Annotated in this window: 40 protein-coding genes, 3 tRNA genes and 2 pseudogenes (1 of these 45 running past the window's edge); 21 read left to right on the forward strand and 24 right to left on the reverse strand. The window is 36.8% G+C overall.

Annotation, left to right across the window (positions count from 1 at the left end; translation table 11 throughout):
• Window positions 1–2,219, reverse strand: a pseudogene (locus ACFIO5_RS00005) (hypothetical protein); the annotation flags it as partial.
• A gap of 980 nt (window positions 2,220–3,199) precedes the next feature.
• Window positions 3,200–3,706 carry a helix-turn-helix domain-containing protein gene (locus ACFIO5_RS00010; RefSeq protein WP_375705036.1) on the reverse strand — a complete coding sequence of 169 codons (507 nt, stop codon included), beginning with the start codon at window positions 3,704–3,706 and terminating at the stop codon, window positions 3,200–3,202.
• Between the two features lie 494 nt (window positions 3,707–4,200).
• On the opposite strand from ACFIO5_RS00010, the gene ACFIO5_RS00015 reads away from it, so the two are divergent.
• Window positions 4,201–4,647, forward strand: coding sequence for a hypothetical protein (locus ACFIO5_RS00015; protein ID WP_375611456.1), 447 nt, complete (start codon window positions 4,201–4,203; stop codon window positions 4,645–4,647).
• A 2-nt stretch (window positions 4,648–4,649) separates the two neighbouring features.
• The gene (locus tag ACFIO5_RS00020) at window positions 4,650–4,919 is read left to right on the forward strand and encodes a hypothetical protein (protein WP_012754562.1); all 270 of its coding nucleotides are present in this window, start codon (window positions 4,650–4,652) and stop codon (window positions 4,917–4,919) included.
• Window positions 4,920–5,237: 318 nt separating this feature from the next.
• On the opposite strand, the gene ACFIO5_RS00025 is transcribed toward ACFIO5_RS00020, so the two are convergent.
• Window positions 5,238–6,449 carry an MFS transporter gene (locus ACFIO5_RS00025; RefSeq protein ID WP_375632716.1) on the reverse strand — a complete coding sequence of 404 codons (1,212 nt, stop codon included), beginning with the start codon at window positions 6,447–6,449 and terminating at the stop codon, window positions 5,238–5,240.
• A 589-nt stretch (window positions 6,450–7,038) separates the two neighbouring features.
• On the reverse strand, window positions 7,039–7,275 hold the full coding sequence (locus ACFIO5_RS00030; protein WP_375632718.1) for a nucleoside/nucleotide kinase family protein: 237 nt from the start codon (window positions 7,273–7,275) through the stop codon (window positions 7,039–7,041).
• Between the two features lie 663 nt (window positions 7,276–7,938).
• Between ACFIO5_RS00030 and ACFIO5_RS00035 the strand changes: the two genes are divergently transcribed.
• From ACFIO5_RS00035 to ACFIO5_RS00060, 6 genes are all read left to right on the forward strand, one after another.
• The gene (locus tag ACFIO5_RS00035; protein ID WP_375705037.1) at window positions 7,939–9,159 is read left to right on the forward strand and encodes an MFS transporter; all 1,221 of its coding nucleotides are present in this window, start codon (window positions 7,939–7,941) and stop codon (window positions 9,157–9,159) included.
• The gene (locus ACFIO5_RS00040) at window positions 9,156–10,361 is read left to right on the forward strand and encodes an ATP-grasp domain-containing protein (protein ID WP_375632720.1); all 1,206 of its coding nucleotides are present in this window, start codon (window positions 9,156–9,158) and stop codon (window positions 10,359–10,361) included. Before ACFIO5_RS00035 ends, ACFIO5_RS00040 begins: the two co-directional genes overlap by 4 nt.
• Before the next feature lie 23 nt (window positions 10,362–10,384).
• Window positions 10,385–11,101: a YqcI/YcgG family protein gene (locus ACFIO5_RS00045; protein ID WP_375632722.1), complete on the forward strand. Its 717-nt coding sequence runs from the start codon at window positions 10,385–10,387 to the stop codon at window positions 11,099–11,101.
• Between the two features lie 146 nt (window positions 11,102–11,247).
• Window positions 11,248–11,418: a cupin domain-containing protein gene (locus ACFIO5_RS00050; RefSeq protein WP_375632734.1), complete on the forward strand. Its 171-nt coding sequence runs from the start codon at window positions 11,248–11,250 to the stop codon at window positions 11,416–11,418.
• Window positions 11,419–12,924: 1,506 nt separating this feature from the next.
• Window positions 12,925–13,095 (forward strand): hypothetical protein, encoded by a 171-nt coding sequence (locus ACFIO5_RS00055; protein WP_375611449.1) that lies wholly within the window; start codon window positions 12,925–12,927, stop codon window positions 13,093–13,095.
• Window positions 13,096–13,460: 365 nt separating this feature from the next.
• Window positions 13,461–14,681, forward strand: a complete 1,221-nt coding sequence (locus ACFIO5_RS00060) for an MFS transporter (RefSeq protein WP_375705038.1) — start codon at window positions 13,461–13,463, stop codon at window positions 14,679–14,681.
• A 469-nt stretch (window positions 14,682–15,150) separates the two neighbouring features.
• Here the strand turns inward: ACFIO5_RS00060 and ACFIO5_RS00065 are convergent.
• From ACFIO5_RS00065 to rplU, 4 genes are all read right to left on the reverse strand, one after another.
• Window positions 15,151–15,240 (reverse strand) — tRNA-Ser (locus tag ACFIO5_RS00065).
• 1,257 nt (window positions 15,241–16,497) lie between these two features.
• The gene (gene ptsP, locus ACFIO5_RS00070; RefSeq protein WP_375701151.1) at window positions 16,498–19,029 is read right to left on the reverse strand and encodes a phosphoenolpyruvate--protein phosphotransferase; all 2,532 of its coding nucleotides are present in this window, start codon (window positions 19,027–19,029) and stop codon (window positions 16,498–16,500) included.
• A 1,401-nt stretch (window positions 19,030–20,430) separates the two neighbouring features.
• The gene (gene rpmA, locus ACFIO5_RS00075) at window positions 20,431–20,700 is read right to left on the reverse strand and encodes a 50S ribosomal protein L27 (RefSeq protein ID WP_100130483.1); all 270 of its coding nucleotides are present in this window, start codon (window positions 20,698–20,700) and stop codon (window positions 20,431–20,433) included.
• Window positions 20,701–20,712: 12 nt separating this feature from the next.
• On the reverse strand, window positions 20,713–21,192 hold the full coding sequence (gene rplU, locus ACFIO5_RS00080; RefSeq protein ID WP_375629522.1) for a 50S ribosomal protein L21: 480 nt from the start codon (window positions 21,190–21,192) through the stop codon (window positions 20,713–20,715).
• Window positions 21,193–21,477: 285 nt separating this feature from the next.
• On the opposite strand from rplU, the gene ACFIO5_RS00085 reads away from it, so the two are divergent.
• Window positions 21,478–21,567, forward strand: a tRNA-Ser gene (locus tag ACFIO5_RS00085).
• A gap of 343 nt (window positions 21,568–21,910) precedes the next feature.
• Here ACFIO5_RS00085 and pgi read toward each other — a convergent pair.
• From pgi to ACFIO5_RS00100, 3 genes are all read right to left on the reverse strand, one after another.
• Complete coding sequence (gene pgi / locus ACFIO5_RS00090; protein WP_375633709.1) at window positions 21,911–23,575, reverse strand: glucose-6-phosphate isomerase; 1,665 nt, start codon at window positions 23,573–23,575, stop codon at window positions 21,911–21,913.
• Window positions 23,576–23,765: 190 nt separating this feature from the next.
• Window positions 23,766–26,903, reverse strand: coding sequence for an efflux RND transporter permease subunit (locus ACFIO5_RS00095; protein WP_375633708.1), 3,138 nt, complete (start codon window positions 26,901–26,903; stop codon window positions 23,766–23,768).
• Entirely contained in the window at window positions 26,900–28,039 is a 1,140-nt protein-coding gene (locus ACFIO5_RS00100) for an efflux RND transporter periplasmic adaptor subunit (protein WP_375633707.1), read from the reverse strand. The genes ACFIO5_RS00095 and ACFIO5_RS00100 overlap by 4 nt, the downstream gene beginning before the upstream one ends.
• Before the next feature lie 367 nt (window positions 28,040–28,406).
• Here ACFIO5_RS00100 and ACFIO5_RS00105 point away from each other — a divergent pair.
• From ACFIO5_RS00105 to ACFIO5_RS00120, 4 genes are all read left to right on the forward strand, one after another.
• Window positions 28,407–28,483, forward strand: a tRNA-Arg gene (locus ACFIO5_RS00105).
• A gap of 689 nt (window positions 28,484–29,172) precedes the next feature.
• Window positions 29,173–30,846, forward strand: a complete 1,674-nt coding sequence (locus ACFIO5_RS00110) for a formate--tetrahydrofolate ligase (RefSeq protein WP_375705039.1) — start codon at window positions 29,173–29,175, stop codon at window positions 30,844–30,846.
• 187 nt (window positions 30,847–31,033) lie between these two features.
• Window positions 31,034–31,267, forward strand: coding sequence for a 30S ribosomal protein S21 (rpsU, locus tag ACFIO5_RS00115; protein WP_375617550.1), 234 nt, complete (start codon window positions 31,034–31,036; stop codon window positions 31,265–31,267).
• 1,541 nt (window positions 31,268–32,808) lie between these two features.
• Window positions 32,809–33,369: an SH3 domain-containing protein gene (locus ACFIO5_RS00120; RefSeq protein ID WP_375697327.1), complete on the forward strand. Its 561-nt coding sequence runs from the start codon at window positions 32,809–32,811 to the stop codon at window positions 33,367–33,369.
• 46 nt (window positions 33,370–33,415) lie between these two features.
• Here ACFIO5_RS00120 and irrA read toward each other — a convergent pair whose 3' ends face one another.
• Window positions 33,416–33,928: an iron response transcriptional regulator IrrA gene (irrA, locus tag ACFIO5_RS00125; protein WP_375612837.1), complete on the reverse strand. Its 513-nt coding sequence runs from the start codon at window positions 33,926–33,928 to the stop codon at window positions 33,416–33,418.
• Window positions 33,929–34,165: 237 nt separating this feature from the next.
• Here irrA and fabA point away from each other — a divergent pair, with 237 nt between their 5' ends.
• Genes fabA through fabI form a run of 3 tightly spaced genes read left to right on the forward strand, consistent with a single transcriptional unit; the run spans window position 34,166 to window position 36,820 of the window.
• On the forward strand, window positions 34,166–34,675 hold the full coding sequence (fabA, locus tag ACFIO5_RS00130; protein WP_273722474.1) for a 3-hydroxyacyl-[acyl-carrier-protein] dehydratase FabA: 510 nt from the start codon (window positions 34,166–34,168) through the stop codon (window positions 34,673–34,675).
• A gap of 57 nt (window positions 34,676–34,732) precedes the next feature.
• A complete protein-coding gene (fabB, locus tag ACFIO5_RS00135) occupies window positions 34,733–35,953 on the forward strand; it encodes a beta-ketoacyl-ACP synthase I (protein WP_375633704.1) in 1,221 nt (406 codons plus the stop codon).
• 48 nt (window positions 35,954–36,001) lie between these two features.
• Window positions 36,002–36,820: an enoyl-ACP reductase FabI gene (gene fabI, locus ACFIO5_RS00140; protein ID WP_375634021.1), complete on the forward strand. Its 819-nt coding sequence runs from the start codon at window positions 36,002–36,004 to the stop codon at window positions 36,818–36,820.
• 1,835 nt (window positions 36,821–38,655) lie between these two features.
• Here fabI and gpsA read toward each other — a convergent pair.
• From gpsA to acnA, 11 genes are all read right to left on the reverse strand, one after another.
• On the reverse strand, window positions 38,656–39,663 hold the full coding sequence (gene gpsA / locus ACFIO5_RS00145; protein ID WP_375634019.1) for an NAD(P)H-dependent glycerol-3-phosphate dehydrogenase: 1,008 nt from the start codon (window positions 39,661–39,663) through the stop codon (window positions 38,656–38,658).
• A gap of 401 nt (window positions 39,664–40,064) precedes the next feature.
• Complete coding sequence (gene cyoD / locus ACFIO5_RS00150; RefSeq protein ID WP_375705040.1) at window positions 40,065–40,973, reverse strand: cytochrome o ubiquinol oxidase subunit IV; 909 nt, start codon at window positions 40,971–40,973, stop codon at window positions 40,065–40,067.
• Complete coding sequence (locus ACFIO5_RS00155) at window positions 40,973–41,641, reverse strand: cytochrome (ubi)quinol oxidase subunit III (RefSeq protein WP_375617543.1); 669 nt, start codon at window positions 41,639–41,641, stop codon at window positions 40,973–40,975. The genes cyoD and ACFIO5_RS00155 overlap by 1 nt, the downstream gene beginning before the upstream one ends.
• Window positions 41,638–43,656 carry a cytochrome o ubiquinol oxidase subunit I gene (cyoB, locus tag ACFIO5_RS00160; RefSeq protein WP_375617542.1) on the reverse strand — a complete coding sequence of 673 codons (2,019 nt, stop codon included), beginning with the start codon at window positions 43,654–43,656 and terminating at the stop codon, window positions 41,638–41,640. Before cyoB ends, ACFIO5_RS00155 begins: the two co-directional genes overlap by 4 nt.
• 76 nt (window positions 43,657–43,732) lie before the next feature.
• A complete protein-coding gene (cyoA, locus tag ACFIO5_RS00165) occupies window positions 43,733–44,704 on the reverse strand; it encodes a ubiquinol oxidase subunit II (protein WP_375634015.1) in 972 nt (323 codons plus the stop codon).
• Between the two features lie 130 nt (window positions 44,705–44,834).
• Window positions 44,835–45,287, reverse strand: coding sequence for a type II 3-dehydroquinate dehydratase (gene aroQ / locus ACFIO5_RS00170; RefSeq protein WP_375632160.1), 453 nt, complete (start codon window positions 45,285–45,287; stop codon window positions 44,835–44,837).
• A 54-nt stretch (window positions 45,288–45,341) separates the two neighbouring features.
• Window positions 45,342–46,475, reverse strand: a complete 1,134-nt coding sequence (recF, locus tag ACFIO5_RS00175) for a DNA replication/repair protein RecF (RefSeq protein WP_375611469.1) — start codon at window positions 46,473–46,475, stop codon at window positions 45,342–45,344.
• Window positions 46,476–46,495: 20 nt separating this feature from the next.
• Window positions 46,496–47,617 (reverse strand): DNA polymerase III subunit beta, encoded by a 1,122-nt coding sequence (gene dnaN, locus ACFIO5_RS00180; RefSeq protein ID WP_375633700.1) that lies wholly within the window; start codon window positions 47,615–47,617, stop codon window positions 46,496–46,498.
• 186 nt (window positions 47,618–47,803) lie between these two features.
• Entirely contained in the window at window positions 47,804–49,375 is a 1,572-nt protein-coding gene (gene dnaA, locus ACFIO5_RS00185; protein WP_375611430.1) for a chromosomal replication initiator protein DnaA, read from the reverse strand.
• Window positions 49,376–50,076: 701 nt separating this feature from the next.
• On the reverse strand, window positions 50,077–50,343 hold the full coding sequence (rpsT, locus tag ACFIO5_RS00190) for a 30S ribosomal protein S20 (RefSeq protein WP_273790272.1): 267 nt from the start codon (window positions 50,341–50,343) through the stop codon (window positions 50,077–50,079).
• 237 nt (window positions 50,344–50,580) lie between these two features.
• Window positions 50,581–53,268: an aconitate hydratase AcnA gene (acnA, locus tag ACFIO5_RS00195; RefSeq protein ID WP_375636339.1), complete on the reverse strand. Its 2,688-nt coding sequence runs from the start codon at window positions 53,266–53,268 to the stop codon at window positions 50,581–50,583.
• 294 nt (window positions 53,269–53,562) lie between these two features.
• Between acnA and ccmA the strand changes: the two genes are divergently transcribed.
• From ccmA to ACFIO5_RS00220, 5 genes and pseudogenes are all read left to right on the forward strand, one after another.
• Entirely contained in the window at window positions 53,563–54,174 is a 612-nt protein-coding gene (gene ccmA / locus ACFIO5_RS00200) for a heme ABC exporter ATP-binding protein CcmA (protein WP_375617535.1), read from the forward strand.
• 11 nt (window positions 54,175–54,185) lie between these two features.
• Window positions 54,186–54,851 carry a heme exporter protein CcmB gene (gene ccmB / locus ACFIO5_RS00205; RefSeq protein WP_375705041.1) on the forward strand — a complete coding sequence of 222 codons (666 nt, stop codon included), beginning with the start codon at window positions 54,186–54,188 and terminating at the stop codon, window positions 54,849–54,851.
• 46 nt (window positions 54,852–54,897) lie between these two features.
• Window positions 54,898–55,677 (forward strand): heme ABC transporter permease, encoded by a 780-nt coding sequence (locus tag ACFIO5_RS00210; protein WP_375633698.1) that lies wholly within the window; start codon window positions 54,898–54,900, stop codon window positions 55,675–55,677.
• Window positions 55,665–55,917 (forward strand): annotated as a pseudogene (locus tag ACFIO5_RS00215) (hypothetical protein). The gene ACFIO5_RS00210 and the pseudogene ACFIO5_RS00215 overlap by 13 nt, the downstream one beginning before the upstream one ends.
• A complete protein-coding gene (locus ACFIO5_RS00220) occupies window positions 55,892–56,485 on the forward strand; it encodes a DsbE family thiol:disulfide interchange protein (RefSeq protein WP_375633697.1) in 594 nt (197 codons plus the stop codon). Before ACFIO5_RS00215 ends, ACFIO5_RS00220 begins: the two are co-directional and overlap by 26 nt.
• A 911-nt stretch (window positions 56,486–57,396) precedes the next feature.
• Here the strand turns inward: ACFIO5_RS00220 and ACFIO5_RS00225 are convergent.
• Window positions 57,397–57,671, reverse strand: the end of a protein-coding gene (locus ACFIO5_RS00225) for an Hsp33 family molecular chaperone (RefSeq protein WP_375705042.1). It continues 727 nt past the right edge of the window; the window shows 275 of its 1,002 coding nt (coding positions 728–1,002); its start codon lies beyond the right edge, outside the window — the gene reads right to left on this strand; it ends in the stop codon at window positions 57,397–57,399.

Raw genomic sequence — 57,671 nt, forward strand, 5'->3', positions numbered from 1 at the left:
GCAATTTTGCCATCTTTGACATTCAAAAGAGCAACTGGTCCTGTACTCTTACCGCCACCTAAAGTCACACTGTTATAATTAACGGTTTCATCTGCATTTTTATCGTAGAGGACAGCAAAAGCATTTGCTTCCTGAATATTGAAAACCTCCTTGCCAAGATCAGTAACCGTAGCTGATATATTAGTAACCTTATCGTTAATATGGACAATATCCTTTTCAACATCTGTAACACGCTCATTCGTCTTCCAAAGCTGCCTACCATTAATTGCATCATACGACTCTTCAGTAATTTCACCATCTTTAACATTGTGCAGAGCTACCTGCCCACCAGTCTTACCGCCACCTAAAGTCACACTGTTATAATTAACACTGCTATCACCATTCTTATCGTAGAGAACTGCAAAAGCACCACCCTCCTTAATATTGTTAATAGTATCAGTAATAGTTGCAATTTCACCATCGAGTTGTTTTTTATTAACGGCTTCATTGTCTCTCTCTGCGGCCTTTACACCAGAAATACTACGGTCTCCCCCACTGCCTGCAACATCAATTTTCGTACCATCTTTTTCCTTACCAATGGTGATAAGTTTCTGTTCTTCATCCCATTTAACAAGACCATTTCCTGCTATTTGATTTTTTACTTCATTCAGCTGTGCAACATTAACCGCATCAGTCTCTGCACTCCCCGCTGCCACTCCATAAACTTGTTTATTACCAGCAAAAATACCGCTACCAGTCATACGCGGACCACCAGTAATCACGAAACCAAGGTCGCTTAATTGGGTTTTTCCTGCTTGTACACGTCCAACTGTAATGAAGTCATTCAAATCAAATTCTACTGTTTTATCATCTTTTCTTACAATTTTAATGTTCTTGTTTTCATAATTCTCAAGTTCAGCTCCAGCAAAATTGACTGTTTCACCAGGCAGAATATCCACAGCAGCTTCACCGTTAACAGATAACTTCCATCCCCCTGCTCCTTCTACGACAGCTCTCATAGCTTTCAACTGTGCCACATTGACGGCATCAGTATCTGCAGTACCAGCCGCCAACCCAGTAATCTGGCGTGTTATACTACCGTCAGCTTTTCCAACACTGATTGCACTTTTTGTACTTTTCCATGCACCATTGTTTTGTTGTGAATTTTTGTTACTTACAGGATCATAACCAGCAACATTATTAACAACACTGGCAACGGAAGCTCCACCCAAAGCAACTCCGTCTCCAGCAATCACCTGTGCATTTGGACCAATTGCAATCGAATACTTTGTTTGAGCTTGAGCAGCATAACCTATCGCAATCGTATCTTGATCCTTCGCTTCTGCGTTATTCCCCATAGCAATGCCGTGGATACCGGTTGCAAGTCCACCAATAGCAACTGCTAATTCTCCTGATGCACTTGCCTTATAGCCTAGAGCCAAACTACTTTTACCAGTCGCTTTTGTACTTGAACCAACTGAAACCGCATTTTGCGCGCCGGCTTTAGCGGCATAACCTATCGCAATCGCATCTTGACCACCTGTAGCCGCGCTGCTACCAAACGCAATACTATCAATGCCATCTGCCTTTGAAAGCCCACCTATAGCGATAGACGATCTTTTTACCGTTTCCGATCCAATCCCTATGGCAACACTTGCCGCTCCATTCGCAAGAGCAGAAACACCAAAAGCTTGTGCTCCTCCACTCTTTGCAGTTGCACCCGCACCAAATGCTGTTGAATAATTCCCTGTTGCAGCAGATCCACAACCGGTTGCAAAAGAATACACACCATAAGCCTCAGGCATAGCACTCGTGCTACCACCTGTAAGCTTCCCCATATAACCAGTGCTGCTGTTGCTCGTATTACTATCACCACTCCAAGTGACCTTATCAGTGGTCACGCCATAAGGATAACGACCAGAAAAATTTGTATTTTTGGTAAATCTATCATATTGCTGCTCTGCGGTTATTTGATTAGTACTAGCAATTGACTCCTGTTGCTTGCCACCACGACCAATGACATTATCCACACCACAGTAATTATCATCACCCGCAAAAATAATACTGCCATGGCTACCATGGTCATAAGACACACCAGAACCACTCGTGCTCATAGTTTTGTCACCCGTTATCGCGAGATTCGAAGCAACAACAGGAGAAACACTCGATAAGAGTGTGGCCATTGCCGCGCTGAGAGAAAAAGCTTTAATTAAATTTGGTGGGGAATATTTTTTTTTCATAAGAATCTCCTCCTACAGAGTTCAACATCATCACAACGCGTGAAAACACACATGGCAAACCCCTTAGTTTGCGCACTTCAAAAACCAATAAATCAAGAAAAACCCCTCCCATCGACACCGCTATTTATTACGGCACCGCCCTAAAATCTTTGTGACAACATCGAATCTAGAAAAGTCCCCAACCCTTTTAGCTAGAGGGATTCAAGCTAAAAAATAAATAAAAACACAAAACTTTGAAAATATACTGTTATCTCCATTCAAAAATACTGCGATTTATCTCTTAACAAAAATAGTTTCACTAAAGAGCAATTCTACTTTTCAAATAAAGCGCATCAGAAGAATGGCAAGAGTGTAAAAATTATTTTTTATAAATTTATAAAAATACTTCTCAATAACTTAGCTGTTCTTATAAGCACAAATTTATGATTTTTTAACTTATAGCATAATGTAATAATGACGATTATCATGATAATCTCACTTTTTGTTGCGAGGTAAACTGTTTCAATATATTATACATCTCTTTGAAAGAAATCTGTCTTAAATATAATGATGCACGCTCTGTAAAAAGTTTTAACGTGCTCATCTTATCATCTTCATAAAAAGACAAAAGCGCGCCTATAAATAGTCTTTCGTTCTTCTCTCTTATATATCTGTTACCCTTCTATAGGAACAAAACATCGTCATTGTATTTTCACTGTTGTCCGTATCTTTTCTTCAACCAACAAATATTTCAGGAATGGCACTATATTAGCTTCTTTTTGAAGAAATTTTGTTTGTATCACTACTCGTCATTCTTTTTATGAACCATTTTATCTTTAATCAGAGAAATATATTGATTTATAATGATAGTTTCTCGTTTTTCAGATCGAATAAGAGACTCGAAGATCGTGAGATTTTCACATTCCAAACTTGGTTATACAGCAGAAAATCAAAAAAGTTTTATTTTTTTTAAAGGCTGTTCATTCGTATCTTATGAAATTCTAGATGTGCTTTTCAGTTTCGATTTTACGCTTTAAATGTAATTTTAAAAGTGGCAAAGTGGCTTCGACTTCTTCTATATCATTGAGGTTTTGAATAAGCTCTTGCAATCTTCCATAAAGCTCTGCTGCTAATTCCGCAACATCTTCAGGAGAAAGTGTTATTTTTGCATCATGATAGGTCGTATAAACTAAATGTCCAAGCTTTTTCATCAGCCCAACAGGTATCGCTTGCGGTTTAAAACCAGCTGCTTTTGCCTTTGCCATATCTGAAAACATCTCGCCATTTCCCGTTACTAGCCAATCTAATGAAACACCACAAATTTCTTGATATTTGGAGAGCGCAGAGGCTGTAGGCTCACTTATACCAGTTTCATAAGTTCCTATAGAGCCAGCAGTGATACCAAGATGTTCAGCAAACTGCTTACGCTCTGTAAAACCAAGAGCGTGACGCACTTCACGAAAACGTTTTGCCAACTCAGTTTTAGGTTTTGCTTCCGGACGAGCCAAAAAAACACTCCAGAATCAATATAATTGCTGACTAAATAATTATATTGATTTATATCTATTATTACTGCCCCTTAAGAAGAGCAGTTATCACATACATAACCCCACAAAAACGGATGTTACAGCATCCATTTAAGCAGGAGCGAAAATTATGACAATTACAAAAAAATGCAATCGCCGTGGTACTTTTCTGAGCTGCGCCCCTGTAATATAACCTTGGAAAAACTCAAGCCTATCAGAGGCTATTTTCCAGAGTCAAAAACATTTGGACACAGGCCAATGAAAAAACTAAATGCGCCACTGCCAACTCTATCAGTTTGCATGCCAAGCCAATTCTTGCCAACTGCTTTCTCAAAAGTTGCAGTCATATTCTTTCAAAAGCAAAAAGCCTAATACGATTCTCTTCATTTCATGCTGTGCAATATACCACTGAAATCTTATTACAAAAATATGCTAATGCATTTCCCATAGGTTTTTATAAGGTAAAAAGTTTATCAATGTCTAAAAATCAATATAAAATAGGCAAAATAATTGGTATTCTACAAAAAACGAGATTATCACTCGTTATTAAAAAGTTAGACGTTTACAAACCCTGTTTGCTTATTTTATATATTAATGGCACTGATTTAGCTGTAACTGGTAATAGAGATTTCAGGGTGTTTGGTTTATCGTCAGAATACTCTTCCTCTACGCATATTAAAAGCCTTTTGGCAATGTATTTTAAATGCTATAAATTCTATAGTAAACACATTGCCATCCATATTTACAATTGGGCGCTTCAAAATCTTGGAGTAATAAAATCTTTAATAGGCTTTGATTTAAAAGCGCGTATTTTGCAGAAAATTGACAAAACCATGAGGTTCGTATACATGGCAATTCTAAGTGATGATAGTGGAGTGATACTTAAAAAAGCTGCATGGAAACCCGCAACGTTGAGGAATTAAGCATGACCTCTTTATGCGATAAAGAATTATCTGATACACTGGTTGGTCTTTATGACGACTATCAACGCGGTTTCGACATTGGAGAAGAGCTTAAATTGTGCGTGGATTTGGCGTTATCTCTTGAATTGGAACTCAGTATTCACCGTTTAAGTGAAACAGATGCTGTTTTAAAAAAAGAGATTGTGCAAACCTTGCATCGTCGTAGAAATACTCATTCCAATGAAGATGAAATTGATACAATTTTTCATATGGATTTTGAAAAACAAAAATAATACAATACTCTCCCCATGTAATACGATATTCCCTCATCGCTTTACTTTCTACTACGCTTAAACAAAAAACTTTCAAGAAGATTTAAAGTGTTACGTTTTCGTCTTCTTAACAACAGTGAGATGAATTAAAGAAACGCATCAATTCTTTTAGATCATTATCAAAAAATAGAGAGTATTCTCTAGCATACATCAATTTATGCTTTGTTCATTAAGCACCAACTTTTACATTTTCTCAACTCTCCTTTAAAAGCAAAATATGAAATGTGCTGCAGCGTAAATGTTTAAAAATAGCGTATATTGACCACTCTTAAACGTAATTTATTGTTTTTCATGTTTATAAAACAGCACTATGAGTATTCCAACAAACGCAACAATGCTTTGAAAAAAATATATCGATTGAGGTGATATGTTACTGTTATCGCTTGCCATGATGAGATAGACTCCGAGGATCAAGCATCCAGAGATACCATTAAAACTTGCCTGCAATCTTCCTTGGTATTCAGGATCACAAGAGAGTTGTGATAAAGAAATCGAAAGAGCCCAACTCGAAAGTCCAAATCCAATCATAAAGTAAACAGGAAAAACAACAAAATTGTATGTATTAACAGATAAAATAGCGAGGCCAATAGCCATAAAAGCTAATAAAATGGCTAATGTTTTCCTTATGGACAAAACTTTACAAAGAAGTGGTGAAAAAAACGCACCTGTCAATACGCCCATAGAATAAAGCACCTCCAATATTGCAAAGATCCTGCTATCCGCATGTAAAACCTCTTGTATATAAGGAACGAGAATAACAGGAATGGTCATCAAAAGAGTCATAATAATCATCTGACTTATATAAGGTACAAAAAGAGCCGGATTCTGTTTAAAATAATGAAGGCATTCTGTATAATTTTCCCACCAATTTTGCTGGTTTTGTTTTTTAGATCTTCGGTTTTTAGGTACCTTCATTGCAAAATTAAATAAACCAGCAATGATAAAGAATATACCACCTATTAGAAGAGTTCCTTTTGTTCCTGCATAGGATAGTATAAATCCACTTAAGCCCATACCTACGATAGTGCCAAGTTCATAAACCATATCGATGGTCGCATTTGCATTGATGAGCTGTTCCTTCAGCACAATACTTTGAATTAAAGAAATAGCTGATGGCATATAAAAAGGGATAAAAATACCCAAAAGAGCAGATAAGACCATCAATTCAATTTCTATACCAAAATGCCAAAGCATTACCCAGCTTACGATTACCAAACCTCTCGCAAGATTTGAAATAATAATCTGCGTTTTACGGTTATATTTATCTGCCAATATGCCAAAAATAGGCGCAAAAATAATGCTAGGCGTCCAAAGAAAAAGCATCATCAACGCTACACCACGGATTGAGCCCGTCTGATTGTAAGCGATCCATGACAATGTAATATAATTTAGTCCACTTCCAAATGTAGCAAATAAGCCGCTCAAAGTAAAATAGAGAAAAGTTCTATTTTCAAATAAAGCAATGCGTTCCTTCAAATTTGAAGTGAACATAAATTATCCTCTAAAATGAATACCAGTCGATATGCATAATACATCCTGTTTAAAAACAGGCATTCTTACAATTTTCATTTTAGATCATTAAATTTAAGAAAGCAAAATTTCTTTTTTGAGGCTTTTACAATCTTTGTGCTGTTGTATGATTAATTCTTCTATGAAAACAGAACATTTATGGACAAAAACAAATTTAATATTTTATGTGCGTTTTATTCAGAAGCTACACCTTTATACATATGTGAAACAATTTTACGGTATGGAAGCTTCACTCACATCATTGCCCTTATTATTCCGTGCACTAAAATATGTTCGAGTATATCCTTCCATGTCGTTCTTCTATCACCACACTTCGTCTCTAAAAGAATAAACATACTATTATCCTCACAATAAATACTGCTAACTTTTCTACTCCCCTTCTCTAAATCTTTTAAAACAAGCCCATTACAGTTAGTTTTCTAATTAAAATATATAACGTAATATCTTCCTGAGCAGTTAAATTATTGCAATCATATCTCTAAAGTTTCAGATTTAGAGTACAAATACATAAAGGAGGATTTATCGTGGATAACTTGATTAATAAATGATTTTATTCATAATCAAAACAAACCTTATTTATATGATGTCGTATTTGATGATGAATTAAAGAAATAGGAGCAGTTCCATCAATTGTTATAAACTGCTCATCTATTTCCGATAACACTTTGTATACTTTGTAAACTTTTTCAATAAAAGAGAGTTTTTCTTCGTATTTTAAGTTTAAACCATCCCTTTTCTGCAACCGTTCCAGTATAGTAATGGGCGGATCAGCTCTATCTTTTCTCAAACCACTGCCCTCGCTATAAGCATTTGATATCCGATCCCGTCAAAAAGCAGCAGAGCAATTCTTGGAAAACATCGCTGAGATATTGAAATATGCCTTGCAAAAGCGTTTAAATCAAATGTTTCACTATATTTTTCGGTATATTCATAAACTGAAATTAAGAATATTATAATAAGACCTCAAACAACGACGACGCCCAAATCAGCCGTAATAAAGCCTCCTAAAACTGAACCAATAATACCTCTCTATCAGACAGACTACCATGTAAAGGTTTTAATACAATACCTTAGCGCTAATGCCATAAATGTTTCTGATAGATAACGAAGTTTATTGTCACAACAACATCTAACAACGGTCAATAGAAAAACCTAAACCTTGAGTATAAATAAAATCAACTTGAAAGCGCAAAATATATCTCTAGGACATAGTTATATTCGTTATCTGGCTTTCCCCTTATTGGCAAGCCTCCGCAACAGACGCAGTAAAAATACCAGCCTCTATCGCTATTCATTCTCCTGAATAATAAGCTATCACTACCATAAACATCAGCGTTCAAATTTTTCCTACCGAAAAAACTTGACATGCCCAGTAATATGTGTGTATTCATTATTTGTAAACATGATGTGTGCTGATTTATAATACTGCGTGTTTTTAAGAGATTCCGAAATGGGGGGGGATAATGTGCACAAGAAACTGATGTTTCGGTTTTATGGGCTTGTTGTCTTGCTATATCTTTCTGATATGGTTTTATTTTTAAGTAATCTGTGGAATGCTTATCGCATAACATCCTCATCGGTTTTCCTAGGCGTAACCATGGCTTTGGGCACCATTATGCCCTATCTTTTGAAAAAAAGCGGTCTTGTGCGCATTAAAGCCTCATTGCGGTTGGTCGATTTATACAAAAGGCGAATCATTATCTATAGCCTTCTTTTATTGATTGCACTTTTCCATTACGCTGATTCCCCCTTTGGTTTTATCGCTGTCTCTATCTCTATCGGCTATCTCTCTTTGATTACCTTAAGCACACTCGAGACTTATAATACTAAACTAGCACTTAGTGGTTATATTAGCGCCCAAAAGGCTTCCCGCATTATGCAAACAGTGGTGCAAATTGGCGCCTTTTTGGGAGCAGCATTGAGTGGTTATCTCTTAGAAGCGACCAGCCCTCGAGGGGCAGCGGCTGAAATTGGCTATAATGGTTTGATTGTGACACTTTGTTTGTTTGACATCATTATAAGCCTTATAGCCGGATATATTATCTTTTGCGATGAATACAATGCTACAGATACCACAGCACCTGCAACCGATAAGAAGACAGCACCTATACCGCAAGCGGATGGACTCTCCCGTGAGCTTAAACTTTTATGCGTCTGCATAGGGCTTATTGGCTTTCATATTTGCGCTTATAATACGCTGGCAACCATTCTTTTTCAGAGTGTGAAAAATTTTGGCTCTGAATATTATGGACTTTGCAGTGCGGTTGCGGGCATGGGCGCTTTTTTGGCTGCTTTTATCAAAATCCCTCGCTTTGAATTTATTCTCCCAGCCCTTATGTTGAGCGTGGCTGATCTTATTTTTAGCACCACACAATCGCCCTATTTGGCTGTGGTCTTTTGCTTTTTTATTGGCTTTTCAATGAATACCATGCGAATTAATGCCCGCAAACATACGATTGAAGCGACTAAAACAGAGGCTCAAGCAGAGCTGGTGGGAAGCTATAGCGGTATGCTTTATACTCTCTCCCAATCGGCAGGTTATGTTATCCTTGGTCTTCTTACAAGCTCTGCCCTTATGGGTCCTCAAGCAGCTGTTTATCTTCTCCCCCTTATAGGGCTAATAATCTTTATTTATATTCTTTTCCTTTTATTGCAGCGGAACAAAGTATGAAAAAACCTATTCTTATTGTCGACCCTTTCTCCACGGGTGCCCTCTATGCCCCTGCTTTGCAAAAATTAGGCTATGCTTGCTATGGTGTTGTCTCTCAACAAGCTCCTTTTTCACACTATATGCTTTCTTATCAGGGAGAGGGCATGGCAGAAGCGAAGCTTCATAGTGTAGATGAGATAAAGAAACGCTTTCCTATCGGCGCGATAGAGGCCGTGGTCGCAGGCGCCGAAGGGGGTATTTATTGTGCAGATCAATTGGCGGCTTATTATGGTTGTCTTGGGAATAACCCCTTGACTACCGATTGGCGACGGAAAAAAGCAGCGATGCAAAAACGCCTTTGTGAAAATGATTTATCTTACATCCGATCAAAGATTCTTACAAAAAACGATTGTACTCTCGATGATTTTGAAAGCCACAGCGGCTATGTGGTAAAGCCGAATGATTCTGGTGGAAGCGATGGTGTTTTGTTTTTCTCCAGCCGTGAGAAAGTGGCGGCATGGTCCTCTAGAATCGACTGGACACAAAAAAATATTTTTGGCGCACCTAACGATGCTTATTTGCTCCAAGAAAGATTGGAGGGAGAGGAATACATCGTCGACGCCGTTGTAAATGGAGAGGCTATAAAGATATGTAGTTTGTCACGATATAAAAAAGGTATTCATAATGGAAGTACTTTTGTTTATGAAACGCTTGATGTGCTTGATGCTCAAGATCCCTCTTATGCCCCTCTTATCTCTTATGCAAAACAATGCATTCGCGCACTGGGGATTGAATATGGACCTGCGCATATGGAAATCATGCAAACAGCTCGTGGTCCAGTAATGATCGAAGTAGGAGCCCGTCTCCACGGAGGAATTGCACCCACCTTGTTCGCGCATTGCTATGAAGATGATTTACTTGAAAGCTCCGTTAACCTTATTGCAGGCGTGTTTTCGCAAACCCCAAGTCGCTTTAAGAAAAAAGGGCGTATTATCTTCCTTATCAACGAGATCGACGGTCATATTATAAAAGATGTTAACGTATGGCGGCAAAAGCTTCATTCTTGGGAAAATGTGGTTCATTTTACGCTCTTTTTTAAAGAAAACGAGCCCCTCCCCCTAACCATCGATTTAAATACCTGCCCTGCCATTATAGCAATTTGGGGACACAGTGATGATGAATTATCAGCTTTGGAGAGGGTCATTCGTAGCAATTTCTTATAAAATACAACAATTGGGAGGAAAACATGGATTCAGCAGCGCAAATAATTGAAAATATAGACAAATATGAAAAATGGAAGCAGGTCGTTTTTAAAGAATTCGATGCAACCATGAATAACACAATTAGACCTTTTCCCTGCCTATTCGGTGTAAATGGATACTCAAAAAATATGCTTAGATTTGGGTTCTACAATAAGTTGACCGCAAAAAATATGATGGAAGACCTGATAACTTATTGCGATAACTATAAAAGTTTTGGAAAGAACACATCTTTTGTTGCATTCGAGAAGCCTGCCCCCGTACAAAGTATCGAAGTTTATAGAGAAAAATTCTTGTCTATACTTAAAGATTTGCGAACTCTTGATGACCAAGAATGGCCTAAGCATATACCAAAAAATATGGACAATCCTTTATGGGAGTTCTGCTTTCATGGCGAGCCTATGTTTATAGTTTGCAATACCCCATCCCATATAAACAGAATAAGTAGGAGAAGTTCTACATTTATGTTAACTTTCCAGCCTAGGTGGGTTTTTTCTGATCTGCTCGATACAGAACAAAAAGCAAAAAATGCATTCTCCGCTGTAACAAAAAGACTTGAACCTTTTGATATTATAACAAAATCTCCTTTTTTAGGAAAATATGGCGAACCCCAAAATAGAGAATGGACGCAATACTTCCTGCAAGATAATAATATTGAATCCCCACCTTGCCCATATCACATAATGGAGCACGATAATGACTAAATTTTCTAAAATTAAATTAAATAAAAATATCTATGATATATTCAAAATGATGCTTCCAGAGCAAGGATCAATAGAGATACAAAGAGATTTTCCCAAAAAAAATACACGATTGGCATATTCACCAGGTCGATGAAACTCTCTTAATTATAGAGGGAGAGTTAGATTTTTTCTATAGCGAAAAACATATAACCTGTACACCAGGAGATATTATACATCTACCTGCCAATACAAGGCACAAATCAATTGCGGCAGATGTAGGATGCATATATGCAATTGCTACAGAAAATCTCACTATTGGAGATATTAGAAATGGGTAACCGCACGCTCTTTAATGGATTCTTTCTCATACAGGATTTTATTCTTTTACTCCTGCTTCCCATAATGCGCCCATAGATTCTGCGGAAAATAAGGCTATGAAGTTTACGTCCTCTACCCAAACCAACGTAGAAACTTTTCAGAAACGACATTTTACAGTACAAAATAGAACGTTATTCTTTAGGAATAAAAAATGGATCAAGCTTAACGGATTAAACAAAAAGGAAATAATTTTGTTTACAGCTTTATTGTCGAGCATTCACGAATGGATTCTGGTATTATCTCTATCTGAAACTCCCTACAAGCATGAAGCAGAAAAGTTATCAAGCATATTTAGTATACCTAATGAAAACTGCTATTACCATGCGTGATGGCTCTAAAATGTAGATGGATTTGAATTTTTAAATAATTTTTAACTATTACATCACTTTATTTTCATACTTTTTAAATAATATTCAATAACTTAAGTAAAATAAATATTTTTATTTTGGGTTTTGTTGTGTTGTTAATCTAAAGCATGTGAAGAGAATATATTAAAGAATTAAAATATTTATATATCGAAATTGAAGATGTCCTATTTTACCCAAAAAAGAACTATTATGACATAAGTGAATTTAGCTATTAATCTTTTGTTGCCAACAAGTGGAAAAATGATGCTGAATGTAGAAAAAATTGCATAAGAACCTTTAACAAAAATGATTAAAATTTAGATAGAATTACAAGGTATAAAATAGAATTTATTCCATCAGCGCTGCAATTTTTTCTGGTTAATTTATTCTACCAATATCATTAAAGCTTTCTTCTAATGACATCGTCTATCATTGGAGGGAGATATATGATTGTTTTTCGAATTGTGACAGCACACAAATTTCATGATTTATTTTGTCCATTAAAAGATGTTTGTTAGTTGAGTAAGTTAAAAAAATACATAGAATTCCGTATAATGAAGTGTGTATGTATAAAACTTCTCAGGATGATCGTATTAATAGCAATGTTAAAGGGGGGCTTTTTTTGGAAAAATTGTAAAGAAATTATGAGTATCTCTAGGAGAAAAAACTCTGATTTTTAAAACAGAGAGAAACATTGATTATAACAGCTTATTAAGCTAAACGCAGAATATTTATCCTAATAATTGATGGTTAATTGTAACGGGATAGTTTTTTGATAATCATAAAGAAAAAGGTATAGAGCGTGTTTCTTTTAGTTAAGAAAGAGTGTTGCTCATTTTTTTTCTAAAAGTAAGCAACTTCAAAGCTAATTTTTTGTTCTTATAGTGGTGAGAAAATAATTGTCGAAGTCAGTGAAGGGAAGCTTCCAATAGATTGTTACAAAGTTTAATAAAAGTTGGAATACTTAAAAATTCTTTAGTTTCTATTATGATTTAAGAATACCAGGTTAGGATACGGAGAATTCAAGAGCTCAAAACTTTGTGATAATATTGGTTTAGAATTACATCTTGTTCATTCAGACGAGATGAGCCAATTATTATATGTCATAGAGACATATGGATGGAAAATTTAAAAAAAGCTTATCCAGAATCTGACTTAAAGGTTATTGGAACTTTAGTAGTAAGATTGGCTTGGTCTCATGTTTCTCAAAAATTAGCAACCAATCTTGTTGTGACTAGACTAAATTTGGAAGATCTGCTCACTGAGCGTTTTTATAATATTATGAAATGATAAAAATATTAATATTTCTTCTTGTCCGGGACATGAAGCCGGTGCTATTTGTATTTATTATCCGTTGCACCATTGTCCGAAATATATTTTAAGTGGTTGTCACTTGAAATATGCCTTGGAAAATTATTTGGCAAGAGAGCGTACCTATATGTATTGGAAAGTAATTTCCTATTATTTGTCTCAATCTATGGGCACAACGTTGCCAAGTATAGAATTCATGCTGACAGATGACTTTCAAAAAATAAGTGCCTATAACGCATTTGAACTAAACTTTTATGAAAAACTGGAATTTAGTACCGAACCATATTCGACAATGGAGAAAATCATAAAATGGCTTGAGTCTCTGTTTAAGAGGGAGGAGGTTATTGCGTAATTCTGTTTTTCTTATGACTGTGATTGGTTGTTTGACGAGTTTTTGTGCTAGTGGTGTATTATCTATTGGCCTTTCTTTGTTACAATTCCAAGATACAACGGGAGAAGCGTCTGCTACTTTAAATGTCGTTAATTTAATCGCAATTGGAATTGCTGGCTTATGTTTGGGAAATGTGTTGGCGTACTATCAAGGCTTTATAATTGGGTTTTATAGTCAAATTATTTGCGCTTGTTTATTGTCTTTCTTATTATTTATGAACAATCCGGTACTTATTTTATTTGTATTTTTTTTACTTGCTCTCTTGATGGGGGCTGATAACCCAAATAACAATAGTGCCTTGAATCAGCTGGTTCCAGCTCCCAAACAAAAAGCTGGAATTTTTGCATTTTACACTAGTTGCTGTCAGTTTTTTGTTATTATATCCCCATTGCTTATATATTTTATAATTGCGCATTTGGGGCACAAAATAGCCATAGCCTTTATTGTATTTATCTATCTTTTGAATGCCTGCTTATGGTTTCGTATAAAGTCTATACAACAACTAAACAGAGCAAAAGAGCTATTAAAAAAGCCATCTCAAAAAGCTTATGGAGTTGGGTTCAGGTGCCTTTGGCGGATTTCTGCGTTGCGTTTTTTAACGATTAATCGTATTTTGAATAATTCTCTCTATACGGGGACTATTGTTTTATTGCCACTTGTTCTTGCTTCTATAACATCAGATAATATAAAATTTACAGCTATTCAAAATTCTATTTTTGCTTTTTCAGCACTGGGTTTTGTGATCAATGGTCTTATCTCATCTTATTATTTACGGAAATTTCCATCTTTAATTCGTTTTTTTGTATGGGGGGCACCGGCTTTTGCCGTGATCGCAATCTCTTTTGTTTTATATTTAAATTTTACTCAATATTCCCTTTATATTATGGGTTTTTTATTAGGTATTGGGCAATTTTATTTTAGGATATCGGGAATAACAATTGGACAAGCTATAACACCTAGTGAAAATTTAGCCGAGGTGATTTTGGCAGGCGATGCCAGTGTACGCATCATAACAGCTTTATTTTCTATTGTGCTTTTATATGCAGGAAATTTTTTTTCATTTTCTATATTATACATCCTATGTGTATTTATAGGCTTTTGCGCCCCTTTATTTATTTTGCACGGACTATCTATTTACATACAAAGCTTAAAGATAAAAGAAAGCGCCACATGAATGATATTCAATTATTACGTCAGCCTTTTTTTGATTATCGTATAGATAAAAATTTTGTACAAATATTCATGACATTAATTTTAAATAAGCACATTGCGTGAGAAAAGCTGAGGTGTTCGTTACCTCTCATGTGGATAAAACGCATTTAGCCCGTTAAGCAACGAAATTGCAAATAGCACTATGATCACCATTAATTCTAAAAGCTCTACCAGAAGTTAGTGATAATGGCAAAAATCCTTTAATGATATTTGAAGAGATCGTTTATGCTAGATCAGGTTATCTAAAGATCGAGAGGAGAGGAGCTTAAAAAGTATAAAATTCATGGAAATTCAACAGCAATTTCTAGGTGTACATAATGATAGGTATAGATCGACGCGAACTGGTCAAATTCAAACAATAAAAAATCCTGCAAATGCTGAGCTTTTTAAACTATGTCATATCAAGCATATGAAAGTTCGTTTTAAATTAATGGCGGAGAGAGAGGGATTCGAACCCTCGATATGGTTTCCCATATACACGCGTTCCAGGCGTGCGCCTTCAACCACTCGGCCACCTCTCCAGAAGTTTGCACTATACCCAGAAAGAAATAACGTGCAAGTCTAAACTATACATTCAAAACCCAAAAAACAAATTCATTTATTAAAGTAAGAGCTTTTATCTGTTGAATAACAAGCACATCCCTTCTTTTTAAGAAAAAACTTTTTTCGTGGATAGGTTTGTAGAATACAATAATGAGAATAAAAAGATTGTCACCAGTTATAAACTTTCATGCTCATTTACGCACTTTCTGCTTCACAAAAAAATACTTCTCTTAAAATTGGCATACAGTCCATAGTTTTACACAACCAAATAATTAAAATCACTTACTTATACGTCATAGGAAGGGATGGTATGTGGGGAAAGAACATTTTAAGAGAGGATAAGTGGCTCTTATGCATTTTCTTAAATAGCACGAATTTTTGCAACATTGAGAGCTGTAAAATAGTGTGATGGTGTCAGTTTTCTCTTTCATAGGATTATATAATAAGCCCTACTCTAAATCCTCTATTCAATTTCACACTTCTATATTTAGTTGATACTAAAGAAAATAAAATTCAGAAAAAAACTTTGCATTTTTAATTTAATATGTATGAATATATTTTATTTTCTGAAATGAAAAAATAGTCTCATTTTGATCAAATACAAAATAATAAAAATGCAAACCTGTTTTCATTTTTACCATATACTTTTAAATTCAGCTTTACAGTTTTCAAAATATCTAAAGTAATCTCAATTATTTAAAAGAAATTACGTATTACTTCATACTTTTGATTATCGCATTCTTTAAGCGTGATATGGTCTCATCACAAAACAGAATACTCTAAAAATACTATTTTCTTTCTCATCCACACGTTTGTAAAAAAACATCTCTTAAAGCTTGCCACATCTACCTCATACGGTATCTATGAATGGTATAAAATCTATTGGATAGCATCATCTTTCCTTAAATAAAAAGTAAAAGCCAAGTACTATCAAGCTATTTGTCGCCTAATGTTAAAATATCTATTGCTATTTGAGAGAATGCATAAAAGGAATTTATTCTTTCTTAGAGTGTTTTTATCCATACATTACTCCTCCTTGTAATGTATAAAAGAGTAATTTTTATTAATTAAATATAGAGAACTTTAAAACGAAAAAACCCTACAATATTCAGGGTTCTCATTATGTAAAACGATAAATTACCACTATAAATTAATATACTGTATTAATGTTTTACAGCACTAAAGATCTGATTAGTCTGCAAAATGAGCTCGTTCTTTCCCCTTAATGTTCTTTATCACCTTATATCCTTGCTTAGAGCACGTACAGCTCGTGCAGTTTCACATTGTAATGCTTTTTGTGCTAAAATTTTCATATCTTCAAAACTATGAGTCTGTAAACACGCCTTTACTGGAGAAATATCGCAAGATATCATAGAAAGCTCATTAATTCCCAATCCAGTCAAAATCATTGCACCAAAAGGATCTCCAGCCATACCACCACATACACTAACCCAACACTTATGTTGTGCAGCTCCCTGAATAGTCTGATAAATCATACGCAAAACTGCTGGATCAAGGCTATCAGCTTCAGACACAAGGTACGGATTTTGCCGATCAACAGCCATTGTATACTGTGTTAGGTCATTGGTTCCAATTGAAAAAAAATCAACATGGGCGCTCAATACATCTGCCATAATGGCCGCTGCTGGAACTTCGATCATAATACCAAGTTTTAATTTTGGTGCATTAATATCGTTGCGGATTTCTTCTGCAATCTTTTTTATAGCGACAATCTCTGAAACAGACATGACCATCGGAAACACAATCCATAGATCTCCACCCTCTTTTGCCGCTCGATATAAAGCACGTAATTGAGGCACAAAAAGATCACGTCGACGTAACAAAAGCCGCGTTCCTCGAACACCTAAAAAAGGATTGTCCTCTTTAGATAAATGTAAATGCGTAACCTGTTTATCTCCACCAATATCAAGTGCACGAATAATTAATGGCTTATCTCCTACAGCTGTAATCATCGCCCGATATATATTAAATTGTAGCTCTTCATCCGGAATATATGGATTCTCTAAAAACAAAAATTCCGTGCGCATGAGTCCAACACCTTCAGCCCCTAAATCAAGCGCAACAGGAACCTGATTTGCGTAGTTGACATTAGCCATGATACGAATTCTTTGACCATCTGTCGTTTGCGCTGGTAATCTACATGCATTTATTTCACTGACACGTTTTTGCGCAACAGTATCAATATGCCTTTGAGCATCTTCAACGTCTTCAAGCGTAGGATCAAGATAAATAAACCCGTTATCGCCATCAATAATAGCCTGAATATCAGACTGAATTGCTAAAATATCATCACCTGTAGCAACAACCATTGGAATACCAAGAGTACGCGCCAAAATAGCTGTATGAGATAATGGACCTCCCCATGCTGTTGCTAATCCTTTTACCCTTGTACAATCAAGTTGTGCTACATCAGAAGGAGAAAGGTCATTTGTAACCAGAATTACACCATGTGGAATATCATTTAAAAAGAACGATCTATAGGATGGATTGATTTCACCTAAAACACGTCGACCAACATCAACTAAATTAACAGCACGTGCTGCTAACAAAAGATTATCTACCTTAAAAAACATATCTGAAAATTGACGAACCGCTCTATCCCAAGACCAAGCGACACCATGACCTTCCGCTATAAAACGACAAGCTTGAGCTATTAAATTTTCATCTTCAAGCAAAACCATTTGCGCAGAAAAAATCGCAGCAGAATCTGCTCCCATACGCACTGTAATATCAGAAATCACAGATGCCATTTTATGTTTTGTTTTTGTAAGAGCATTTTCAAGACATGCTGCACCAGCTGCAAAATCAATTGGCTGATCTATTATGGAAATATCATTTTGCCTTAAAACAAAAATCTTACCAAATGCTAATCCTGAACTCGCTCCAACACCAGAAATGCCTTTTTGCATAGAGCGTGGATACCAACCATGAAAAGCCTTTGTTTGAGATTCCATTGCTCTCATCAGACATTTTTCACTAATACTCACTTTTTTTGCAATAGCAATGGCATCATTGAGAAGTTGTGCTCCTTCTGCAGCATCTGTAGAAAAAATCAGAACATCACCATTTTTTGCTCCTAATTGCAATAAACCAACCAAATTTTTCATTTCAACGGTATATTGACCATGGCGAACTCTGATAGAGTTTTGAGCCTTTTTCGCAAAATCAACCCATAGAGAAGCTGGTCGTGCATGAAGACCACTTGGATAATCTAAAGTCCATTCCTGACACACCGAAAGGTCACCAATAAAAGTTTTTTCTATCTTCATCTCTTGGTCAAACAAAGTTGTAACAATTTGCTGTTTGTCCATAGTTGTTGCAAGTACTTCAAGCTGTTTTTTATCAAATAAAAGAGACGTCAATTTTTTACAAATTTCTCTATAGCGATCTGGACACGCTGCAATGGCAATAACCAAATATGCTTTCTTGCCATCCTGCCACTCAACACCAGCAGGCACCTGTATAACAGCAACAGCATCCTTGATAATTAAATCACGATTTTCAGCCATACCATGAGGAATGGCTATACCATTTCCAAGCCAAGTATTGGTTGTTTCTTCACGTGCAAGCATACTTGCCAGATAACACTTATCAACTGCACCAACCTGCACAAGCAATTCAGCAGCAGCATAAATTGCATCATTTTTATGATCAAAAGCAGCTGCAAGTTGTACAGATCTTATAGACAAGATTTCACCATCAGTAAAATCTACATTCATTGTTTCTGCTTTCTCATATCTCATCATGAATTCAAATTGCCTCACATTTGAACACCAATATCTCTGATACATTCCTTTTCAAAGCTGCATTTCCCAAAATACAAGCTATAAATACCACCACAGCTCTCTTTATATTCTACAGAATATAGCTAAGTGAGGTGCTTAAATACCTCAATATAACCGATAAAACAATTAGATATTATTATCCACCTAAGTGCTTAAAACCATCATAAACAAGTCTGCCTCTTACTCTTTTACTTTACAAAGACAAAACCCCATTTTTTACAGCACCAATCACCTGAAAAACTATGCTTTCAAAATGCTCTCATTATCCTAAGTTATCCAACATAACTTTTCATTATTCTCCCTACAAGAAAGCATCCTTCCTAATCATCCGTAACTTCAGCTAATATTTTAATTGATTCCTCAAAGTTTATTTAACCTATTATCCCTCTTTATAAATTCATTACATAATTACAAATTGCTCCATGCAACTTATCATCTTTATTCCGTGCTACCCATCTCTTATGATATCAAACTCTCGATATATAATATTTATATATTTTAAGCTACACCTTTACTTCAATCAATATCGCAAATACACAATGCCCTCTGTCGCACATTTGCAAAGTACGACATCCCCCCCAAGCACCATCACCAACTACTAAAATCAAGAAAAACTCTACAAATAAGATAAATAAAGTAAAAAATGAAAAGCAATTATTGCCTTAACCCTAGCTCTTATGCTTGTTTATTTTCAACAATACACAATAATAGTGAAATCAGAAAAAATATTCTTGAAGGGCGCTGATTGCACGTTGGTTATTTTTATATCTTTAAACACCGTACTCCTTAAAAATATAATTTCACTCTCGATTTACCGAAAATTCCTTAATGCACGTCACTTTCAAAGTAGTTTTGACTACCTTCTTATGGATTTTTATCCCTATGTCTTTTTAAATGAATAGCCCCACCTATCCACACTACCACCTAAAAACAGTATGACAACTCATCAATACCACAATGCCGATAAAAAGACCCATCTTTATCAAAATGATTACATCAATAATGCTCTCATTAAATTTCTCATAATTTTCTGAAAACAAACTGCTTCTCTTATAAGAAATTACTCAACGCTTCTTCATACATAAAAAGAAAGTCTCTCCTCACTGATTATTATACAGAAACTTATCAATAAACTCTATCATAATATCAATATGTTCAGTATTTAAATACTAACATAACAGCGCACAAACTTTTTCCCTCATTGAGAAAAGCCATTTCCCCAATTCTACCTTTTTATCTTCTACATTTATTATAGTACCAACGCAAAAAGGGAAAGATGAGATTCATCTTTCCCTTTGAATACTTATAAAACCACAACTACAATTCAATGAAATCCCGTTGATGGCTAGAGAGTGTTACAGATTACTCTGCTGCCTCCAGCATAGGAATGACTGAAACATAGGAACGATTACCCGCTTTGCGTTGAAAAGAAACCTTTCCATTTGATAATGCAAAAAGCGTATGATCTTTTCCAATACCAACATTGTTACCAGGATGCCAACGTGTACCACGCTGGCGAATAATAATATTTCCGGCAATAACGGTTTCACCACCAAATTTTTTAACGCCTAGACGTTTCGATTCTGAATCACGACCATTACGCGAGGAACCACCAGCTTTTTTATGTGCCATAGACGCTCTCCTTTAATCTTTCTTACTCTTTGATGCTACAGACGCTTTCTTCTGCGGCGCAGTCTTTTTTTCAACCGTTTTTTTAGCCGTCTTCTCAACAGAAGCAGCAGCTTTTGTTTCTTGTGGTGTAGTTTCTTCTTCTTTTATAGGTTTCGCAGCAACTTTTTTAGGTTTTGAACCACCCATTAAAATTTCTAAAACACGAAGCCTCGTAAATTCTTGACGATGGCCACGCGTGCGTTTAGAATTTTGGCGACGGCGCTTCTTAAATGCGATAACCTTGCGCCCACGTGCCTGTTCTAAAATCTCAGCTGTCACCAATGCATCAGCAACGACAGGGGTACCAATAACCGCATTACCTTCTTGCCCAACCATTAATATGTCATTGAATTCAACAACATCACCCGCATTTCCACTAACTTTTTCAACTTTTACCACTTGATTAGCAACAATGCGGTATTGCTTACCACCAGTTTTAATGACTGCGAACATTTTTTATCCTTCCGTTCACTCCAGCTCTTATTTAATTTCTGCCTTGAAATAAGGGAAAATAGGCTGCTTTTTATCAGTCGTAATAGATCCCAAAGAAGGATAAAACCTTCTTCAACACAAATATGCGCAGATTTCCCCACGCTTATATTTTGTATATATGAAGGAATTTCTATTCTCTGTCAATAAAGTCCCATAAAAAAGAAAAAAAGGTTGTACCAAAAACAATTGAAGGTTATCTACCCCTTATACACTCAAATAGCGCCAATTTTTGTTTCACTTTATTATGGAGAGATGGCTGAGTGGTTGAAAGCACCGCACTCGAAATGCGGCATAGGGGCAACTCTATCGGGGGTTCAAATCCCTCTCTCTCCGCCACAGTTTATAAAGCGATATTGTAGCTTGTGTAGCTTGACAGCAGGTTTTGTGTATGTAGCTTGCCAGCGGGTTTTGTATAATTTGCCACTAGGTTTTGTACCAATTTATTTTTTTCGAAGGATTTTAAGGGGGGTCTCAAAGGGTCTTCAAAGACCTCTCAAAGGTCTTTATCGTTTTTGCGAATAAATTCTCATTTTTACAATTTTTGCACTTTTTTGATTTTCTGTTACATAAATCTAATCCAGATAATAAGAGAACGTATAGTAAAATTAAAGAATTATCTCATATTTCTCTCTCATTCTACTTTTGCTTAGTTAGTACAAAAACTACTGTAAAATTATATTTATTTTGCACGTCTTGCTTGAATATGTGCTAGCAACCCTAATGTTGAACTATCACGATTATCCGCTTTACTTTCTCCACGAAGAATTGGTAGTAACTCGTTTGCTAATTCTTTACCAAGTTCAACACCCCATTGATCAAATGAATTAATATTCATTAAAATCCCTTCAACAAAAGTGCGATGTTCATAAAGCGCAATAAGACGACCGAGTGCAAAAGGTGTTAATGAATCTTGAACCAGCGTAATGCTGGGACGGTTTCCTTTAAAACTTCTATGACGTGCTAAATGGTCTGCTTCACCCTCATCAACTCCATTTTTTATCAAGATATGCCGAGCATCTTCAATACTACGCCCCTTCATCAAGGCTTTTGATTGTGCTAAACCGTTTGCTAGCAACATCTCATACATAGAATGTAATTTTTTCTCATGCCCTTTTATAAATAAAATAAATTCTACAGGAATAATATCTGTTCCTTGATGCAGAAGCTGAAAAAAAGCATGTTGACTATTTGTTCCTGAATCCCCCCAAACAATTGGACCACTTGAAAAACTTAATGGTTTTCCATCCAGCGAGACTTGCTTACCATTTGATTCCATATCAAGCTGTTGTAAATAAGCTGGAAAATGTATTAAACGCTGTGCATAAGGAATGATAGAACGTGATGAATAACCACAAATAACACGATGCCAGAATCCTAAAAGAGCAAAACGAATAGGAATATTTTTATGCAAAGGCATTGTTTTAAAATGTTGGTCCATTTGCAATGCACCATTGAGAAATTGGCGGAAATTTCCACCACCTATTGCAAACATAACAACAAGTCCAATGGCTGACCAAATTGAATAACGTCCTCCCACCCAATTCCAAAATTTAAAAACTCTTGTGGAATCTATGCCAAATTCTGCTACTTTATCAAGCGCACTTGAAACAGCAACAAAATGCGTACCAATGGCTTCTTCTCCTAAATGTGAACAAATCCACTGACGTGCAACTTGAGCATTGACCATTGTTTCAGCCGTTGTAAAAGTTTTAGAAGCAATGACAAACAGCGTTGTTGCTGGATTCAAAATAGAGAGAGTATCAGAAATATGGGCACTGTCAGCATTAGAAACAAAATGACACTGTGGACCATCATGATAAGGTTTTAAAGCATATGTGACCATTGCAGGACCAAGATCAGAACCACCAATACCAATATTGACAATATCACTTATTCTCTCGCCACTGTTTCCCTTATAGCTGCCATCACGCACCTTTTCAGAAAATCTTTCCATATCTTCAAGGACGTCTTGAATATCGCGAATAAGATTATGACCATCCAACATGAAAATTTCATCAGCAGGTAAACGTAACGCAATATGAAGAACTGAGCGTTTTTCAGTTGTATTAATAGCCTTACCAGAAAACATTGCGTCACGCCGGCCTAACACATCTGCTGCGACAGCTAAATCATCTAGAAGTTGCAATGTTTTAAATGTCACACCACATTTTGAAAAATCGAAAAGAAGATCATCAAGTCTGAGGGAAAAATGGGAAAAACGCTGTTCATCTTCTACAAAATGCCGACGAATATCATAGACCCCATCCTTTGCGGCATGGTTTCTTAAAGCTTTTAATGTGGCTTCAAAAGCCATTTCATTTCGAATCGAAAAGCTATCTCCCATAAGCTTATCCTATACGGTTATTGATAATGAAATCTATGCCCAAACAATAACAAAGCAGAAAGCATCTCCTTTATTGATCGCTATTTTCACTGCTCACATAAAAATGAAGGAATATACAAAATATAAAGGATAAGATCCGAAAATGATATTTTTACAAGAATAAACTTTCAAATCTTTTCTATCATATACATCATTTAACTTGATTGAGTTCTTTTGTTAAACGTAAATTTTCTTCTGCTTTTGGTCTTATAAAACGCCCTAAAAAAAGATAAACAACCGGTGTAACATAAAGCGTAAAAATAGTTGCTAAACCTAAGCCACCAACGATAACCCAACCTAAAGCTATACGAGCTTCTGCGCCAGCACCTTTGGCCAAAACCAAAGGAATACCTCCTAAAATGGCACAAATCATTGTCATACAAACTGGACGAAGGCGAATGTTTGCTGCTTCTTCTACGGCTTCACGCACGCTTCTTCCCTGATCGCGTAATTGATCTGCAAATTCAACAATGAGAATACCATTTTTTGCCATAACACCAATTAACAAAATTAATCCAATTTGGCTGTAAATATTAAGACTTACACCACTTAATAGCATAGCAATTACAGCACAACCAATCCCTAATGGGACAGTGGCCATGATAATGAATCCTGAAATAAAGCTTTCAAACTGAGCAGCCAAAATCAATAAAATAATCAAAAAGGCAATGCCAAAAACAATCATAAAATTGGAAGATGTTTCATTAAGCGTTTCGGCTTCCCCTAAAGGAACCAAGTAGGTTCCTTTCGATAACAAAGGAGAAGCAATTTTCTGTACAGTTTGGTAAGCTTCCCCTAAAGCAATATCTGGAGCAAGATTTGCGCTTAAAATAACAGCACTCATGCGTTTTTCCCGTTTTAGTTGGGGAGCAATAGCTTTTTCATGTAAACGCGCAATAACCGATAAAGGAACATATCGATTGTCTTTGGTTTTTAAAAAAATATTTTCTAAATCGCTAGGACTCTTCATAGAATTTGTACGCGATATCAATTTAACATCGTAAGAATGATCATCCACGTTAATGGAACCAATCTTTTTACCATCCAACATTGCTTGTAATGTATCGCCCAAATTCGTGATATCAATCCCTAAATCGGAGGCTTTTTTTCGATTGATTTCAATAAAAAATTGCGGTTGTGTTGCATCAACAGTAAGGCGTGGGCGAATAAAACGCGGATCATCTTGTAAAGCACTAACCAGCTTATCAGCAATGGGTTGTAATGTTGCATAATCATTGCCAAGAATTGCAAATTGCAACCCTTGCCCAGTTCCACTCACACCTAGAGAATTTCCCTGCGCAGCAAACACAAAAACTGCGGGAAACTGTTTAACCTTTGCATTAACATCTTTCACGATTTCTTGCTGACTACGTAAACGTTTATTCCAAGATGAAAGCAATAAAATCAAAAAAGCAGTATTGGGTGAACCTCCAATACCCGCGATAGAGTAACTGTTAGCAATCTCCCCTGCATCACGTAATGGCTGTAGACTTGCTTCAATTTGCTCTACCTGCTCGTTCAAATATTGTGTCGAAATACCTTGTGGTCCATTAATAACCAAAAAGATAAGAGCTCTATCTTCTGCTGGCGTTAATTCCTGTTGCAGTTTCATATAGCCCCCAATACAAAGCCCCCCAAAAATAAGTGAAGCAAAAACAACAGCCCAAGGTTTTTCTAAACACTTATGCAAACTGTACGTATATGCCTTATGAAAAAAAGTACCTAATTTATATAAAAAAGTAAAATAATGATGGGACTTTTCCTCTTTCTCCTCAATATGTTCTTTGAGAAAACGTGAAGCCAACATGGGACAAAGCGTTAAAGCAACAATTGAAGAAAGCAAAATAGAAATTGCCAAAACAAAACCGAATTCTCTAAAAAGTCCTCCAACTTGCCCAGGAAGAAAGGAAATAGGAACAAACACAGCCACTAATGTCAATGTTGTTGCTAAAACAGCAAAAAATACTTCACGTGTTCCTATCACCGCTGCTGCTCTGGAACCTAATCCCATGTTGCGCCACCGAACAATATTCTCAAGAACAACAATGGCATCATCCACAACAAGCCCTGTTGCTAAAACAAGTCCTAAAAATGTGAGAATATTCAATGAAAACCCTACAAGATAAATAGCTGCAATGGTACCAATCAAAGCGACAGGAAGAGATAAAGCAGGTATCAGCGTTACACGAATGTCTCTGAGAAAAAGAAAAATGACCAAGATAACGCTCAAAATAGCAATGACCAAAGCAACTTCAACCTCATGAAGAGCGCTTTTAATAAAAATTGCATCGTCATTAATAACGTCTATATTTACAGAAGAAGGAACAATACTTTTGAGATTATCAACAACGGCTCTCACACCTTCAGAAATATTAAGAGTGTTGGATTGTGCTTTACGCACGATACCTAATCCAATACCTGTCTTTCCATTGATACGAAGAATAACTGTTTCTATATCCGGCGATAAAGTAACATGCGCAACATCACCAAGATGCACATGAGGCTTTAAAACAACTTGTTCAAAAGATTCTGGTGTTGTTAAACGTGCAGTAGCACGTACAACTAAAGTTTGCTTAGAATTGCGTAATGACCCTACTGGCACATCTGTTGTCATATCAGCAAGAACACGTGAAATATCTGCTACAGTTAATCCATAACTTGCAAGTTTTGCTTGATCTATATCAATCTGAAAAATCTTTGTGCGAGCACTATCGACCTGTACATCACCAACACCATCAACAGCAGAAATAGCATCAACAATCTGATCGTTTACAATCGTGGTTAAATCATCAACACTCATTGTTGGTGACGTTACAACCAAATACATCATGGCAGCAGCATTCGAATCTGCTTTAATAATCAAAGGCAAATCCGCATCTTTCGGTAAAGAATAGGTAACACGAGAGAGAGCATCACGAATATCAGATGCAGCAACATTCAAATCAACACCGACATTAAAGTTAATCTTCACACGGGAGCGTCCAAAAGAAGACGTTGAAGAAATCGCCTTAACACCTGAAACACGAGAAACAGCATCTTCTATAATTTTTGTAACTTCACGATCAATTGTTTCCGCCGATGCACCAGAAAACATCGTCACAATCGTTGTTACGGGAGTATCAACATCGGGTAATTCTCTTACATCAACATTTAACCATGCTGCAAATCCTGCAATGATGATCATAGCATTCAAAACAAGAGTAAAAACCGGTCTGCGAATAAATAAGGTAATGAGACCACCTTGCTCCACCTTTGACGTAGGCTGTTTTGTGCTCAATTCTTGGCTCATTGTATATCCGTTCCATAACCTACTGATAATTGCTGTTGAAGAGACTTTGGATCATCAATAGTTACTTTACTTCCTGGATAAAGCATTTGCACCCCTTGAATGACAACTTGATCACCATTTTCTAGGGGAGCTTTCACGAAAACCTGATCCGCTTTATGCTGAATAATTGTTACGGGAATAGACTCTACTTTTCCTTCTCTCACACGCCAAACGAATGATCCTTTACTATTCCATTGAACTGCAAGAGGATTAACGACAGGAAAAGAACCACCATGAAACTGCAAGGAAACAGAAAAGGACATACCAGACATGAGCGTATCTTTTTCATTATTGATTTCAACCTGAACATGAAGTGTGCGACTTTCTGGATCAACGATATTATCAATCGCATAAATATGACCAACAAAAGATCTATCTGGCTGCGCGATTAACGTTGCCGTTACCTCATCTCCTTTATGGATGCGCGACACATATCGTTCAGGGGCCCATATATCGACCAAAATACGTTCTCTATTCTCAATACGGCCTATTACAGTATTAAGGTCCACGTTATTCCCCGCATCAACGGGCAAAATACCAACAACTCCAGGAATCGGTGCTCGAATTGTTCGCCGATCGAGATCTAATTCAGCATTACGCAAAACTAAATTTGCGTTATCCAACTCTAAGCGTGCCATAATTTCTTGAACTTCCGTTGCTGTATTGCTGGCGCGTAATTTAAGAATGCGCGAAAGCGTTAACGCATTGTTATCACGTTGCACTTTTGCTTTTGCAGCCGCTATTTCTTCTTTTTTAGAATCAAGCTTTGCAATCACATCATCGGCTTGTACTTTTGTACCCGCTGATACAAAAAGCTTATCAATAACACCTGAGGATAAAGGGGTAAGCTCGACTTCTGCAAGAGCTTTTCCACTCCCAAGAACGTTAAGTTGTTCATAAAGATCTTGAACTTTTACAAGATCAACGACAACATTTACCGGTGGCCTTCCCATTTTTTCATTTGAAGCTTTATCCGATACTCTTGTTTTATCCACCATAGAAATGGGTTGGTCCGCACTCTTTTTTCCAGCCCAATAGGTAACCGTTAAAACAACGATTAAAAACACCAATGGAAAGCTCTTTTTTAATAACGCCATACATCCGCCCTTGCTGTGCCATCTTCATCTGAAATAGTTTTCAACAGTAATATCGGCGTTTTACACAAAAACCCAACAGCGGGTGTATATATCTTACCCCCACCGCAAAAAACACATCTCATCTCTGCTTGACTATCTTTCATAGATTAAAACGTCAAGTTAACTATCGTTCATATTGCTTTGTATGGTCATGATAAAAAAATGTTCATATCAAAACCAACTGAAGCCATAATATATTATATCTTTTTTTAAAATATCTCATAAAAAAGAGAAATTTTTTTTATTACTATCCAAGTTTCACTTGCATTTCTTTAATGAAACGATTAGGAACCCTTTGTCTTAGACAATGTAAAAAATTGAAATGTATGCACCCGTAGCTCAGCTGGATAGAGCACCAGACTACGAATCTGGGGGTCAGGAGTTCGAATCTCTTCGGGTGCGCCATCATCAACAATATCTTCTTATAAAGTCAGACTTTTTAAATTCTTTATTTTGTGATTTGTTATTTTGTATTTTGTCATTTCATTTTGTTGTGAGTCGTTTCTTTAGCCATTTTGCTAAAATAAGATGTTATGAGTCCTTCAATTCAGCTCTAAGGTGCTTTTATTAGCTTATAATCGTAGCGATTGCATGAGTAGCGTGTGTTGTTGTTTTCTTTTTTCAATCTATGCGCTTGTTTTTGGTCTCTTCCGGATTATACTCTCTACTCAGTTAGGTAATTTTTTACGTGCTTATTTCTAATTATTCCATAACTGGATGCTTCTGGATATTTTATTCCTAGCAGTCCCATCTTAAGAGGGACTTCAGATGTGCCGCCATAAATTCCGGTTTACCACCATGTGAAACTTTTTCAGTGTGTTGTTGGAAAGAATAAATAAACTACTTCTCAAACGTACTACTATGAAACACTTATGGTATCCATTAATATCATCAGCATTTGTTGCAAACCAAAGCTTCTTTTTCCTAAAAAACAATAAAACTCTTCTTGTGCTTCTTTAGCATTATCTCTTGCATGGCATATCATCGATTTCTATGATATCTTAATATTTTTCTGTTCTCTATGAATTTTTCTAATTAATCCATGGGGTACAGATCCCAAACGTTAATAAAAGCTAAGTTTAAAGAATTTTTCCATGCCTAAAACTGATATTGAAATTGCTCGCACTGCTAAAAAGCAACATATTATTGAAATTGCACAAAAAATTGGTATCTCACATGAAAATCTCATTCCCTATGGTCATGATAAAGCTAAAATTTCTTCTGAATACATAAAATCGCTTAATAAAAATCCAGATGGTAAACTTATCCTTCTCACAGCTATCAATCCTACACCTGCCGGAGAAGGCAAAACAACAACAACAGTTGGACTAAGTGATGCTCTTAATCTTATTGGTAAAAAAACAATAGCTACCTTGAGAGAACCATCTTTAGGTCCCTGTTTTGGTGTAAAAGGTGGTGCTGCTGGTGGTGGTTATGCGCAAGTCATTCCAATGGATGACCTTAATTTACATTTTACCGGTGATTTTCATGCTATTACAGCTGCTCATAATCTTCTTGCCGCAATGATAGATAATCATCTTTATTGGGGAAACACTCTAAACATTGATCCACGTCGCATTGTTTGGAAACGCGTTCTTGATATGAATGATCGTGCATTGCGCGATATTGTCATTTCATTGGGGGGCATAACAAATGGTTTTCCACGCCAAACAGGTTTTGATATTACTGTTGCATCAGAAATTATGGCGCTTCTTTGTCTCTCTGAAAATTTAGAAAACCTCACACAAAGACTCAAGAAAATTATTGTTGCTTATCGTTATGATAAAACGCCCATCACCGTTGCTGATCTTAATGCGGAAGGTGCAATGGCAGTTCTTCTAAAAGATGCTATACAACCCAATCTCGTACAGACAATTGAAAATAATCCTGTTCTCGTTCATGGAGGACCTTTTGCCAACATTGCTCATGGTTGCAATTCAATTATAGCAACAAAAACTGCTTTAAAACTTGCTGATTATGTTGTCACAGAAGCAGGTTTTGGAGCAGATCTTGGAGCAGAAAAGTTCTTCAATATCAAATGTAGGCAAGCAGGTATTATACCAAATGCTACAGTGATCGTCGCAACTATTCGTGCATTAAAAATGAACGGTGGTCTGGATAAAAATAACCTGACAGAAGAAAATATTACCGCTTTAGAAAAAGGAGCTGCCAATCTTTTACGACACATAGAAAATATGAAGCACTACGGTATTCCTTGTGTTGTGGCTATCAATCATTTTGACAGCGATAGCGATGCTGAAATAAAAACATTACAAAAAATAGTTGCAACAACTGGACACAAAGCTATTATCTGTAAGCATTGGGAACAAGGTGGAAAAGGCGCTATAGAACTTGCACAAGAACTCGTTACCTTGATTGAAAAGCACGATTCTGATTTTAAAGTTCTCTATCAAGATGATATTCCACTCGTTCAAAAAATTAATTGTATTATAACAAAGCTATACGGTGGACGTGGCGCCATCATCCCAGCCCCTATTCTCAAACAACTTGAAACTTGGGAAAAAGAAGGTTTTGGCGTCTACCCTATTTGTATGGCAAAAACACCTTATTCTTTTTCTTCTGATCCCAAGCAATACGGCGCTCCTGTTGATTTTGAAATTCCCATACGAGAAGTTCGTCTCTGTGCGGGAGCCGGCTTTATTGTTGTCATTTGTGGAGATGTTATGACCATGCCGGGACTACCCCATTATCCCACGGCTGAAAAAATTCATCTTGACGAAAATGATCAAATACAAGGACTTTCATAAATTTATAACCGTAAATTCTATCATTCATTATAAAAAGCGTTTTATTATAAAAAAAATAGAATTTTAAAAAGCGATATAGACAAATGTCTTATTTATATGATATAAGCGTTTGTCCTTTTGGATATGCCTTTAAAAGGACGTAGGTTTTTTCCTATCATTTATGACACTGAAAAAAGCAGGATAGATAGTGCAAGTACTCGTTCGTGATAATAATGTTGACCAAGCGCTCCGTGCGTTGAAAAAAAAGATGCAGCGTGAAGGTATCTTCCGTGAAATGAAAATGCGTACTTATTATGAGAAGCCATCTGAGAAGCGTGCTCGTGAAAAAGCTGAAGCTATTCGTCGTACACGTAAGCTTGCTCGTAAGCGTGCACAAAGAGAAGGTTTTGTTAGTAACGGACGAACTGTTGCGGTAAAGTAATATATTATAATATTATATAATTGCATAAGCAATAGATAGTAAACTACTAGAAAATTTTATCTTCATAGTTGATTGCAATAAATTGCTTATGTGGAGGTTTTTGTGTACAATGTTATCTAATATGTTAGTTATTTGAAAATAATAAGATTTCTATCATAGAGGTGGTTTTTATTTCACTCTTATATTTCAAAAAATAGATAACAAACTACACTTGAGGTATTTAAGCGACTTTTTCCTATGTAAATTGAGTGCGGGGTGTTTTATTATCACTTTTCGCTATAATTTTCTCCTTCTGGATATCTCTTACATCACTGCTTCTTATGTACAAGTTTCATGATGAATTTCTTTTTTGTCATTAAATATTCTACATCTTTCGATCATCCTAGGTCTGATTACAAAACAAAAATAACTATCGCAATATGCGATTGTGTGTAAAATATAATATCAAATTCATAATCCTCTTTCCCTTCAGTTATGTAACGAAACGATATAATTCCATAACTTTTTATATCTCTTGATTCTGTCTCTCTAAAGGATGACGAATTTCAACCACTGCACTATAGATTCTTTTTTCTTGATAAATTTCTTCTATTCATCACTTATGTAATTACCCTCATCAGTGTATCGAATAAGCCTTTCTATTTCATTCAACTTTCTTCTATACTGAGTTAGAGAAAAAAAATTGACAATAAACAGAGAAAACACTGTGTTTTAATATGGATGAATGTGCCTTTTATTACCATTTTTGATGGAAATGTTTTTAAAATTTAAATAACGAGTTAAAGTTTCTCAACACTTTCTCATATTGAATCAATGAAGATTATTTTCTTGTACATCATAAGCGGGATTCGTCCGCAAATAGAATAAAAGCTATTTAAGAAAAAACAAAAAGGCTTCTTATGAATACCATAAATAATAGGAATAGCATAACATTGAAAGCTGGTAAATAGAACGATGAAGCCAGCTTATCTACCATACGGATAAGCATTATCATGGCATAAGATTAGAGTGTAGCAAATTTTATAAATGAATTATCACGAAAAAGTATCCTGTTAGCCCTTCATATATCAATCTACTCTATAAATGTTGCTCATATTTTTACGCTTAAATGTTTTATTTATCGTATTATTTTGTTCATTCAAAACTTCTTTTCAAGCCACACAATAATCCCTTTACTGAACAGCTCTTTGTTCATAATATGCATACATGCACTTTTACTTTGAGAAACAAACTCAGAAAAGAGATGCAATACTTTAGCCCTAATTTCCTGTACAACAACTGCTAAGGCTCCAGTATACTTTACTGTTTTATCACGCCTACAGCTACATAAAAATCTCATGTTTATTTATATCTACCCCCTCATAAACAAGATAAGCACTAAGAAATACAAACCTTTTGTTTTCCTTATTTTGATATTTTTGTAGCAATTTTTTCATCGTTTAGATCTCTTTAACGAGCAATGTGTCATACTTTTTATCAGTTTCCAGTCTTATCTTTCAGATTTTAAATTTCCAATATATGACGAAATAAAGGAGTTCGGTGTGCAAAATTCTCGTTGGTTTCGCGTTTCAATACTCATATCATGTATCTTAATAGCAATAGTCATTGTATTGGGTTCACCTCATTTGTTGCATGCACAAACATTTAATCAAAATTTAGGGCCCAGTGGTTTACCACTTCCGCGATTTGCTTCGATTAAACCCACCAGCGTTAATGTACGCGTCGGACCAGGAAGCAACTATTCTATCATTTTCACCTACAAAAAGAAGGGCTTACCTATTGAAATCATTCAAGAATATGATCAATGGCGCAAAATTCGTGATGCAGAAGGCGATGAGGGATGGGTGTATCAATCGCTTTTATCGGGAAAGCGAACTGCTATAACTATTCCATGGCAAAAAGATAAAACAAAAAGGCTGATGCTACGAAAAAAACCCACCGACAACGCAGAACTTGTGGCGGAAGTAGAACCTAACGTCATTGGTAATATCCTCCAATGTGATGGACAATGGTGCGAACTAAACATTAATAATACACGTGGATGGCTTCAGCAACCCCAGTTATGGGGAATCTATCCTGATGAAAAAGTAAAAGGTTGGTGAATACTCAAACTCAACAAGTTTAATTTTTATTCCTCATTGAATATCCTCACTGCCTATCACAAGATTGATTTTTTGGTTTCAATCGCACGATTAAATCAACATGTGAAATTTCCATACCTTCTGGTGGCTTAGGCAAATTTCTAATAATGGGAGCTTCTTCCAAATTATAAGGAATATCAAGAATACGATTTTCGCCTTCTATATAAAAATGGTAGTGATCAGAGGTATTGGTATCAAACCAAGTTTTTGAGCCTTCTACGGCAATAATCCGTAATAATCCCGCTTCCGTAAATTGATGAAGCGTATTATAAACCGTTGCTAAAGATACAGGTACACCTGCCCTCACCGCTTCCTCATAGAGCTCTTCAGCAGTAATATGACGATTTCCTTGAGAAAAAATCATATGTGCAAGTTCCAACCGCTGACGTGTTGGACGCAGACCATTTTGACGCAAATGTTTTTCTAACATAGAAATGGAATAATATTGCACAATTTTTCCACACTCTTTTGTGAACTGCTGCTCTTCATTCATATCTAAATTGTCTGCACTCACTGACATATTACAAACCCAAATATATTCCTGCTAAATAAGATCAAAATACAAAAAAATGGGAATAGTATGGTGTAATCTTGTATTCCATTTTTAAATAATTACCTATGTAGAATACATAAAAAAAGGCTTTTGTCATTAAAAATGATATAAAATCATTTCCCTCTCTTTAAAATTTGCTCTAAAAGTAGGTTGGGAAAAGCGCAGAAATAGAAATAAAGATATATGCAAATAAATGGAGTAACAATGGCTGAACAAAAGTCTCGCTACACTTATGAAGAGCTTCTAAGCTGCGCTCGCGGCGAAATGTTTGGTAGAGGTAATGCGCAATTGCCAGCACCGCCAATGTTAATGATTCATCGAATCACTCAAATTAGTGAAACTGATGGTAAATACGATAAAGGAATGGTTCGCGCTGAATTTGACATTACACCAGACATGTGGTTCTTTAATTGTCACTTTATAGGCGATCCCGTCATGCCAGGATGTCTCGGACTGGATGGTATGTGGCAATTAACAGGTTTTTTTCTTGGTTGGCTAGGCGAACCAGGCAAAGGAAGAGCAATATCAACAGGTGAAGTAAAGTTATCAGGGATGGTAACTCCACAAACCAAAATTCTTGAATATGAAATAGATTTTAAGCGTATTCGACGTGGAAATTTAGTCTTAGGAATAGCTGATGGGTGGCTAAAAGCAGATGGAGAGACTATTTATAAGGCGAACGATTTACGCGTTGCTTTATTCAAAGAAGATTGAACGTTATTTCCGTCAGAAAGAACTTTTCACTATTCTGTATGGAACGAGGAGGTATGAATGCGTCGAGTTGTTGTAACCGGAATGGGAATTGTCTCCGCAATTGGAAATAACCCTGGAGCTGTTTTAACCAGTTTACGTGAAGCAAAATCCGGAATTTCTTACGCACCTCAATATGCTGAATTAGGCTTTCGTAGCAGAGTTTATGGCAAGCCCGATATTAATATAGAAGAACTCGTAGATCGACGTGCTCTACGTTTTCATGGGCGTGGAACAGCATGGAATCACATCGCCATGGATCAAGCAATTGCTGATGCGGGTCTAGAACCGCATGAAGTGTCGAACGAACACACGGGTATTATTATGGGTTCTGGAGGTGCTTCAACACATTCAATCGTAGAAGCTGCTGACATTACACGCCAAAAAGGTCCAAAACGTGTTGGACCTTTTGTTGTCCCTAAAGCGATGAGTTCTACAGCATCTGCAACATTAGCAACTTTCTTTAAAATAAAGGGGATCAATTATTCAATCTCTTCAGCTTGTGCTACCTCCAATCATTGTATTGGTAATGCTTACGAAATGATTCAATATGGTAAACAGAAGCGCATCTTTGCCGGTGGCTGCGAAGATTTGGATTGGACACTATCTGTTTTATTCGATGCCATGGGCGCTATGTCCAGCAGATATAATGACACCCCTCACAAAGCTTCACGTGCTTATGATGTTAATCGTGATGGTTTTGTCATTGCTGGAGGGGCTGGCGTTTTAGTCCTTGAAGATTTAGAACTTGCTAAAGCACGTGGTGCAAAAATCTACGGAGAAATCGTTGGATACGGTGCGACATCCGATGGACATGATATGGTTGCCCCATCAGGAGAGGGAGCAGAACGATGCATGCGCATGGCTCTTGCAACAGTCAATAATAAAATTGATTATATCAATCCCCATGCGACAGCAACTCCTGTTGGTGATCCTCCTGAGATAGAAGCTATCCGTCGTATCTTTGGAGCAGGTGATCAATGCCCCCCCATTTCCGCTACCAAGTCTCTAACAGGACATTCCTTGGGAGCAGCAGGTGTTCACGAAGCAATTTATACATTGTTAATGATGAATCATAATTTTATTTGTGAAAGTGCCCACATTGAAGAACTTGATCCAGCTTTTGCTGATATGCCAATCGTTCGTGAACGACGTGATCATCAACAACTGAATACCGTATTGTCGAATACTTTTGGCTTTGGCGGTACCAATGCAACGCTTGTTTTCCAACGTTATGTATAAACAAAAGCTCTTAGTAATTGAAAAAAGTACGGTCTTACGGAGAATAATATGAAAGGTTTGATGGAGGGCAAACGCGGCCTTATTATGGGAATTGCGAATGACCATTCAATTGCTTGGGGCATTGCCTGTCAGCTCGCACAAGCAGGAGCGGAATTAGCGTTGACTTATCAAGGAAATGCTTTTGGAAAACGTGTTCATCCCCTAGCAGATAAACTTGGCTGCAAATTAGTGCTAGAGTGTGACGTTGAAAAAAGTGAAAATATTGATTACGTCTTTGAGCAACTTGAAAAAGAATGGAAAACAATTGATTTTATTGTCCATGCCATTGGTTTTTCAGATAAAACTCAGCTAAAAGGGCGTTACGTTGATGTTACAACACGTGAAAACTTTCAACGCACGATGGTTATTTCAGCTTATTCCTTTACTGAAATTGCCCAGCGCGCCGGTAAGCTTATGCCCAATGGAGGAACACTTTTAACTCTTACCTATGGTGCTTCACAGCAAGTTGTGCCTAATTATAACATCATGGGTGTTGCTAAAGCAGCTTTAGAAGCTATGGTACGTTATTTAGCTGCGGACTTTGGTCCTCAAAATATCCGTGTCAATGCGATTTCCGCTGGTCCTGTTAGAACTTTAGCAGGTAATGGTATTGCAGCTGCACGTGCAATATTTTCACATCAACGGCGTAATGCCCCATTACGGCGTACCGTAAATATTCATGAAATTGGAAAATCTGCTCTTTATCTACTCTCTGACTTATCATCAGGTGTTACAGGTGAAATTCATTATGTTGATTCAGGATATAACATCATGTCTATGCCAATACTTGAAGAACTGAAAAAAAGTGACGATTCCCAAGAAGGATAAATTTTATTTCATTGCACTAAAAAATAAAATCAATCATGTGCATAGTGCTTTAATCGGGTATTGAGTACTTTCTCAGCTATATAATAGTGTATTGACTTATAATAATATGACGTAAGGAATATGTGCAAATATTTGTAAGAATAAGTCAATACAAAACCAGATGTACGATGCCCTGTTTCGCAAAATATTTTATAAAAATCCGGAATATTTCTTCAATCCATGGTTGATAAATTTTGTATTTTATGACGTTATTTACCTTACTAAAGCATACGCTTTTGTCGTTGCTTATAAATCAATCCCCAGCCCTCATGCCATCGTAGTTTGAAAAAGAGATTAGAGAATTATTAAAATCCTTAGTTTCAGCTTTTGTGTAGCAAATTGAAAAAAATATTCCTACCGTTTGATTTATTCTTGAAACGCAAATACAATCTAATTTAGGATGAATATGAAGGCGTAAAGAAATCAATCATTAATCTTACTATATTCTTTAATGAAAGCATTTCTTCTAATGTATCAGGTAAAATAGAACGCCCAAAAATACTATAGCGGTTGCTCTTTCATGCATTTTTTTAAAGATATCGCTCAATGCACGCCATTCCATTTCACAATGGTACCTGTAAAACGTATAAAAATCCCTGTGAAGTACATAAAATCCTTTTTTCACCACCATTTTAATGTTTATACAGATGACAAACCGACACCGTCATTTTACTTGCCATGTTCTAATATTGAAACAACACTTGAGATGATTCATTAGAAGTATCTTTAATAATTTTTATCCACATATTAATCTACTTGTGACAAGTAAACGCATATTTTTAATTAATTCAATACAAAAATAAATTATTCATATAAACCAATTTATTATCTTTATAATCAGATTATTCTTTCAGTTTAAATGACAGCCACAAACAAGCACAATAACATTTTTTTCAATCTTAGACTTTCAAAGTTATAATTCCAAAAATCATTTCTTGCATATAAAAAACAGAATTGATATGTGAGAAAATAAAAGGCTTAAATATCTCTACTGAACAGCTTCAAGTACCTAGAGCTGTCTCAACATTGGGGGGTGTAATGATGATCGGCTTCCTCCTTCATAAACGTAAAAATGGGGATGTGCACAATGGCTTTATCGTTACACTATTTACGGTCACCGTCGCGAATTAGACTTGGGAGTTTTAAGAGAGATCTCTTTAAAACAAGCGCGTGAATATATAACAGCAATCGTGTTTTTTTGGGCGTTCTATTTTACCTGACACATCAGGGAAATGCTTTCATTAAAAAATGAGAAAAATAAAGGTGTGAGATAATCTCCATTATTTAAAAGATATTGCTTTAGATAGCGTAAAACTGAATTTAAAAATGATTGTAGAAATGGGAACTAGTTTTCATCTTTAAAATTTCATCTTCTTCCCAAAACAGATTGTCTTCTTGTTTTAAAGAATTACAAAAACAGAGATACACAATATCCCTGCCCCGATATTCTTAGCTTATACGTTATATAAATAAGATGCTTCTACCTAATGAGTCTTGTATTATTCTGTTTGCAAATATCATTGTGAGATGAATTTAAGAGACAATAAAAATATCTTGTTCATTACATTACACAAACATGTGTAAGTGGAAACGGATAATTTATCTTCAAAGAGATAGCTCTTAGACAAAAGCAAAAACTTTTATATTTCAGCCATGTTTCATAAAGAATCGAATGATATAAATCTATAATTTGCTGGAATATGACTGCCTTATACAACCATCAATACAATCTATTTTATATGTCTATCATAGCATGTTTCTATTTTTTATGATTTGAATTATTAAAAAACAGGATATTATTGTATTTCGTCCTTGAGGGCGCGGCTTAATAATGTGTTTGCTGCTTCAGTTATGTTTTTACCACAATAGAGAATTTGATAAATTTGTTCTACAATGGGCATTTCTACCCCAATACGCTGCGCCAACGTATGTACTTCCTTGGTATTCAAGTATCCTTCCACAACCTGACCAATTTGTTTTTCCGCTTCTTTTATATCTATTCCTTTACCAAGAAGTATTCCAAAACGACGATTACGTGACTGATTATCAGTACATGTCAAAACCAGATCACCTAAGCCTGTCATTCCCATAAATGTGGAAAGCTCAGCACCCATAGCCCCCCCTAAACGACTGATTTCAGCTAGTCCTCGTGTGATAAGAGCTATTCGTGCATTTGCCCCAAAACCTATGCCATCTGATATTCCTGCACCAATAGCAATAACATTTTTGACTGCTCCCCCTAATTGAACACCAATCATATCTGAACTTTTATAAACTCTAAAACTTTTGTCACAATGAAAAAGTTGCTGCAATTCTTTACCAAACTCAACATCAGAAGCTGCTATCGTCATTGCAGTAGGCCAACCAATAGCTAGTTCTTGAGCAAAAGTTGGTCCAGAAAAAACAGCTAAAGGAATTTTTTCACCTAAAATCTCACGAGCAACCTCTTGTAAGAAACGTCCGGTACCATGTTCTAAACCTTTTGTCGCCCAAATAACGCGTGAATGCTGATCTAAATAAGGCTGAATATTATACAAAACTTGATGAAATACATGGCTTGGAACAGCGATTAATATATTGTGACTTGCTATTATAGCAGTTTCAAGCGAAGCTTCAAGTAATAAATTGTCAGGAAATCGAATATCGGGTAAATATACTTGATTACAACGTTGTTCCTGTAATTCTTTGATATGTTGAGGACTATATCCCCAAAGTAAAACATTATGACCATTACGGGCAAGAGCTATCGCTAATGCAGTACCAAAAGAACCAGCACCTATAACTGTCATTGCAACGGTTTTCATTAAATTTTCTGATTATTCTCTAAATTTTTGATTTCAATTACATATTATTATTACAAATAATTTTAATGCTATCTTTAATATAAATTCTTTAAATCTAAAAATATTACTGCTTCGTAGCTTTTTTATCTCACACAATATAAAAACTTGTTTCGCACATTCTCTTTCTTTGTAGTAAATTTTACAAACATAACTTTTTGTATATTCTACAAATAGCTATTTGTCTCAAAAATTAAAGATTGACTAAATACCCCACGGACTTTCTCTTTTAAATTAAAAGTATATTCAAAATAATGATACTCATTCCACTGATATCTTGTACTTATCTCCTGCTTTATATCCTACGAATTTCTTCTACGAAGCTGATACATGCCGCATCAGAGCTCCGTAGATATTTCTAACAACTACTCCACAGGAAACTGCGTATTTGGATCTTGCTCCATGGGCATTTCTGAACCAGGTGCTTGATCTACAGGAGTTTGCGTACCTAGACCCTGCCCCATGGGCATTTCTGAACCAGGTGCTTGATCTACAGGAGTTTGCGTACCTAGACCCTGCCCCATGGGCATTTCTGAACCAGGTGCTTGATCTACAGGAGTTTGCGTACCTAGACCCTGCCCCATGGGCATTTCTGAACCAGGTGCTTGATCTACAGGAGTTTGCGTATCTAGACCCTGCCCCATGGGCATTTCTGAACCAGGTGCTTGATCTACAGGAGTTTGCGTACCTAGACCCTGCCCCATGGGCATTTCTGAACCAGGTGCTTGATCTACAGGAGTTTGCGTACCTAGACCCTGCCCCATAGGCATTTCTGAACTAGGTGCCTGTTCTACAAGAGTTTGCGTACTTGCACCTTGCTCCATCGAAACCTCTGAGCCCTGTATCTTTTCTGGCTGTTTTCTTACGGATATATCTTTGGTTGATAACTGCTCAGACACTGAAGAATCATCTCTACTTGATATTTCCGGTTCAATAACACGTCCTGAACCACCCATCATATTATAATTCAAATGAGAAATAGCCCACCAAGTTCCCCCAATAATAACAAAAACGCAAATAGCAGCAAACCACAACGCGCTTAAATTCCACTTGGCGTCTGGACCAGAATTCAAGTGCAAAAAGAAAACAATTTGTACTATAATCTGAATAATCGCCATCCCAATAAGATACGCAACCTTTGTACTAACTGCCCAACTTTCCATCATTCCATACATCACAGGAATAAAAGAACCCAAAGTGAAAAATACAGCCAGAATAAAACCAACCAAATAGGAACCAGTACTGGGACCATGTGTTTCATTTTGCACGCTCATCACAACGCTCCTAATAGATAAACCATGGTGAAAACACCAATCCATACAATATCAAGTAAATGCCAAAAAATGGAAAGGCATGCTAAACGTGTCTTATTGTTCTGATCCAAGCCATTACGACGAAGATGAAAAAACATCACAACCATCCAAAGAAGGCCAACACTTACGTGAAGTCCATGGGTGCCAACCAAAGCAAAAAATGCTGACCAATAAGCAGAGAGAATTTCCCGTCCAAAAAGCTGTAAACCTGTTGCAGGATCAATACCCGCATAAGCATTTGGATCGAAATAAAAAACCTCACTCAAAAGTTCATGAAATTCGTAAAGTTCCATACCAATGAAGCAACACCCCAATACAAAGGTAATAGCCATCCATAAACGCACACCACTGATGTTATTTTTATGTGCTTGTACCATTGCAAAGCCATAAGTGACGGATGAAAACAACAAGAAAGCAGTCTCAACCAAAACAAACTTTAAATCTATAAACTCACTGCCCGCTTTACCACCACCATAAGAAGCAGAAAATACAGCAAAACTTGAAAACAGTGTCGAAAACAGGATTAAGTCTGAAAGAATATAGACCCAAAAACCAAACGTCATTACCGAGCTACTATCGTGGTGAAGTTCATCTATAGTGCTCGCGTTATTCATTGTTACAGCACTCATACTATTACTCCTCGTTCTTTAAGAACAGCCGTAAAGGCATCTTCAGTTTTTTGCACTTCTTCAGCTGGAATATAGTAACCATGATGATCACCTGTTAATGAATGACACACAAGCGTTGCGATAAAACCAACCAGTCCAACCGCAACAAGCCACCAAATATGCCAAACAAGCGCAAAACCAACAACTAATGAGAAGAAGCCAGCAATAATTCCAGCCGATGTATTCGAAGGCATATGAATTTTTGTAAATCCACTTGTCGGCCGTTGATAACCACTTTTCTTCATATTCCAATAAGCATCATCAGACTGTATCTTTGGAAGGAGGGCAAAATTATAGGAAGGAGGCGGTGAAGAGGTAAACCATTCAAGTGTACGTGCATCACCCCAAGAATCATTTAATGTTACCGGTAAGTGCCCTTTATGCTTAATACCGTACCAAATCGCCAAAACAACCTGTAGCACGAAACAAAGGATACCAAGTAAGATAATACAAGCACCCAATGCAGCAATAATAAACATCGGCTGCCAACTAGGTTCCATGTAATGCTGAAGACGACGCGTCGCCCCCATTAAACCAAGCGCATAAACGGGAAAAAAGGCAAGGTAAAAACCAATAAACCAACACCAAAAAGATGTAATACCTAGTATGCGATTTGGTTTATAACCAAAAACTTTTGGAAACCAAAATGCAATCCCCGCTAAGTACGCAAAAACCACACCTCCAATAATTGTATGATGGAAATGTGCTATCAAAAAGAGCGAATTATGAAACTGCCAATCAGCAGGAACAATAGATAATAAAACACCTGTTAATCCACCACCAACAAATGTAAAGATCATACCCATGCACCAAAGCATAGGAGGCTCAAAGCGAATCCGACCTCTATACATCGTAAGCAGCCAATTAAAAACTTTTACACCGGTTGGAACTGCAATAATCATCGTAGCAATACTAAAAAAGGTATTTACAGCTTCACCCCCACCCATTGTGAAGAAATGATGTCCCCAAACAAGAAGCGAAAGAATCAAAATAACCAACATGGCCCATATCATTGAAGTATAACCAAAGAGGCGTTTTGAAGAAAAAGTTGATACAACTTCAGAAACAATTCCAAAAGCAGGAACAACCAAAACATAAACCTCAGGATGACCAAAAACCCAAACATAGTTAATCCATACCATCGGATTTCCGCCACCAACATTGGTAAAGAAATTCATGTTCAAATAACGATCACATGCCAAGAGTGCAAATGCTACAGCCAAAACAGGATAAATGACTACAATAAGAACATTGCTGACAAAAGCACTCCAACAAAAAATAGGCATTCTCATCATTGTCATTCCAGGAGCACGCATTTTAATCATCGTTGCAATGAAATTCACTGATCCCATTGTTGTTGCAATACCAGAAAGCTGAAGTGACCATAAATAATAATCTACCCCTGTATCTGGACTCGTTTGCAATTCTGTAAAAGGTGGATACATCAACCAACCACCACGACCAAAATTCCCAACACCTAGGGATATGTTAATCAATATCGCCCCTGCAGCCGTAATCCAAAAACCTAGATTATTTGCAAAGGGAAAAGCAACATCACGCGCACCAATTTGAAGTGGTATAAGATAATTAAAAAGACCAAATAAAATAGGCGTGGCCATGAAAAAAATCATGATCGTACCATGCGCCGAAAAAATTTGATCAAAATGCTCAGGGGGCAAATAACCTGCTGTTTCACTCCCAAGAGCTAAAGCTTGATGCGTTCGCATCATAAGTGCGTCCGCAAAACCGCGAACAAGCATAATAATTCCAAGAACGATGTACATAATACCTATGCGTTTATGGTCAACCGTTGTAATCCAATTTCGCCATAGAATCCCCCACCACCCAAGTACTGTTAGAGCAATAACAGCAATTAAACCAACCAAAACAATCGCAATACATGTATACAAAACGATCGGTTCATGTGCAAGCGCATGAAAAGCACCTGCCGTAGGATCTGTAAGTCTTCCAAACATTTCTCAACCCATTTCAAATGAAATTCAAGTTTAAAAGAAACCTTTGTTAAAAGGGCTCTTTACTTTATTGACTCTGTTAAATAACATCAGGATCAAATACTGAACATAGTGCACCCCATAGCGTCTGAACAGCAGCACGTTTCATTAAATCTTCATTACATACCGTCTTTTCATCGACACATCGATTAACAACACGATAGTAAAGCCGCTTCTCAACAGGTGCAAAATAACGAACTTCAGCATCTTTTTCCTTCGCAGCAATATCACCCATACGAGGCGCAATAGAAAGTTGACGATAAGATGAACGATCAAGTACTCGACCATTAGCCCGAGCTTTTACAATCCAATCCTCAAAATCCTGCAAAGACACAGAATGCCACTTAAACCGCATACCCGAAAAACCATCACCACTATAATTTGCTGAGGCTCCTTTGAATACTCCTTGCTCTTCAGCGACCAAATGCAACTTAGCATTCATCTGCGGCATAGCGTAAAGAACAGTACCCAATTTGGGAACCCAAAAAGCATTGACAGAATTCTCTGACGTCAATTGCAATAAAACTTGACGTCCTTCAGGCGCATAAATCTCATTAATCGATGCAACACCGTATTCAGGATAAATAAAAAGCCATTTCCAATCAAGAGCAACAGCATCAATCTGTAATGGCTTTCCTTCACCTACAACTTCCACTGGAAGAGGATTTGTAGGTTCAAGCTTATAGGTATAATAAGCTGTTAATGAACCTAAAACCATTACAATTACAACTGGAATACCCCACATCAATGCTTCAATTTTATTTGAATGTGCCCAATCAGGAGAATAGTCCGCTTTCATATTCGATGCACGATATTTTATAGCTAAAAATACCACACTCACCATAACTGGGATAACAATACAAAGCATCACCACCACACAAACAACGATCAAAATGAGCTGTTGACGTGCAACATAACCTGATGGCTGCATAACATCAATTTTACAACCAGACAAAAGCAGTGCTCCCCCTAAAATCACAAGCATTTCTAATTGTCTAACAAAGCTTTTCATCTCTATTTACCCCCGTCATACGCACTAAAAACTGTCATAAATATATACCTCACATTGTACAGATTTGAAAATAATTATCAAGAGAATTAAATGCCTATATTACTCTTATTAAACGCTTACTCTTTACCTATCACAATTTAATTGTTTTGCTTAATTGTTTTGCAATATACTCAAGTGCAAACCGATATCCATCACCTCCACACCCAGTTATGATAGCGTCTACACCTGCAGATGTATAAGAATGGTGACGAAAAGCTTCACGCTGATAAATATGAGATAAATGAACTTCTACTTTCGGCCCTGAAAACATTTTTAGGGCATCAAGAAGTGCAACAGATGTATGACTGTAAGCCGCTGGGTTAATGATCAATCCAGAACTTGCCTCTATTGCTTCTTGTATCCATGCTACTAATTGCCCTTCACAATTACTTTGATAAAAATTTATTATGATATCATTTTTTTTTGCCCATTCTCTGCATCTTTTTTCAATATCTTCTAGAGTTTCAGTTCCATAAATTTCTGGCTCACGTTGACCTAGAAAATTTAAATTAGGACCATTTAAAATCGTTATTATCTCTGACATAGCAAGCCTTTTCTTTCAGATCTATCACTTATTAAAAAAATATTTAGCATGTTTTTACGGCAATAAAGCGCCATCCTTAATCTCAAAGAATTCTGCGCGTCCTTTTAAGTCATCAAATAAAAGACGATCTGTTCCTGTCATAAATGTTTGTACAGCTAAATCATCAAGAATATCAAATAGAGCAGCACGTCGATGCGAATCAAGATGGGCAGCCATTTCATCAAGAAGAAGAATGGGAGATCTTTCCGACATCATACCTGTTAGACGTGCATGACACAAAACTAAACCTGTTAGCAGCGCTTTTTGTTCACCTGTTGAACAAGATGTTGCTGCTCTATTTTTATCAGCATAAAAAACCTGCAAATCTGCACGATGTGGTCCTTCTAACGTCCGACCAGCAGCACGATCCATTGCGCGATTATGCCGCAATCGATCACAAAATTGTTCTTCAACTTCAGTTGCTGATATTTCACTAAGAGCTGTTTCTAAAAAACCATCAATTTGCAAAAAAGCTCGTGGAAAAGGTATCTGTGAGGGCATTTGTGTAAACATGTCATTTAAAAGACGAATAACATCAACACGCGCCGCAGAAATAGCTGTCGCCAATTCTGCCATTTGCTTTTCTAAAGCATCAAACCAAGCACAATCTTCATTTCCATCTAAAAACAAACGATTACGTGCGCGCATAGCTCTATCATAATCGGCTATGCGGCGCCTATGCAAGGGATCAATCGCCAAAACCATACGGTCCAAAAAACTACGGCGCTCAAGTGAAGGACCTGTAAAAAGACCATCCATAGACGGTGTTAGGACACTAATATGACAATAATCTGTTAGGCAATCACTCGACTCATTCACACCATTAATATGGACCTTTCGACTGTTATCGCTAACCTCAAAAGCTGTACCAATCTTTACTTCACCATAAAGAGCGCATTCAAGACGCGCAAATACAACAAATCCTCCACCACCACCATCTACAAAGCTAACGTCAGAATAAACAGCACGCCGCAAACCACGACCAGGAGAAAGAAAAGATAACGCCTCTAAAAGGTTCGTCTTACCAGCACCATTATGGCCAGTAAAAACCACATGCTGACCAGAAAAATGAATATTGAAAAAAGAATAATTGCGATAACGTAAAAGCTTCAGCTGCCTCACTGCCACTTTGTGCACATGACTGGCCATGCATTGCAAAACAACTGCCCCTAAACGCGAATAGGCATCAGTACATAGAGCACATTCGCATCATCATTATCACGAATCAGAGCTGGTGCTCCAGCCTCAGCCAACATAAAAACCATCTCATCACTTGAAAGCTGCCCAGCAATATCCAAAAGATAACGTGAATTAAATCCTATCTCAAGCGGTTCAGATGCATAAGTTACTGATAATTGATCTTCTGCACTGCCCGAATCTGGGCTATTAACAACAAGCCTTAACTGTCCATGCTCAATCGTTAATTTAACTGCACGCCCCCGATCACTTGAAATCGTTGAAACACGATCAACTGCAGAAGAAAAGTCCTGCCTATTAACAATTAATTCTTTATCATTTCCAAGAGGGATAACACGTTGATAATCTGGAAATGTTCCATCAATTAATTTTGATGTAAAAATCACAGAGCCTATAGAAAAACGAATTTTTGTCTCCGAAAGCTCTATACATACATCGCTATCATTTTCTTCTGAAAGAAGTTTTTGCAATTCTCCTACAGCTTTACGGGGAACAATAACACCAGGCATTCCCTCAACTCCCGAAGGAGCTTCCATCTCAACTTGTGCCAAACGATGACCATCAGTTGCAACCAAACGCAATTTCAAAACACCATCATTAATAATATGGAAATAAATACCATTAAGATAATAACGGGTTTCTTCAGTAGAAATAGCAAATTGTGTACAATCAAGTAAATGTTTTAAGCCTGATGCCGATAGAGAAAAACGATAACCAAATTGCCCAGGAAGCGACTCTGGAAAGTCTGCCTTCGGAAGACATTGAAGCTGAAAATGTGCACAACCCGAAACAACGGACATTGTACCTGCTTGATTCTCATCGAGGGATAATACAACTTCATTGCTATCAGGAAGTTTTCGAATGATATCATAGAGCAAATGTGCCGGAACAGTTGTTGCTCCAGCTTGTTTAACATTAACTGCAAAAGATTCCATAACCTCTAAATCAAGGTCTGTTGCTTTTAACTGTACACGGACATTTTCTGCATCAATCAACACATTCGATAAAATAGGAACAGTATTACGGCGCTCTACCACACGGTGAACCCGACCAAGAGACTTGAGAAATTGACTGCGATCAACTGTAATACGCATAAAAGCCCCGTATGATTTACTAAAAACTATAAGAATTCCTTAGAATTAAAGAATAGATCCCTTTAGAGAATCGCCTGCTAGAGTTTATTAAACCTCTCTTAAAATGGCAAGTCACTCCTGCATAAGAAAAAATAAATCTTTTCATTAAATTCTTTAAAGTCTCTCCAAAGAAAGAAACGATAAACACTATACAGCCTGTTCTCCAATCAACCGTTTAAGCAACTCAAGTTCCTTAGCCAAGGTCTGATCACCACAAACCAAATCTTCAATTTTACGCACAGCGTGTAAAACTGTTGTATGATCACGCCCACCAAAACGGCGCCCAATTTCTGGTAATGAGCGAGGAGTTAATACTTTTGCTAAATACATTGCAACTTGCCGTGGCTTCACAACCGTACGTGTTCGACGATTAGATAACAAGTCCTGTTTAGAAACATTATAATGGCGTGCTACCGTACGCTGAATTTCTTCAATCCGAATACGCTTAGGTTCACCAGGACGTGTCAAGTGACCTAATAACTCATCAATCCGCTCTAAAGATAAATCAGACTCAAAAGATTGACGAAACAAGAGCTGATTAAATGCACCTTCAATATCACGCCCAGACCCTAAAACCGTTTTCGCAATATATTCCAAGATATCATCAGAAATTGATACCATGCCATCATCTTGTTGTGCCACCTTCAACCGCTGGCGCAACATTTGCAAACGCATTTCATAATCTGGTGCTTCAATTTCAAGAGCGACCCCTCCCTGAAGACGAGAGCGAACGCGAAGATCAAGCGATTCTAATTCTGCTGGTGGACGATCTGCAGCGACAACAACCTGTTTTGCACTATCAAGCAACATATTAAGCAAATGGCAAAACTCATGTTGTATCGACTTACCCTGCAAAAACTGCATATCATCAATAATCAAAAGGTCGATATCACGAAGCTGTTCTTTAAAAGAAAGAGCATCATTATCACGAATAGCTGTTGCAAAACGCCACATAAAATATTCAGCAGTTAAATAAATAACGCGCGCAGACGTTAAACGCTTCAATGCAGAAGCAGCAATCGCTTGAAGCAAATGTGTTTTTCCTAAGCCAACAGATGCGTGAATAAAAAGAGGATTAAAACGCAAAGCACTTTTATGCCCTTCTGCAATGGAACGCGCTGCTGCTAAAGCAACACGATTAGAAGCCCCCTCAACAAAACTTTCAAAAGTATAGCGAGAATCAAGTGGAGATCCAAAAACTCCCGTTTGAGAATTCTTAACTGAATGCTCTGCGCAACTTTCAACAAAAGATGAAGTCGCCTGCTCCTCTAGCACAACAGGAGGAACACTTCTTTTACAAACGACATCTCTTGAAACGCGTTCCATACCACGAACAATAACTTCAACACGAAGAATTGCTGAATTCTCTTGTTTCCATAAATGTGTCAGAAGAGAACCATAGTGATTATTAATCCATGAACGTAAAAAAGCAGTAGGAACAGAAAGCTTTACAAGAGTATGACTATATTCAGCAAGCTTCACACGTCCAAACCAACTGGTATAAGCCTCAACACCAACCTGCACCTTTAATTGCGCCATAACACGTATAAAAGCCGCCGCACTTTCCTCCTCTGAAACAATAGAATGCCCTATAGAAGCATTTCTACAAACGTTCTCATCACTTTCCGTCATCCTATTCTTTATTATGTTCTCTGCCGACAGGATATTTACCGAAACCCTTTTAAAGGAACTAGCTTTAGAGTTCAATTTATCCACCATCTTCCATCCTGATAAAAATAAAATTTTGTCCTGCCAAACAACTAAAATAAATCTAGCGAAGGCAAAACGCCCTACCCCAAATAAGATTACTCACCCTCCCCTAGGATAGCCTCATCACAACCCCACTAACAAAGATGACCAATAAGATTTACTTGCACTCATGATATGACCCACCCTTCTAAAATGGTAAACATATCCATTAAGAAAACTAAAAAACCGTCAGAAAACCTCTCCAACACAAAAGTTTCGAAAAGCCTAAATCAAAACATCTTGTATTCAACAAAATACAGAATAATGCGCTGATGTGACCCCTTCATGCTTCTTAGTCTTCATAAGAACCATACAAAACAGCAGAGGTAAAATGCAAGAGGTCAAAATAAAATCAAAAAACCCGAAAAAAATGCTTATATTAATGAGGACTGAAAAAAATATTGATTCAATTCATTTTTTTTCTCTAAATTTACCAATAATTAAAGAATCTCTTCAGATTTAAAAAAAAAAATAAAATGCTTGACAAAAAAGACTCTGTACAAATCCACAAAGCTTGTGGATAACCATACCTCCCCCTATAAACTTTCTCTCCTTTTTCAAGTGGAGAATCATTATCGATTCTTATTTTCAATAGAAACTTTTTGAAATAATAAACAAAAAGCCAGCATCCTCATGGATACTGGCTTTGTTCTCAATTAAAGGAGAAAAGCTTAAACGCTGAGAGCCTTCAAACGTTTAGCTAAACGCGATACTTTCCTCGCAGCAGCATTTTTATGAAAAACCCCTTTAGAAACTGCACGCATAATTTCAGGCTCAAAATTCTTAAATGCAATCTCTGCAGATGCCTTATCGCCACCCGCTAAAGCATCATCAAACTTACGTATAAAAGTACGAACGCGTGAACGGCGGGCCTTATTAACCTGTGTGCGCGCCGCAACCTTGCGCACCGCTTTTCGAGCAGAAGGTGTATTCGCCATAAATATAATCTCTCTTTCAACACCTTGGTAAAATGAGTCTCAATAACAACTCTACCAATATAAATAAATCCAACCCAAGCAAAACTATAAAGCTGCCTATAACTGTGTGGTTTATAGCGCAATCCTAAAGCTAACGTCAATTAGATTTTCAAAGATAGCCATAAAAAAACGAAGCCAAACTCTTTGATCCGCAACTTTATAGCTTAATAATAGATATTCCTTAACAAACAAAAGAATTTAAACGGCTAACTTACGCAAGACATATTGCAAAATTCCACCATGATGCAAATAATCTAGCTCATCTTCAGTATCAACACGGCATAATAATGGAACGGTTTTTACCGTACCATCAGAAAAAGTAATTTTCGCTACAGTCTTTTGACGAGGTTTCAAGTTATGAATCCCTTCAATTGTCACCTTTTCATCTCCCTTTAAGCCTAAAGATTTCCAACTTAGTCCCTCTTCAAAGACAAAAGGGACAATGCCCATACCAACAAGATTAGAGCGATGAATCCTTTCAAAAGACTGCACAATCACTGCTTTGACACCAAGAAGATTGGTCCCCTTGGCAGCCCAATCGCGGGATGATCCATTACCATATTCAATACCTGCAAAAACAACGAGTGGAATACCTTCTTGTTTATACGCCATTGCTGCATCGTAAATGGTTTGTTCTACCGCTGACGGATAATGAACCGTATAACCTCCTTCTCGACCATTTTCCCCTAACATGAAATTACGAATGCGAATATTGGCAAAGGTCCCACGCACCATAACTTCATGATTCCCACGACGCGTTCCATACTGATTAAAATCAGCCACTTTAACACCATGATCCATTAAATATTTTCCGGCAGGAGAAGCTGCTTTAATAGAACCAGCAGGAGAAATATGATCCGTCGTGATTTTATCACCAAATAAACCTAAAATCCGTGCATCTTTAATATCTGGTAAGATATCAGGTGTTTTCTGCATATCATCGAAATAAGGTGGATTGCGTACATAGGTGGATTGCTCATCCCAAGAATAGGTAGAACCCGTAGGAATCTGAACTTTTTGCCAATTTTCATCTCCCTTAAAAACATCTGCATACTTTTCGGCAAAAACCTTCCGCGTGACATTTTTTTCGATAAACTCCTGTATTTCTTGAGAAGTTGGCCAAATATCTCTCAAATAAATGGGGTGGCCATTTGAATCTTCACCTAGAGGCTCCTTGGTTAAATCTTTACACACCGTCCCGATGAGCGCATGTGCAACAACTAACGGTGGTGAAGCTAAATAATTCGCTTGCACATCAGGGGAAACACGCCCTTCAAAATTACGATTTCCTGAAAGAACCGCAGATGCAATTATACCATTGTCATTAATCGTTTTGGAAATAGCTGGATGCAAAGGACCAGAATTCCCAATACATGTTGTGCACCCAAATCCTACTAAGTTAAATCCTAATGCATCTAAATCTTTTTGCAGACCCGAATTTTGAAGGTAAGCTTCAACGACTTGTGAACCAGGTGCAAGAGAAGTTTTTACCCATGGTTTACTCTTAAGACCCTTTGCCACAGCATTTCGTGCCAAAAGACCCGCTGCAATAAGAACACTTGGATTCGATGTATTCGTACACGACGTAATCGCAGCGATCACCACATCACCGTGACCAAGCGTATATTCTTCACCCTCAACCTGATAACGCTTATCTTGTCCAGAAGTCTTCTTATAGTCTTCGACCAATGCCTTCTCAAAACCCTGCCCAACATTTTCCAACGCAATACGTCCTTCAGGACGTTTAGGACCAGCCATAGAAGGGACAACGGTTCCCATATCTAATTCAATTGTATCACTAAAAATGGGATGAGCCACCATTTCATCATGCCACATCCCTTGTGCTTTGGTATAAGCCTCCACTAAGGCAATCCGACTTTCATCACGCCCTGTCATATTGAGATAACGCACTGTCTCCTTATCAATTGGGAAAAAACCACACGTTGCTCCATATTCAGGTGCCATATTTCCAATCGTTGCCCGATCAGCAAGCGTCATATGCTCCAAACCAGGACCAAAAAACTCAACAAATTTACCGACAACACCCTTCCGACGTAGCATTTGGGTCACCGTTAATACGAGATCGGTGGCTGTTACACCTTCCTTAAGTTTACCTGTTAGACGAAAACCAATCACTTCAGGTAACAACATAGAAACAGGTTGGCCTAACATTGCTGCTTCTGCTTCAATACCACCAACACCCCAACCTAAAACCCCTAAACCATTTACCATAGTCGTATGCGAATCAGTTCCCACACAGGTGTCAGGATAAATCGTCTCACAGCCCTCTTCATTCTTCATCCATACACATTGTGCTAAATATTCTAAGTTAACCTGATGACAAATCCCTGTTCCTGGAGGAACAACGCGAAAATTTTGAAAGGCTTGTTGCCCCCATTTAAGGAAACGATAACGTTCACCATTGCGTTCATATTCATGCTCAACGTTTTCCTTAAAAGCCATGGAATTGCCAAAAGCATCAACAATAACTGAGTGATCAATGATGAGATCAACGGGAATGAGAGGATTGATTTTTTCAGCGTTACCGCCAAGTTTAACCATAGCATCACGCATTGCAGAAAGATCAACAACTGCTGGAACACCTGTAAAATCCTGCATAAGAACACGTGCAGGACGGTAAGCAATTTCTGCCCCAGCGCTCCCTTTGTCGTTTAACCACTTAGCAACATTGAAGATATCCTCTTTTTTAACTGTGCGACCATCTTCGAATCGCAATAAATTTTCGAGAATAACTTTCATCGAAAACGGTAAACGAGAAACACCTTCAAGTCCGTTCTTCTCCGCTTCAATCAAGCTATAATAAATATATTCTTTGCCACCAACATTTAATACTCTACGACAATTAAAGCTATCAATTTGAGTCATGACTGTCCACCCTCATACTATAACCACCCAATTTCCAGGAATGAACAACACAAACTACGAGTCAAGGTCGCAGCTTGAGCGCAGACGCAATTACCTCCGCCATCCATTTCCCCTCCACCCTCTAGGCATAATGCGGAAATCAGCGCCAGAAACCATTTTACACCAGATATTGATGTAAGGTATCCCTTATAGAACTATTTCTAGAACTATTCTAGGTACAATTGCATAAAAAATGTGTTTTTTATTCTATAATGCAATAAAGAATATGAAAATAAAAACAAAATAGGCAATCACATGGTGTTATCAGGCAAAGATTTAGCCGCTTACAGAAACGAGGAAATTCTGTTTAAAGGTCTTTCTTTTTGTTTATTTTCACAGCAACTTATGACAATCACCGGTCCTAATGGTATCGGAAAGTCTACATTACTCCGAATCATTGTCGGTCTTCTTGAAGCTGCTGAAGGTCATATAATACTTAAAGACCATGATCAAATATACCCTGTTGCAACTGCTTGTCATTATCTTGGTCCTCAAAATGCTATGAAACCTCTCTTATCTGTCATTGATAATTTGCAATTTTGGGCAGATTTTTACGGTCAACATTTACGTTTTGCGCATGAAGCTCTTGCCGATATTGGTCTTTCTAACCTTGAACATTTACCCTTTAACGCTCTATCAACTGGACAACAAAGACGCGTAGCTATTGCTCGCCTTTTGCTCTCCTATCGTCCTCTTTGGATTTTAGATGAACCAATATCTGGGCTTGATAACCATGCCCAAAAACTCCTTGCCCGTATTTTCCAACGTCATCTCAATCAAGGTGGTATGATTATCGCTGCAACTCATAATTCCATAGGCATTCCAGAAAACCATAACATCGCTCTGGAAAAATTTTTACCTCTCTAGGAGAGAATAAAATGAAAGCACTGTTCTGGCGTGATCTTAAACTATTATTAGCGCTACAAGCCACTTCACTAACAGGATTATTGTTTTTTATCGCTGTTGTTGTCATAACCCCCTTTACCATTGGACCAGATCCCAAAATTCTTGCACAAATAGGACCAGGTATATTGTGGTTTGGAGCCCTTCTTGCAGGACTCCTCAATCTGAACAAACTTTTCCAAATCGATCGTGATGATGGTAATCTCGACCAATTTATCCTTTCAGGAAAAAGACAAAGTTTTACACTAATTGTCTTTACAAAATGTCTTGCCCATTGGGTAGGAACAATGCTTCCTCTTATTTTTGCCACACCTATTTTAGCCCTCATGCTCCATTTAGATATAAAAATAACTTTTACAACAATACTTACCCTTTTATGCGGAACACCAGCTATTATTTTTATTGGTGCTATAGGCGCTGCACTCGCAACCTCATTGTTGCACAGTACTTTGCTTATTTTTATCATTATCTTGCCGTGGATCATTCCAATTATGATTTTTGGTGTTTCCGCTGCTACAGCCCCAATAAACCCAAATACCTCTTTTCTCACTTCTCTAGCTCTTCTCAGCGCTTTTTCACTTCTTTTGAGTCTCTTTAGCTCTTTTGTTGCTGCGATAACGCTTAAACTTTTATCAGAATAATAAAAGATGATTGCCGCATAGCAAAACTCTGCCTATTATGAATTTTATGAATAAACTATCTCGTACATATAAAATCAGGTTACTCCCTGCAAGTTTCACCCTTTTCATGAAAATAAGCAGAGTCGTCTTACCTTGGTTGGCCGGCATAACATTGTGTTTCCTTATCTTAGGGCTTATTCTAGTGATGCATTCCCCTGATGACTATCAACAAGGCATTACTGTTAAGATTATGTACCTTCATGTACCCTTTGCGTGGTTGTCTACATTCTGCTATGTAACGATGAGTGCAGCGGCATTAGGAAATCTGATTTGGAAATATCATCTTGCTGATGTAGCACTTAAATGTGGAGCGCCTATTGGGGCAATTTTTACCGCCTTGGCTCTCATGACAGGAGCGCTTTGGGGGCGACCTACATGGGGAACATGGTGGGTTTGGGATGCACGATTAACATCAGTTTTAATTCTGCTTTTTATCTATCTCTCCATTATCCTGCTTGGGCGTGCTTTTGACAACCAAGTAAAAGCCGCTCGCGCTACTGCAATTCTTACACTTGTTGGATTTGTTAATATCCCTGTTATTAAATTTTCCGTTAATTGGTGGAATACATTGCATCAACCAGCATCATTGTTACGTGCTGGAGGATCAACAATCGACAATGCTATGTTATGGCCCCTTATAACAATGCTCTTTTGTTTTATCTTTATGTTTATTGCTCTTTATTTGATGGCTATGCGAAATGAAATCAATAGTCATTATATCCGAATACTTCAGATTAAAAAATCCCGTCGTGTACAACAACAGGACGCTTCATCATGCTCGACCTAAATGGCATCCACGGCGGAATTTTAGGAAATCTATCTCAGAAAATTGATTTTTTCCTGAGCACCCTTAAACACGAGCAAATTGTTGTTTTAAGCTATGTGCTTTCTGCAATATCCCTCTTATGTCTTATTGGATATATTCTTTGCAAAGCCCTATACCAAAAAAAAATTCTCCAACATCTAAACAAAAAAGAGCTGTCACAAAAAGATAAAGTATAATGAAAAACATCCCTCCAAAACTTAAAAAAAATATATCTTTACCTGTTCTGCTTGTTTTTTTGGGACCATTTGTGCTTTTTCTTCTTCTCATGATGTTTTTTTTCAACTTTATGGATAAAAAACACCTTCAAGATTCTTCTCTTCTCCCAAACGCATTGGCTGAAAAACCTGCTCCCAATATTCATCTTCCTCTTCTTGATAAAGAAAGTTATCTCAATTCAAAACAGTTTAAAGGACGTGTCACATTGGTCAATTTTTGGGGCTCTTGGTGTTTGCCCTGTCGCGAAGAGCATCCTATTCTTATGCAAATTGCACAAGATAAACGTTTTGATCTGATTGGTATTAATTATAAAGATAATAAAACAAACGCCCTGCGCTTTTTAAACAGTTTTGGTAATCCTTTTAAATTTATTGGCTTTGATATTTCAGGATATACAGCCATTGATTGGGGAATATATGGCCCCCCAGAAACCTTTCTCTTGAATAAAGAGAGCATCATTATTGCCAAACATGTTGGTCCCTTAACATGGCAAATTTATCAAAAAAAAATTCTACCAAAAATTGAACAAGCGATTATGACAGAAGAAAAATAATGCAGGTGTGTAAAAACATAACGTTTTATCATGCTATGTATGCTATTTTATTTATACGGCCACTTATTCTTCTTAGAAAGATTTGACAAGAGTATTATCATTGTTGATTCAAAAACATGTGTAAAGAAATATCTGTAGAACAAACCTCCAAAATATGACAAAAATTTTAAGTAGTTTTCATTTTTCTTTAGCGATTAAATATCTGTTTGGGAGCTTTATTTTTGATTATTTGGACAAAACAATATTGCTATAGAACCATCGTTAGCTTAGTGACAGCAACCAACTATTGTTTTCAAAATCATATAGTATTTTTTCTCCGCTTTTTTATCTGAAATACACATTGTTATGAGGGGACTTCACCACTATTCTCATCTTTATAAAATAATAAATCTGCTCTTTTGCAGCGTCATTTTTATATTTATTCCCATTACACTTATCTGTTCGTAATAGACTCCATAAAGTCTATATTGAATCTATACATTCTTATTCTCTCGATAATTTCCCTTATGATTATAACTAATAAGCTTTATTAAGTCTTAATAAGATAAATTCGAGTAAGAAAATATGACTACAATCAAAAAGTCTCATTTAACAGAGAAGATAAGTTATGAGTGCATAATCAATTTATCAATGAACATTATAAAAGAATTCATTGTAAGAAATAAACTTTTGAGATGTAAAAAGTACAAAAGAAGCTTTTTCGAGAGGAGAAAATATATTTTACAGAGAACTCTTTTTTAAGCACTCTATGACGTAATTACTGATCTCAACAGAACGATCACTCGTATACATTAAAAAAACTCTAAGACAAGCAATATTCTAGAAGTTCATATGAGATTATGCGTAAACTTTTATGACGCAAATAAAATAGGCTTTTGTTGCAATCATCATTTTTTATGAAAAATATTTGATTATGTTTTTTCTTCTAAAAATTCTTGCGGTGTAAAACAATATGTTTTTGAGCAAAATTCACATGTGACTGAAATATATTTATTTTTAACCATTTTATTGCGTTCATCAATAGAAAAGCCTTCTAGGATTCCTTTAATTTTTTCGTGTGAACAAGAACATTGATCGACAAGAGAAAAAGGGTTAAAAACTCTAATACCTTGTTCATGAAAAAGACGGAACAAGAGCTGTTTACTACCGACTTGGGGATCTGTTAATTCTGAACTTTCAATCGTTG

The sequence above is a fragment of the Bartonella sp. AA86SXKL genome (assembly GCF_042196885.1).

What these genes read in the sequence shown, in the direction of transcription:
- ACFIO5_RS00015 (WP_375611456.1), top strand. Translation starts at nt 4,201, where the DNA reads ATGTCTAAAAATCAATATAAAATAGGCAAAATAATTGGTATTCTACAA.
- ACFIO5_RS00020 (WP_012754562.1), top strand. Translation starts at nt 4,650, where the DNA reads ATGACCTCTTTATGCGATAAAGAATTATCTGATACACTGGTTGGTCTT.
- ACFIO5_RS00025 (WP_375632716.1), bottom strand. Translation starts at nt 6,449, where the DNA reads ATGTTCACTTCAAATTTGAAGGAACGCATTGCTTTATTTGAAAATAGA.
- ACFIO5_RS00035 (WP_375705037.1), top strand. Translation starts at nt 7,939, where the DNA reads ATGGGGGGGGATAATGTGCACAAGAAACTGATGTTTCGGTTTTATGGG.
- ACFIO5_RS00040 (WP_375632720.1), top strand. Translation starts at nt 9,156, where the DNA reads ATGAAAAAACCTATTCTTATTGTCGACCCTTTCTCCACGGGTGCCCTC.
- ACFIO5_RS00045 (WP_375632722.1), top strand. Translation starts at nt 10,385, where the DNA reads ATGGATTCAGCAGCGCAAATAATTGAAAATATAGACAAATATGAAAAA.
- ACFIO5_RS00055 (WP_375611449.1), top strand. Translation starts at nt 12,925, where the DNA reads ATGGAAAATTTAAAAAAAGCTTATCCAGAATCTGACTTAAAGGTTATT.
- ptsP (WP_375701151.1), bottom strand. Translation starts at nt 19,029, where the DNA reads ATGATGAGATATGAGAAAGCAGAAACAATGAATGTAGATTTTACTGAT.
- rpmA (WP_100130483.1), bottom strand. Translation starts at nt 20,700, where the DNA reads ATGGCACATAAAAAAGCTGGTGGTTCCTCGCGTAATGGTCGTGATTCA.
- rplU (WP_375629522.1), bottom strand. Translation starts at nt 21,192, where the DNA reads ATGTTCGCAGTCATTAAAACTGGTGGTAAGCAATACCGCATTGTTGCT.
- pgi (WP_375633709.1), bottom strand. Translation starts at nt 23,575, where the DNA reads ATGGGAGATAGCTTTTCGATTCGAAATGAAATGGCTTTTGAAGCCACA.
- ACFIO5_RS00095 (WP_375633708.1), bottom strand. Translation starts at nt 26,903, where the DNA reads ATGAGCCAAGAATTGAGCACAAAACAGCCTACGTCAAAGGTGGAGCAA.
- ACFIO5_RS00100 (WP_375633707.1), bottom strand. Translation starts at nt 28,039, where the DNA reads ATGGCGTTATTAAAAAAGAGCTTTCCATTGGTGTTTTTAATCGTTGTT.
- ACFIO5_RS00110 (WP_375705039.1), top strand. Translation starts at nt 29,173, where the DNA reads ATGCCTAAAACTGATATTGAAATTGCTCGCACTGCTAAAAAGCAACAT.
- irrA (WP_375612837.1), bottom strand. Translation starts at nt 33,928, where the DNA reads ATGTCAGTGAGTGCAGACAATTTAGATATGAATGAAGAGCAGCAGTTC.
- fabA (WP_273722474.1), top strand. Translation starts at nt 34,166, where the DNA reads ATGGCTGAACAAAAGTCTCGCTACACTTATGAAGAGCTTCTAAGCTGC.
- fabB (WP_375633704.1), top strand. Translation starts at nt 34,733, where the DNA reads ATGCGTCGAGTTGTTGTAACCGGAATGGGAATTGTCTCCGCAATTGGA.
- fabI (WP_375634021.1), top strand. Translation starts at nt 36,002, where the DNA reads ATGAAAGGTTTGATGGAGGGCAAACGCGGCCTTATTATGGGAATTGCG.
- gpsA (WP_375634019.1), bottom strand. Translation starts at nt 39,663, where the DNA reads ATGAAAACCGTTGCAATGACAGTTATAGGTGCTGGTTCTTTTGGTACT.
- cyoD (WP_375705040.1), bottom strand. Translation starts at nt 40,973, where the DNA reads ATGAGCGTGCAAAATGAAACACATGGTCCCAGTACTGGTTCCTATTTG.
- ACFIO5_RS00155 (WP_375617543.1), bottom strand. Translation starts at nt 41,641, where the DNA reads ATGAGTGCTGTAACAATGAATAACGCGAGCACTATAGATGAACTTCAC.
- cyoB (WP_375617542.1), bottom strand. Translation starts at nt 43,656, where the DNA reads ATGTTTGGAAGACTTACAGATCCTACGGCAGGTGCTTTTCATGCGCTT.
- cyoA (WP_375634015.1), bottom strand. Translation starts at nt 44,704, where the DNA reads ATGAAAAGCTTTGTTAGACAATTAGAAATGCTTGTGATTTTAGGGGGA.
- aroQ (WP_375632160.1), bottom strand. Translation starts at nt 45,287, where the DNA reads ATGTCAGAGATAATAACGATTTTAAATGGTCCTAATTTAAATTTTCTA.
- recF (WP_375611469.1), bottom strand. Translation starts at nt 46,475, where the DNA reads ATGGCCAGTCATGTGCACAAAGTGGCAGTGAGGCAGCTGAAGCTTTTA.
- dnaN (WP_375633700.1), bottom strand. Translation starts at nt 47,617, where the DNA reads ATGCGTATTACAGTTGATCGCAGTCAATTTCTCAAGTCTCTTGGTCGG.
- dnaA (WP_375611430.1), bottom strand. Translation starts at nt 49,375, where the DNA reads ATGGTGGATAAATTGAACTCTAAAGCTAGTTCCTTTAAAAGGGTTTCG.
- rpsT (WP_273790272.1), bottom strand. Translation starts at nt 50,343, where the DNA reads ATGGCGAATACACCTTCTGCTCGAAAAGCGGTGCGCAAGGTTGCGGCG.
- acnA (WP_375636339.1), bottom strand. Translation starts at nt 53,268, where the DNA reads ATGACTCAAATTGATAGCTTTAATTGTCGTAGAGTATTAAATGTTGGT.
- ccmA (WP_375617535.1), top strand. Translation starts at nt 53,563, where the DNA reads ATGGTGTTATCAGGCAAAGATTTAGCCGCTTACAGAAACGAGGAAATT.
- ccmB (WP_375705041.1), top strand. Translation starts at nt 54,186, where the DNA reads ATGAAAGCACTGTTCTGGCGTGATCTTAAACTATTATTAGCGCTACAA.
- ACFIO5_RS00210 (WP_375633698.1), top strand. Translation starts at nt 54,898, where the DNA reads ATGAATAAACTATCTCGTACATATAAAATCAGGTTACTCCCTGCAAGT.
- ACFIO5_RS00220 (WP_375633697.1), top strand. Translation starts at nt 55,892, where the DNA reads ATGAAAAACATCCCTCCAAAACTTAAAAAAAATATATCTTTACCTGTT.